General features: G+C 42.7%; 40 protein-coding genes. 20 read left to right on the forward strand and 20 right to left on the reverse strand.

The genetic code is table 11. From position 1 onward, the window contains the following. Positions 1-293: 293 nt before the first annotated feature. Positions 294-2,162: a tetratricopeptide repeat protein gene (locus ACRHOZ_RS20120; protein ID WP_431129808.1), complete on the reverse strand. Its 1,869-nt coding sequence runs from the start codon at positions 2,160-2,162 to the stop codon at positions 294-296. A gap of 306 nt (positions 2,163-2,468) precedes the next feature. Between ACRHOZ_RS20120 and ACRHOZ_RS20125 the strand changes: the two genes are divergently transcribed. Continuing rightward, positions 2,469-4,514, forward strand: a complete 2,046-nt coding sequence (locus ACRHOZ_RS20125) for a thiol-activated cytolysin family protein (protein WP_431129811.1) — start codon at positions 2,469-2,471, stop codon at positions 4,512-4,514. A 239-nt stretch (positions 4,515-4,753) separates the two neighbouring features. After that, on the forward strand, positions 4,754-6,295 hold the full coding sequence (locus tag ACRHOZ_RS20130; protein WP_431129814.1) for an IS1182 family transposase: 1,542 nt from the start codon (positions 4,754-4,756) through the stop codon (positions 6,293-6,295). Positions 6,296-6,534: 239 nt separating this feature from the next. Here ACRHOZ_RS20130 and ACRHOZ_RS20135 read toward each other — a convergent pair whose 3' ends face one another. The 12 genes from ACRHOZ_RS20135 to ACRHOZ_RS20190 form a co-directional block, all read right to left on the reverse strand. After that, complete coding sequence (locus ACRHOZ_RS20135) at positions 6,535-6,972, reverse strand: hypothetical protein (protein WP_431129817.1); 438 nt, start codon at positions 6,970-6,972, stop codon at positions 6,535-6,537. Between the two features lie 46 nt (positions 6,973-7,018). After that, on the reverse strand, positions 7,019-8,365 hold the full coding sequence (locus ACRHOZ_RS20140; RefSeq protein WP_431129820.1) for a DUF6624 domain-containing protein: 1,347 nt from the start codon (positions 8,363-8,365) through the stop codon (positions 7,019-7,021). A gap of 16 nt (positions 8,366-8,381) precedes the next feature. Next, positions 8,382-9,938 (reverse strand): serine hydrolase, encoded by a 1,557-nt coding sequence (locus tag ACRHOZ_RS20145; RefSeq protein WP_431129823.1) that lies wholly within the window; start codon positions 9,936-9,938, stop codon positions 8,382-8,384. Then, on the reverse strand, positions 9,910-10,962 hold the full coding sequence (locus tag ACRHOZ_RS20150) for a serine hydrolase domain-containing protein (protein WP_431129901.1): 1,053 nt from the start codon (positions 10,960-10,962) through the stop codon (positions 9,910-9,912). Before ACRHOZ_RS20150 ends, ACRHOZ_RS20145 begins: the two co-directional genes overlap by 29 nt. Beyond that, complete coding sequence (locus ACRHOZ_RS20155) at positions 10,963-11,196, reverse strand: hypothetical protein (RefSeq protein WP_431129826.1); 234 nt, start codon at positions 11,194-11,196, stop codon at positions 10,963-10,965. Positions 11,197-11,274: 78 nt separating this feature from the next. Continuing rightward, positions 11,275-12,093, reverse strand: a complete 819-nt coding sequence (locus ACRHOZ_RS20160) for a helix-turn-helix domain-containing protein (RefSeq protein WP_431129829.1) — start codon at positions 12,091-12,093, stop codon at positions 11,275-11,277. Between the two features lie 492 nt (positions 12,094-12,585). Continuing rightward, positions 12,586-12,789 carry a hypothetical protein gene (locus ACRHOZ_RS20165; RefSeq protein WP_431129832.1) on the reverse strand — a complete coding sequence of 68 codons (204 nt, stop codon included), beginning with the start codon at positions 12,787-12,789 and terminating at the stop codon, positions 12,586-12,588. Positions 12,790-12,801: 12 nt separating this feature from the next. Continuing rightward, positions 12,802-13,845 carry a relaxase/mobilization nuclease domain-containing protein gene (locus tag ACRHOZ_RS20170; protein WP_431129835.1) on the reverse strand — a complete coding sequence of 348 codons (1,044 nt, stop codon included), beginning with the start codon at positions 13,843-13,845 and terminating at the stop codon, positions 12,802-12,804. Further along, positions 13,826-14,182: a plasmid mobilization relaxosome protein MobC gene (gene mobC / locus ACRHOZ_RS20175; protein ID WP_431129838.1), complete on the reverse strand. Its 357-nt coding sequence runs from the start codon at positions 14,180-14,182 to the stop codon at positions 13,826-13,828. Before mobC ends, ACRHOZ_RS20170 begins: the two co-directional genes overlap by 20 nt. Before the next feature lie 171 nt (positions 14,183-14,353). Next, positions 14,354-14,839, reverse strand: a complete 486-nt coding sequence (locus ACRHOZ_RS20180) for a hypothetical protein (protein WP_431129841.1) — start codon at positions 14,837-14,839, stop codon at positions 14,354-14,356. Further along, positions 14,836-15,624, reverse strand: a complete 789-nt coding sequence (locus tag ACRHOZ_RS20185; RefSeq protein ID WP_431129844.1) for a hypothetical protein — start codon at positions 15,622-15,624, stop codon at positions 14,836-14,838. Before ACRHOZ_RS20185 ends, ACRHOZ_RS20180 begins: the two co-directional genes overlap by 4 nt. 111 nt (positions 15,625-15,735) lie before the next feature. Then, on the reverse strand, positions 15,736-16,020 hold the full coding sequence (locus tag ACRHOZ_RS20190; RefSeq protein ID WP_431129846.1) for a hypothetical protein: 285 nt from the start codon (positions 16,018-16,020) through the stop codon (positions 15,736-15,738). Positions 16,021-16,146: 126 nt separating this feature from the next. Here ACRHOZ_RS20190 and ACRHOZ_RS20195 point away from each other — a divergent pair, with 126 nt between their 5' ends. Next, a complete protein-coding gene (locus ACRHOZ_RS20195; RefSeq protein WP_431129849.1) occupies positions 16,147-16,377 on the forward strand; it encodes a helix-turn-helix domain-containing protein in 231 nt (76 codons plus the stop codon). 285 nt (positions 16,378-16,662) lie between these two features. On the opposite strand, the gene ACRHOZ_RS20200 is transcribed toward ACRHOZ_RS20195, so the two are convergent. From ACRHOZ_RS20200 to ACRHOZ_RS20210, 3 genes are all read right to left on the reverse strand, one after another. Continuing rightward, positions 16,663-17,109, reverse strand: a complete 447-nt coding sequence (locus tag ACRHOZ_RS20200) for a JAB domain-containing protein (protein WP_431129852.1) — start codon at positions 17,107-17,109, stop codon at positions 16,663-16,665. 246 nt (positions 17,110-17,355) lie between these two features. Then, entirely contained in the window at positions 17,356-17,595 is a 240-nt protein-coding gene (locus ACRHOZ_RS20205; protein WP_431129855.1) for a hypothetical protein, read from the reverse strand. Between the two features lie 401 nt (positions 17,596-17,996). Continuing rightward, positions 17,997-18,806, reverse strand: coding sequence for a M23 family metallopeptidase (locus ACRHOZ_RS20210; RefSeq protein WP_431129858.1), 810 nt, complete (start codon positions 18,804-18,806; stop codon positions 17,997-17,999). 104 nt (positions 18,807-18,910) lie between these two features. Here ACRHOZ_RS20210 and ACRHOZ_RS20215 point away from each other — a divergent pair, with 104 nt between their 5' ends. The 17 genes from ACRHOZ_RS20215 to ACRHOZ_RS20295 all read left to right on the forward strand — a co-directional run bounded on the left by ACRHOZ_RS20215 (position 18,911) and on the right by ACRHOZ_RS20295 (position 38,138). Next, positions 18,911-20,122, forward strand: coding sequence for a hypothetical protein (locus tag ACRHOZ_RS20215; protein ID WP_431129861.1), 1,212 nt, complete (start codon positions 18,911-18,913; stop codon positions 20,120-20,122). A 112-nt stretch (positions 20,123-20,234) separates the two neighbouring features. Next, entirely contained in the window at positions 20,235-21,050 is an 816-nt protein-coding gene (locus ACRHOZ_RS20220) for a hypothetical protein (protein WP_431129864.1), read from the forward strand. Positions 21,051-21,116: 66 nt separating this feature from the next. Beyond that, positions 21,117-22,451, forward strand: a complete 1,335-nt coding sequence (locus ACRHOZ_RS20225; protein ID WP_431129866.1) for a hypothetical protein — start codon at positions 21,117-21,119, stop codon at positions 22,449-22,451. Positions 22,452-22,460: 9 nt separating this feature from the next. Then, a complete protein-coding gene (locus tag ACRHOZ_RS20230) occupies positions 22,461-24,926 on the forward strand; it encodes a type IV secretory system conjugative DNA transfer family protein (RefSeq protein WP_431129869.1) in 2,466 nt (821 codons plus the stop codon). After that, positions 24,926-25,324, forward strand: coding sequence for a helix-turn-helix domain-containing protein (locus ACRHOZ_RS20235; protein WP_106143239.1), 399 nt, complete (start codon positions 24,926-24,928; stop codon positions 25,322-25,324). The genes ACRHOZ_RS20230 and ACRHOZ_RS20235 overlap by 1 nt, the downstream gene beginning before the upstream one ends. A 360-nt stretch (positions 25,325-25,684) precedes the next feature. After that, on the forward strand, positions 25,685-26,368 hold the full coding sequence (locus tag ACRHOZ_RS20240) for a ParA family protein (RefSeq protein WP_431129873.1): 684 nt from the start codon (positions 25,685-25,687) through the stop codon (positions 26,366-26,368). Positions 26,369-26,371: 3 nt separating this feature from the next. Then, on the forward strand, positions 26,372-26,842 hold the full coding sequence (locus tag ACRHOZ_RS20245) for a hypothetical protein (protein WP_106143241.1): 471 nt from the start codon (positions 26,372-26,374) through the stop codon (positions 26,840-26,842). Positions 26,843-27,015: 173 nt separating this feature from the next. After that, positions 27,016-27,195: a hypothetical protein gene (locus ACRHOZ_RS20250; protein ID WP_146129801.1), complete on the forward strand. Its 180-nt coding sequence runs from the start codon at positions 27,016-27,018 to the stop codon at positions 27,193-27,195. A 303-nt stretch (positions 27,196-27,498) separates the two neighbouring features. Next, entirely contained in the window at positions 27,499-27,810 is a 312-nt protein-coding gene (locus ACRHOZ_RS20255; RefSeq protein WP_158259053.1) for a DUF4133 domain-containing protein, read from the forward strand. Beyond that, entirely contained in the window at positions 27,795-30,353 is a 2,559-nt protein-coding gene (locus tag ACRHOZ_RS20260; RefSeq protein WP_106143245.1) for a TraG family conjugative transposon ATPase, read from the forward strand. The genes ACRHOZ_RS20255 and ACRHOZ_RS20260 overlap by 16 nt, the downstream gene beginning before the upstream one ends. Next, entirely contained in the window at positions 30,340-30,957 is a 618-nt protein-coding gene (locus ACRHOZ_RS20265) for a hypothetical protein (RefSeq protein ID WP_106143246.1), read from the forward strand. Before ACRHOZ_RS20260 ends, ACRHOZ_RS20265 begins: the two co-directional genes overlap by 14 nt. Continuing rightward, positions 30,958-31,872, forward strand: a complete 915-nt coding sequence (locus ACRHOZ_RS20270; RefSeq protein WP_431129880.1) for a type IV secretion system protein — start codon at positions 30,958-30,960, stop codon at positions 31,870-31,872. Between the two features lie 4 nt (positions 31,873-31,876). Next, on the forward strand, positions 31,877-32,503 hold the full coding sequence (locus ACRHOZ_RS20275; RefSeq protein WP_106143248.1) for a hypothetical protein: 627 nt from the start codon (positions 31,877-31,879) through the stop codon (positions 32,501-32,503). Continuing rightward, on the forward strand, positions 32,500-33,534 hold the full coding sequence (gene traM, locus ACRHOZ_RS20280; protein ID WP_431129884.1) for a conjugative transposon protein TraM: 1,035 nt from the start codon (positions 32,500-32,502) through the stop codon (positions 33,532-33,534). The genes ACRHOZ_RS20275 and traM overlap by 4 nt, the downstream gene beginning before the upstream one ends. Beyond that, positions 33,531-34,526: a DUF4138 domain-containing protein gene (locus ACRHOZ_RS20285; protein WP_431129887.1), complete on the forward strand. Its 996-nt coding sequence runs from the start codon at positions 33,531-33,533 to the stop codon at positions 34,524-34,526. Before traM ends, ACRHOZ_RS20285 begins: the two co-directional genes overlap by 4 nt. A gap of 3 nt (positions 34,527-34,529) precedes the next feature. Then, positions 34,530-35,078, forward strand: coding sequence for a conjugal transfer protein TraO (locus tag ACRHOZ_RS20290; protein WP_106143251.1), 549 nt, complete (start codon positions 34,530-34,532; stop codon positions 35,076-35,078). An 18-nt stretch (positions 35,079-35,096) separates the two neighbouring features. Beyond that, positions 35,097-38,138, forward strand: a complete 3,042-nt coding sequence (locus ACRHOZ_RS20295) for a TraQ conjugal transfer family protein (protein ID WP_106143252.1) — start codon at positions 35,097-35,099, stop codon at positions 38,136-38,138. Positions 38,139-38,172: 34 nt separating this feature from the next. Here the strand turns inward: ACRHOZ_RS20295 and ACRHOZ_RS20300 are convergent, their stop codons facing one another. The 4 genes from ACRHOZ_RS20300 to ACRHOZ_RS20315 all read right to left on the reverse strand — a co-directional run bounded on the left by ACRHOZ_RS20300 (position 38,173) and on the right by ACRHOZ_RS20315 (position 42,862). After that, positions 38,173-38,661, reverse strand: a complete 489-nt coding sequence (locus ACRHOZ_RS20300) for a hypothetical protein (RefSeq protein ID WP_106143253.1) — start codon at positions 38,659-38,661, stop codon at positions 38,173-38,175. Positions 38,662-39,036: 375 nt separating this feature from the next. Further along, entirely contained in the window at positions 39,037-39,468 is a 432-nt protein-coding gene (locus tag ACRHOZ_RS20305; RefSeq protein WP_431129892.1) for a DUF6998 domain-containing protein, read from the reverse strand. A gap of 57 nt (positions 39,469-39,525) precedes the next feature. Continuing rightward, complete coding sequence (locus ACRHOZ_RS20310; RefSeq protein ID WP_431129895.1) at positions 39,526-40,461, reverse strand: RNA-binding domain-containing protein; 936 nt, start codon at positions 40,459-40,461, stop codon at positions 39,526-39,528. Next, positions 40,454-42,862 carry an N-6 DNA methylase gene (locus ACRHOZ_RS20315; RefSeq protein WP_431129898.1) on the reverse strand — a complete coding sequence of 803 codons (2,409 nt, stop codon included), beginning with the start codon at positions 42,860-42,862 and terminating at the stop codon, positions 40,454-40,456. Before ACRHOZ_RS20315 ends, ACRHOZ_RS20310 begins: the two co-directional genes overlap by 8 nt. Positions 42,863-43,102 lie beyond the last annotated feature (240 nt).

A 43,102-nucleotide genomic window follows, 5' to 3' on the forward strand; every position in this document is an offset into this window, starting at 1 on the left:
CCGTCAAAAAACAGTGATATCTTTCTAATTATCAATAATTTCAAAGAACATTTTAAAATTTATAGTAGACACTAGTGATTTACCATAATAACCAACATGAAGTGGTTTCTGGCAGATACTAGGTGTCCTGTAAAACCGTGAGTTTAAGGGACTAATTGGGCAGTCGGGCTAAATTCCAAAAATGTGTTCTTATAATAGGACAGAAGACGGAGGACATAATTATTTATTTCAGAATTAAAATTATATTAATTTAATTGTTGTCTTTGTTTCTACACCATTATTGCTACGAACTTTTATAGACTTTTAATAAAGCCATCAAAGTCAAGGTCTTTATCAATGTTCAACTTTTGCTTTAGTCGGTATTTGGACGTATGAATGCTAGTGGGTAGCACATTTAATATGTTGGCGATTTCATTATTATTCAAGCCCATCTTGACATAAGAGGCTAAGCGCAGTTCCTTGTCCGTAACTTTATTGGATAAGGTTTTCAATTGCGTCTCAAAATCCTGATGAACCTCAGAGAAATAAGATTTAAAAACTTCCCAATCTTTGTCGGCCGTACTTTGTTTTTTAAGTAGCATGACAATACGCTTAAACTCAAGTTTAAATTTTTCAGGTGAGTTTTTCAAGCTCTCCAAATTTTCTTTGAGTTCGGCGAGAAATTGACTTTTTTGTACTAGGTGCAAGGTTTGGCTGGTCAATTCCTTTTGTTTATGTTCCAATTCCTTGGTGATTTTCTCTTTTTCGATTCGGTTCTTTTTAATGCGTTGTCGAAATCCAAAAACCAAAACTCCCGAAAGGGCAAGGGCAGACGCCATACCGCCTGCATAAATCCCTTTGGTTAATTTATCAACCTTAGCTTTTTCATTTAAGGTCTTTATTTCTTCTTGTTGTAGAGCGATTTCAGCTTCTTTTTGTTCGGTTTCGAAGATTGCCCGTAGTTCCTCTATTTTTTTGATTTTTTCTGAATCAATTAAAGAGTCATTAATCCTTTTGAATTGCTTGTGCTGAGAAAGGGCCAAAGTGGTTTTGCCAAGAGCTTCGTTGGACCTGCTGCTAAGTTCAAGTGTTTTTTTTAAAATGGATTGATTTTCAGTTTTTACTGCATAGGTCCTCACCCCGTCAAGGATTTTGCTGGATGCGGCTGGTTTATCCAGCAAGAGATAGGCCTCTGCAAGCTTGTTCTTTGCAATCGCGGCCTTTCTTAAACTATTGATGCTCTCTGCTTTTTCGATAGCTTCATTTAGGAACTGAACCGCCAACAAAGGTTTTTCTAGTTTAATATGCGTTGAGCCAATGTTTGTTAAGGCTGTGACCTCCAGTGCTTCTACTTTCGCCTCTTTTGACTTTTGGATACTCCTTTCAAAAAATCCCAACGCCGTATTTTGTTCACCAAGTAAATGGTGCATTAAGCCTATATCATTTAGGGCCTGCGCTTGGTAATAAAGGTCTTCGTAATCTTCATAAATTACTAAAGCTCTTTTGTTATATTCTAAAGCTTTATCAAAGTTTCTTAGGTTATATTCGAGTATAGCCAGATGATTAAAACAATCGGCTATGCGTATTGAATCTCCTATTTTTTCGAAAAGATCAAGACTCTTTAGGGCATATTTTAATCCAATTTCGTAGAAACCCTTGTTTTGATTTATATTTCCTTTGAAGCCATAAGACAATGCAATTCCAGTACTGTCCTTAAGTTTGATGACATGTTCAAGATCCATATTGTTGATGCTATCCGCGGTTTTCAAATTACCTTGAGTGAACTCCAAAATGCCCAAACCACGATATGCTTGAGATATGTATAGACCATTGTTTATCTCTTTTGCTAATTGAAGACTGGTTTTATAGTAGTGTCGAGCCGAATCAATGTTGTCAAGGTTGTAGTAGATTATTCCTAGATGGTAGTTTGCGAGGGAAATTCCTGAATCGTAGTCCAGCCTTTTTGAAAACTTCAACTCTTTAATTGCAAATTCTTTCGCCTGCTCCGGTTCTCGATACATATAATGATTGACGATGTTCTTGATTGTTTGGATTTTTAGGGTATCCAACGGTTGATTCTTGAATTGAAGTATTAGGCTATCAATATCCATTTTGTTTTGTGCCGTTAGGTTAAAACTGCACATTAAAACAAAAAGTGTTAGAGCATTTTTTACTGTTTTCATCATTTAGGTAATTGTTTTGGCAAGATACTCATTATGTGAAGCTATGAAACATGTTGTTTGTTGTTTCAAAAGATTCTGTCAATATAATGTCTAGATATAAAATACATCTAAGTGTTGATAAAATAATTGTAAAACATTGATTTTATTTGTTTTATAAATTTTCCATTTACTTGTGATATTATACCTGTCTAGGTCAAGATTAGCTTTAATATATGCTATACGTCTAGGATTTGTCTAGCTCTGTTTTTAGGTTAGACATCTACGCTCTTCTAGTTTTGAAGTGTTGAATCTAAAAACCAAGAAGTTATGAAAACAAAGCAGTCACTTTTAAAAGTCTTGACACCAGTACCCATAGTGCTCATTTTTCTTTTGCATGCCTGTAGTAAAGATGAATCGCCTACCGAGGACCCTACTAATCCGAATGTCCCGGGTGGTTCAGGTACAGAATTAACAATTACCGAGGTTTTGGCGCGGGGAGTTGTTGAAGATTATCCAGTGGAACGGGTTGCAGACACCCTTGAAGTTTCTGAACCCTATTATGAAGAGTACCTCGAAAGTACTGCCGATGGTGATGTGACCAATACCTATTTCTGTACCACTAAAAAAGTAAGTGTCTTGGATGGTAATGGTCAGTTCCCACTTTTTAACCCTAATGCCGAGATGATATGGCCTGGCAATCTTTTACAGGGTAAGACCCTTAGTGCCAATTCTCCCTCTAGTATTAATGTCGATAGAGCTGGTGGTACGGTATCCATCAATTTGCTTAATGGTAATAGTGCATCTGCCATAACTGTTGATAAAGTGACAAAGGGTAATATGCAAATTGCAATGAATGAGATTATTGCCAATGACCCCAACATTGTTCCGGCCAACTTTCAATTAGAGGTGGAAGAAGTCTATAGTCAAGAACAAATGGCATTGGAATTGGGCGTAAGTTATGAGTCATATAACATCAATGCATCCGCCAATCTTTCTTTTTCGAATGAGAAAGAATATAATAGGGTGCTTGTGAAATTGACACAACAGTACTATACGATGTCTATGGATCAAATCAATGGTCTGGATGATATTTTCGCACCTGAAGTAACAGGTGAGGACCTATCGCCTTTTGTTCAAGCAGACAACCCGGCAACATTTATATCCTCTGTAACTTACGGCCGTATTTTTTATATGTTAGTGGAGTCCACCAGTTCTGTTAATGAACTTCGGGCTAGAGTTGAGGGTACGTATCAGGGTTTACGGTCTAAGATTGAAGGCGAAATAGAGTATGACCAATACAATGCTTTAAAAGAGGTGAAAACCAAGATTATTGCTTATGGCGGCAGTGCCCAAAGTGCCTTCTCGCTTACCGGAGAGCTTGATATTAATACGATAGGTGAAAAACTAGCGGAAAGCACTAATATTACTGAAGCCCTGCCCTTATCTTATGTAGTTAAAAGTGTGCTTGAACCTAGTAAAACAGTGGGTACAAAATTGGCTACCGAATATGATGCCGTAATCTGTTCCTTAAGGGGAGCAAGACCTCCACAAGGTTATAGCAATTTGGTTGGATTGTTTGAAGATGGTGTCGGTGCAGCCACTGCTGTGGCTGGCTCAAACGCCATTTTATTTAATGGAGCTGGAACTGAGTATGTTTGGTTTAATGGAAATACAGGCAATATTTCACCTAAATATTCAATTAATGATGGTAGTGCTCCACTCGGCATAATCCCTTTTGACGCCTTAGATTCTGCAACACTCGCACGGCCTGGAAATATCTTTGTCTATGACAAAAATAGTAATGAAATCTTACAACTTGTTTTTGACCAAAACCCCTATTCAGGAAACAGTAGTACTATTCCAAATAGCAAAATAATTTCTGAAATTAAGGGACCTGTTCAAATAGAAGTATGGCATAATTCAAGTTTACTTGATGGCGAAACCTTTCCATTATCTGGTACTGGTTTTGATGCCGTAGTTTATTTAGGTCAAGAATATGAATTTTACACCTCCAATACACCTTTCACAATAACAGGACATAACGAATACACCTATGATCACGGCTATTTTCAAAAGGGCAATAATAATTCAAGTGCAACGGAGTCTTATATTCGAGATATTTACGAAACCAGAAACATTATTACCAATAATGTAACAGATTCTGGCATCAATACTTCTCGTAAATGGAGTGATAAAGAGGATGTTTCAAATGATGAAGATTTTCTATTTTCAGATATCGGAGCTGCTTGTAGTTTCACCCAGGGGAATACAGAATCCGGATTCAAGCTCCTATATTTTAGTTCAGATGGCAAGTCATTTTTTATTAGAAATGGGGTTAACGGAGATTCTGATGGCCCATATGTAATTGATTAATTTACATTCATGCAGTCGGCACCTTAAGTTGCGATTCAACAACTTGGTGTCGGCTGTTTCAAATGTTTTATTTTTAATGGTGAAACACTCATTTGATGATTGTACTGATTTAAGTTTATTAATAAGGCGAGTATTTGTTAGGAGAGGTAGATTCCCATAAATTGTTCGTGGCTGTTGCACAACTCTGATATTCATCGATTCTTGCTTTCATAAGCGTTGGGAAATAGGTAACTTATGGTATGCAAGGCAGAAAGAACTACACCGAAAAACTGTTCCTCAGTTTCAGGCTGTCGGACCGTGTTCCCAAGGACAACCTTTACAGAAGGCTCCGCGAAACGCTCGACCTGAGTTTTCTTTACCGCGACACAGAGGAACTTTATGGCTGTACGGGCAATCCATCAATCGACCCAGTGGTCTTCTTCAAACTGTTGATTACGGGATACCTAGAGAACATCACCTCAGACCGAAAACTGGTGGAACACTGTAGCATGCGGATGGACGTGCTCTACTTCCTGGGCTATGACCTTGACGAGGAACTGCCATGGCACTCGACGATCAGCAGGACAAGGCAGCTTTACCCGGAATCCCTTTTTGAGAAACTGTTCAACAAGGTATTTGCCCTTTGCGTAGACAGCGGGATGGTTTCCGGCCACACCCAAGCAGTGGACTCGGCCCCTATAAAGGCGAACGCGTCCATGGAAAGCGTGGTGCCGAAAATGCCTGCGGACTCCATAGGCAACCACTTGAAGAAAGTGTCTGAAGAAAACGGGGCAACCGGGCAAAGCCAATCAAAGACCGTTTCCCCTGCACATATCACCGCTCCCGAACACGAGCTGAAGCGAGTGGAAAAGCACCATCGAAATCTTCGGGAGGGTCCGGTACAACTGGTCGGCGGATCCCACAAAAAGGCACGCCTGCTGAGCAACAAGACACACTACAACCCCCATGACCCGGATGCCCGTATATCGGTAAAGCCGGGCAAGGCCAGAAAGCTCAACTACCGCTGCAGCATGGCGGTCGATACGGCGGAAGGGGTCATCTCGCATATCCAGGCGGACTTTGCCGACGGCAGGGACAGCCAATACCTGAAGGATATCGGCCTTCGGGTTCAGGACCGTTTAGGGCGGAACGAACTCGTAATGACGGACCTCTTGGCGGACACAGGGTACTCCAACGGCTCCAACTACGATTTTCTCGAGCAAAGGAAGGTCACCGGATGGATACCCGTCTTCGGGAAATACAAACCTGAGATAGAAGGTTTCCCATACAATAGGGAAAGGGACGAGTACCGTTGCCCGATGGACAGACCGCTGCCCTTCAAGGGGTTCAGTACCAACAAGTACGGCACCGTGCTGAAAAACTACTGGGCGGCACCGAGGGACTGCAAGGCCTGCCCCATGAAACCCCAATGTGCGCCAAAAAAGAAATGCAAAAGTATCACCAGAACGATATACGACGAACCGTACCTGAGGGCCTACGCCCGACAGCACAGCGAAAGGGGCGGACAAATGAAAAGACTTAGACAAAGTATGGTGGAACCCGTGTTCGGAAGCCTGACCCAGTTCTACGGCCTGAGAAAGATAGGCGTATTGGGCAAGGCCGGTGCCCACAAGGTCATGCTCATGGCTGCAATCGCCTTCAACTTGAAAAAGTATCTAAAGAAAGGGGGAGGGAAACCCTCAATAGGCATTTTAAGGGCCATTATGGACGTACTTCAAAGCTACCTGACCGCTTTTTACCGGCAAATCCAACCAAGACCGGTCCTCCCGAAGACTCTGTAAAAACTGCGTATTCGAATCAATATCCTGAACACAGATGACTTATGCAACAGCCACGTTCGTTTGTTGAGAATCAACCAAGACCTTCCAATATTTTACAGATAATGATATTGAAGATTTGAACTGCTTATCCATTTGAACTGCGTTTTTTGGAAAAGGTTGTTCCAAGAAACCAGGTGAGTAGATTGTTCTTTAAAAATTCTTTTCTGAAAATAATTTCCCGAGTTGCTTTAGTAAGACTTTTACTCTTTCCGCTCGTAAAACAATCCTGGGCCGTCGCATGGAGCAGAGCCTCCTATTAGAGCTGTCACCGAAGGCATGAAAAAGGTTTCAGTTTGGTTTTCATTCCCGCAGCTCTCTATCAAGTCTGTTCCAGTATCATAATTTAAAATAAGATACATCTCATTATTAATTTCACTGAAATCGAAAATACCTTTTCCTTCACTTTCTTCATTATCTAATAACCTCGTTTTAAAAAATCGAGAATCTTTTTCAAGAACTATGGTTTCAGTCCATGGTAAATCGTCGCCTTCTAAAAGACCTCCAGATAGACCTGTTGACATTCCGGTCAATTCCCAACGTTGTGGAAAAATATTGCTGTCAAAAATAAGGTCATCTCTGGCTGAATTTGAACAGGAGAAGAGAAAAAAAAACAAAATATAAACATTATGCCTTAGCATAAAAATTTTTTAATAAGATGGAAAGTAACTGGATTGGTTGCCTCCGTTATACTATTTTAACCTTGCTTTGTTCAAGCAATTTTATGATGGTATTCCAATCGTCTTCATCAATTTCTGTGAAATTACTTTTCTGGATATAATCAAATCTTTCTTCCCACTTTCGCCAAATAAGTACTTTCAATATTCTCAGGCTAAGGTTTTTGGCGCGTTCTTCTGATTGAGCGGAAAGTGTCAAGGCAGCTTTATAAAGTTGCTCATTGTTTAAATCACCATAATGTTTTATGCTCTTTTTTAATGCGAAAAGTGCAGAATCGATTTCTTTGGCTTTTATGAATTTCCCAAACTTGGCGTAATTCGATTGAGCCTCTTCAAAATTTGTTTTTGCCTCAAGCTTAGCCTCTTCCTCAAAAGGTGCCACATAAGTTATGCCGTGGTAATACGCATAGACCTCAACTGGTTCGAGAAGTCCCAGTTCAAACCGCCTTTGATTGACTTCTGATGGATTAGCTATCGGATAAGGTGCGTTCTGACCCATACTGGCCCCATAGGTTTGTTTCTGCCATGTTTCTCTTGCGATTCTATCGTTCAACTCTGCATAATGGTTGGGATCCATGTCTCCTTTTTCGACTGCTTCTTTTATCTTGGACAAACATTTTTGTTTAAAAAAAACGTTGGGATGATGCTGGGGTATTCCCCAACTTATTTTGGCACCATCTTCGCCCACCAATCGATTTCCAGGCCAGCCGTAAATTTGAATTATACTATCCAGTTTAATTTTATTGATATCCCATCTCTTCTCTATCGGCTCGAATAGTCGGTCATAGTCCTCATCGGTGACCGTACTGTCCAATAAGGCAATTTGTTCATTATATTGGGTAAGTACCCGCTGGTCTTCTGCCCACAGATTCTCAAGTAATTCCAATACTTCAGGGCTCTCAATTTTTCGTAAATATTCACCTCGTTTATTCTCTGTTTTTTCAATTACGGTCTTCCATCTCGGATTATCATACAGATTAGACAATTCCGGTATCGAATTGAGTAGTTGAGAATCCCTAAGACCTGATTCGATAGCTTTGTCCAAAGCATCAAATGCTTTGTCTGTTTCACCATTTGGAGCATAGATAGTGGCACAGACAAAATAATTCTCCCAGTTTTTATTGGGCATATTTTCTGTGGCTTCCAATAGTAAATCCGCAGAAGCGGTATTCCTATCCTCATCCAAAGCCCTATATGCATTTATGAGACCATTGGACCATACATGATTTTCCTTTTCAGACTTGGGGGCTGTTCGTTTTGCTTCGGAGCAACTGGAAAAGTGCAAAACAATGATGACTAGCGCCAAAATCACTTTGGAATGGTAAGCTGATTGATTTTTGATTGATGATTCCTTCATTTTTAAAGGGTTTAAATTATAATTTTTTGAATGTAATCGGTTGTTGTAATGATTCCTCTAAACGTATTTTAAGCGATAAGACTTGTTTTTTTCTTTCCGATTTGTGTTGAAAGTGGAACACGGGCAGACCTGAATCTTCCAGTTTTAACCCTGCTAGTTCAAAAGGGGTGAAAACCGCAGTGTCAGATTGTTTTAGATAATATTTCTTGAGTTTGAACTGTGCAAATAGCGAATCCTTTTCCTCAAAAATTTTGAACGTACCATATCCTTTATTTTGATAGCTTCCAGTATAAGAAATTGGCTTATTTGAGTGCTCGAAATTATCTTTTTTGTTTACTGTAGCTATTTCTTTGATCTTATTTCTTTCTTTTTCGTTCTTCTCTTTTTCTAACAAAAAATCTTGTACCCAATCCGTTGGTTCGATTTTTAACATTCGATCGGCTATGCTGTTCCTTACCATTGAAGTAACAGAAGAAGCCCCTTGGTTAGTCAACACCACGATGCCAAGGCTGTCACTGGGAAAAAAAGAAACATTTGCAGAAAACCCATCAATATTGCCTTCGTGCTGTACCCGATAATGCCCACGATACGACGAAATGAACCAACCGTACCCGTAATTGGATAAATGCATATCAGGCGATTCTTTCTCTGGCAAAGAAGCACTTGTCACGACCTGAGAACTCATAGCCTCTATCACATAAGATTCTGATAGGATTTGTTTGCCTTGATATACTCCCTTATTCAACCAAACTTTTAGCCAGTTGGCCATTTCTTTTGCTGAACTATTGATACTTCCTGCCGGTCCGATTCCAGCTAGGTCAAAATAGTCTACTTTCTGAATCAAGGTGTCATGCTGCAACTCATAACCGATCGCTCTGTTGGTGCTATTTTTCAGCTCTGAAATAGAAGTATTGGAACGTTTCATATCCAGTGGCTTCAAAAAATAGTTGTTGATATTCGCCTCCCAACTGCTGCCTGTTATACGTTCCGAAATAACGCCTTGAAGCATTAACATGAAATTATTGTAATGGAACTCTTGACGAAGTCCGGTATACGGTTCTTGATATTGTACTCTTTGTACCAAACTATCTTTGTCGTGACTGGGAAACAGATACCATGATTCGTCATGCCTTGGGATGCCTGTTTGGTGGGTCATCAAATCTTTGATAGTAATGTTTGTATTCAATTCATGCCTATAGAACCTCAATTGGGAAATATGTTTTATCGGGCTATCAGTAAATGCCAACTTTCCCTCATCTCTTAATCGTCCTAACAAAGCACAAGTAAATGCCTTGGTAGTTGAGCCTACGGGCATAACTGTATTGGCGTTCATGGGAAATTTGTTGTCATAATCGCGATAACCGAATCCTTTGGCATATATTATTTTATCCCCTTCCACGATTGCCACCGCTAAACCTGGGGCTTTTGAAATCGATAAAATCTTATTCAATTCAGCGTCTATTCCCTGGAGTCTCGGTTCAATTTGACCATAACCTAAGACAGCTTCAAAGAATACAATTAGAGAAGAAAGAATTGAGACAGACTTACTTATCATATGTTCCAGTGGATGCACTATTCAATCTTAACTCATATTCACCTAAGGTATCCCAAATGGCATAAAACTGCTCAGCACCTGTTGCATCTAAGTCCGTGTTGACAAAGAGGAGCTTCCCAATTTTTGTTTTGGGATTAAAGAACATAAAGGTCGAAACCCCTGGGTCTCCGCCCATATGTCCTAAATAGCCAATGGGGGTATGCCCAATAAACAGTCCAGAATTGTATTCATCATCAAAAGGGCGGTCGGTATCTTGTTCTTCTTCAAAATTCTCTTCGGAGAGAAACTCTGAAAAGAACTGCTCATAGCTTTCTTTTGAGAGCAGTTCACCCTTTCCATGATATCCTCGTATCAATTCGGATAGATACTTTGCCTTGTCATCAATAGAGGTAATCAATCCACCATCGGGATAGGTAATCAGTCTATAATCAGGAATTCTCTTCCGATCGATAGTAAATAAATGTGTGCGTTTTGATTGGTCTACATTCGAAGTTTTCCAACCTGATGAGGACATTCCCAAGGGTTTTAAAATATGTTGTGTTGTGAATTGCGCGTAGCTCTGGTTGGTGGAACGTTCAATAATATATGCGGCAAGCGTCGCGCCGACATTGGTATACTCGTAAAGTTCGCTAGGTCTGCTTTCCAAATAGTTGGCCTTATCGAACCAAGCCCCTTCTTCGGCAAGAAAATTTTTGAGGAATACGCCCATTTCGATTTCGTCCTCAGGTAAGTTGAATTCCTCGGAACTGGGCAACGATTTGGCCAATGTTGCGTCATTGGCATTTTCCATGATATACGACTTCGCCCCATATAAATCACCATCCTGTATGCTCGAGGTATGTGTTGCTAAATGTCTTATGGTAATGGTTGCCTCAGGATGGTATGGATTGAAAACCTTAAAGGGCAAGTAGTCATTAATAGGATCGTCTAAATTTAATTCGCCCATTTCCTGGGTTTTGAGCAAGGCTAATCCAATCATCGTTTTTGAAACCGAAGCAATGTTTTGTAATGTGTTTTTGGTGTAAGGGACTTTTCCTTTTATTCAGGAAAGCCCAAAACCTTGGGCATATAAAGTGGTATCGTCATTTACGATTGCCACCCCAAATCCATTAATATATCCTTGCTTTAGAAGATTGTTGACTTCCATTGTCAGGGAATCCCGCAATACCATGATGTTCGAATCTTTTGAACTGCTTGCTTTTTGATTGCAGGAGACAAGGATAAGACCAATGAACCATACTATTACGATTCTTTTAAAATAATTTTGAATTTTCATATTTATTGACCCTTTATATTGTGCAAGCAAAGAAAGACCGTGACCTTTCTTTAAAATAGAATGAAATTGGCCTTTTGCTTAAAGTTTAATGTAATCCTTGGGTAGATAACCGGTCATAGACTTAAAAGTTCTTGTAAAATGGCTTTGATCTGAAAACCCACATATATAGGATATTTCGGTAAGTGAGCAGTTGGAAGAATGTAGAATGTCAATTGAGCGAGTAACCTTTAGTTTTCTAGTATATTCTCCCAGGGTAGATTGAAAATATCTTTTAAAATGTTTTGAAATTGTTGTAGGGTGAATATTTACATTCTCCGCTAGTTCTTTAAGAGAGAGATTCTCATTCCATCGGTCATTTAAAATATCCCTAACTGATTTCATCCAGGAGGGAATTTGTGTGTCATTATTTGAACTAAGGCTATTTCCCATGAACGAAAGGAATAGCATTTCCGCAGTACTTTTGGATTGAGCATCGTTTACATGTGCTTCCTTCATTAGTTTAATGAATGTAAAAATAGCATCATAACTCTTTTTAACAGCTAACTCGACTTGTTCTTCGGTATATTCATATTTCTTCAAAAAATCGTATTCGAATTCTATGCTCACATGCCTTGCAGGAAACCGGTTGTAAATATTTCTATGCTGTTCATGAGCGCTATAGTAGTTTGTGCAGCCGGTTGTTCTTTCAATCATTTTTCCTCTGCGAACCTCAGTATTGTTACCGTGAAGTACAAAGCTTATCATGGGTTTTTCATGCGAATGCAAATTCCCGGTTTCTACAGGAGTTTCATATTTAGTGATACCAATCAAAAAATCACCAAAATTTGATGTAGAAAAGCATGGTGCCAGATAATGGCCTTTTTTTAAAAAAATAGTATCGGTATTTGTCTGATCCAAAATTTTTGAACTATTAATACTCGTTTGTACAAGATTAAGTTGTTTAAATACACAATATAGAAAAGATAAAACAAAAGAAAAATCGCTTATTGATTCCCAGTATTGGTGGAAGTATTATGATATTCAAAAAGAACTAAAGACCAATAGAATCCAGTAAAATATTGAAAGTCTATTTTATGAATGTAGAAAAGAATTAATGTGAACATTGATACTGATAAACTAGACCTATTCCATCATAGATTTGCGGATTGCATATTAAGTTTGTTTTAGTTTTTCCATAGAATTGTCAGTTGTTTAAACCTTACACAGAAAACATCGGAGTTCTTTAAACTGGTCTTTTCATGAGACAAATTCGCCTGACTTTTACTTTTTAAACTATCAAGTTCAATTCTTGGTCTTTTTATGTTGTATCACAAATTGACCTTTTATGGAACACATCAAAAGCTGTGGATGAATATATAATTCGGGTTCTTGGCAGTATACTATCAATACTTATTGCGGGTAAATTATACCCATGGAAACCATCACTTTTATCCAATGTGTTTTTTGCTGTTCCCTTTCTGACATAGGTTTGGGTTGTGGTACACCACCCATTCCGTCCCTTTCCCTTTTCTTTCGGACAAGGATGGCTTCCAACTCCTCTATAGAGAGGGTTTCTACCACGGCATCGAGTATTTTGTTGTTCGCCAAATCCACACCTACAGATTCTTAAATCCTTCTCCTCCTTCGTTTTCTTTTTCGCTTGTACCTATCCTGTTCTTGAAGTTCCAGCCTGAAAGCATTCCAAGGATTGTCATCGACCAATGGCTTTACCCATCCCATTGTTTTATTCTTTCCCACATGGTACTCTGATTTCTCATGAGCATTTTCAGGCCGCTGAGCATTTCCCTTTGGAGTTCCAACAGTTCTTTTCGGTCCAGGTCCGATTTCTCCAAAAGTTCCCGCATTTCGTTGACTTGGTCGGCTATTTTCGAGAATAATTGAACGGTCTCTATCTTGTTCATAATCCAGATGTTTGATGATATTGTTCCATGAATACTGTCTGCCCAGGGTGCTACCTTTATAAACCACTCCTTCGTGGTCAAAAGATATCCCTGTGACCTTTCCTGTGGTCAAGCTCGCATTGAACATGGGATACACTTTCTTTTTCTTGAGCTCCTCTATAAACCCAACAACGTTGTTCGATCGGAGCAGTGCGCCGTCTATCCGTTGTTGCAGTACCAGTTTTATGGGTGCTTGTCCCGTGCGAATCGCCTTTTCGATTTCGTTTTGGGTGATGCCCGCTTTCTTTTTCAGTTCGGACCTTTCCAACGTGGAAAGTCCATATTTGGTCTCCAGCTTTCGCACCAGTTTTTCGCTTCGCTGATAGTCTCTGCTGTCGGAGACCACCTTGCCCGAATACTTTACCCTATTGGCAATGATGTGGATATGCTCATGCTGGGTGTCCGTATGGCGGTACACGATGTACTGATTGTTGTCAAAGCCCATTCCTTTGAGGTAATCAAAGGCCAGTGCCGTGAATTCCCTATCGCCCAGATTATCCCCTATCGGAAGGCTGAGCGATACGTGATAGACCGCTTTTCCAAGGCGAGGGCGTAGCTGTCGCACTATATTGAACTCCCTGGTCATATTGACCACGGTATCATGGGTAATATTGGTGTCCAGCATGCATCCTTGGTCATTTTCCACCTTCTTTTCGTTGTAGGCCAAAAGCCCATAGAAATCCTTTCCCTTAATCTGCTTTGCTATCATCGTTCAGGATTTTTGATTTTAGATCCTCCAATAGGCGTTTGAGTTCCTCCAATTGCCTGTCCAGGTGTACCAGATTCCGCATGCCTAGATGGGCCTGTTTGGTAAGTTGGTTGATGTTGTTCCCGATACGGGAGAGCTCCACGAAAACCTTTCGGTCGATGGGCGAATACCGCATCCTTGTGAGCACTGAACCGGATATCTTTTTTCGGATAAATTGGGGAATGGTGATGCCCAATGCCTCGGCATTGCTGGCCAGTTCAAGGTAACCGTCCACATTGAGCCTAAAACTTACGATTATAGCCTTTAACGATTTTACATCCTTTTTGGGTCGTGCCATTTTTAGGGGTTTGGGGAGGATCCCCGACAAGCCTTGCGAACAGGGTGAGCAGTTTTTGTTTACAAAAACATGGCTTGCTTCGTGACCTCCGATTTCTTATGGCAAACCTAGGGCAGTGTCGGATTTATTATGGGCAGTAGCGTACACGGGTTGCTGTACGCTACCCAGGGATCAGCATTGCAGAACATCCCTGTAGGTTACTTCCAACGATAGTGCCGCTTCTTTAATTTCAAAATACAATTGGGAATAGGTGACCAGGTGGGCGAGCGTTTGCCTGTATTTTGCCTTTCTGAGACCATCGTTCTCATAATGGCGGCAAGGGTCTTTTGGATGGACCTCGTTTGGCGTGGTAAAGGAATTCATGGCACGATGGGAAAACTCAAATCGTTGGGAAGCTTTTCTATGGATGCTCTCAAGGGTAAGACTTTTTGGATATTCCTTGACATCATAATAGCCTTCTTCAAGAATTACGATAAAGGCCCGTCTTCTGGATAATTTCGGTTTTTTTCGGGAGTGGTCCAATTCCTTTTGGGCATCCACCAAGAGTTGCTGCGCCAATTTTATCTGCTCGGAGGTATAGGTATTTCCTTGTATGAGGGTCTCCCCTCCCATATCCCTTTTTTTAAGGTAGCGCAACAAGGCCCCGACCTCGCTCATGGTTTTGGCCCTTTCTTATCCCTTCCCTTTGAAAGACCATTTTCGATGGTTTTCTTTAAAACCGTCGCCAATTGCTCCTTCCGAAGATGAAGCCCGACCAAATTGGATTGCACGATATCCCCGGCAAGCATGTAATCCATTAAGGTGGAATCCTGTTCCAATACGTTGGTCTTGCAAAGCAATATTAGAAAGCCTTTTTCATGGTTGTCCAATCCCGCGCCAAAGGTCGTTAGCCCTTTTTCTACATTAACCAAATAATCATCCATTGGGATATTGTACCAAGCTATTCGGCTCCGCTCAGCCTCCCAATCCAAGTCAATTAACAACTCCTTAGCCATATGGTCCAGCGCATAGCGGCCATATTCCCATTTTCGGTAAGAGACCGAGGGGTCGATAAGTTGCATTTCCACAAAGTCCATGAGCTGTTCATTGGACAGAAGGTCCCGGAGATCATGTTCCATCTCAAGAAATTTCTGAAATTGTGATTTTGCCCCCTTGTGCAGATTGTTCAATAAATGTCCACAGAAAGATTGGGGAATATCGAACATACCATTGGTGTTGTACTTTATGGATTCCATAAAAGTTGGCCTTTTTTCCCCACGTACCTCATCATAATGGAGGCCATAGGTAAACAACACTTTTATAAGTGCAATGAGCTGCGCTTCCGACAGTCTTACTGGGACGTTGTCAGGGGAAGAACCGCCCTTTTCCCAAAATACCTCCCTAAAGGACAGTTTATCCACAGGTTCCGATAAATCCAAAACGGTATGGATGGTTTGTGACATAGCGTAAATTTAGGCAAAAGAAGGGTTTCTTACCGATTTTCGGGATTTACTTGGTCCATTCGGCGGCATAGTTTTCGGGTATCCCACTATCCTAAATAAAGGCATACGCCTTCAGTCATTAGAAGTTTTTGGAGCGGATTTCCTCGAAAAGTTCCTTTTGACCTTTTGGCACAAGTTCAGGTGCAGCAAAAGATGCGTATTCTCATCGATACGTATAGGCCCTATCCAATCTTCCAAATGTTCCTTTTCCAATTTTTCGACATTGGTTCCATCCAAAACCCGATATACCATGAAGTCATCACAGTCGGCCTCCATAAGTCGTTCCCGGGACATTTTGAGTAGTGCAGTAGCCTCCTCACCCCCATAAAACAGATGGGTATGTTTTTTCTTGTTCATATTTTAGGTCAGCACACGATGGTAGGAAAATTCGTAACAATTCAATGAATTAAAGGTAGTCAATAGTTTGGAATTCACGCCCTGTAGAGCGTTATTTTTTAAAGGTGATTTTTTGATATTGGCCCTATGGGGAAACAGGACGACCAAGACAGATATAAGGCCATCGGAAAAAGAATCAAGGAATTACGGCTGAAAGCGGGTTATTCCAGTTTGGAAACCTTTGCCAATGAGCATGACCTGAGCAGGCGAAATTACTGGCGTCTTGAGAGTGGGGGCAATTTCAAGATGTCAACTCTCTTTCGTATTCTGGAAATCCACAAAATCCCACTAGAAGCCTTCTTCAAGGGCCTCATGTAATTCTGCCTAGTGTCCGATACCCATCAGTTCACATGGTATGGACCACCTCCCCGGTGAAATTTTCAAACCCCCAGAAATTGGCCATTGCTATTTAATACTGTCCAGCAGCCTATTTGGCGACAGAAGAGGGAGCAATGAGCAAAAGGTCTGTGGTATAATTTGGTATCATGAATCCGGGTACAGGGAATTTACATAACGGTTCTTTTTTGATTTTGCCGCTCATTTGGTTTCTCGCCCTGTGCGCCCCCTATTTAAGAATACATTGACTGGACCAATGGGGTAGCATTAAATCACTCCATCATCTGCAAAGCTATAGTAGGAACCATCAGGGCCCAGTATGATATGATCCAGCACCTGAATATCAAAAAGTTTGGAGGCGTTCTGTATCTTTTTGGTGATGCTCTTGTCGTTGGCACTTGGCTTTAGGGTGCCACTGGGATGATTATGGCAAAGTAGGATTCCCACGGTAAGGCTCTTGAGGATAACCGCAAAAAGGATGCGCAAATCGACCATAGTTCCCGTTATCCCCCCTTTGGAAATCTCATACATGCCCTTGACCCTGTTGCCATTGTTGAGCAGTACCACCTTAAAGGATTCCTGCAGTCCTATCGTGCCCTTGTCCCAATGCTCGTACAGGACCTCAGCCGCATCGGCTGATGAGCCTATTTTTTTCCAGAGGGACGCTGGAATCTCGTGCCGATAACTCACCTCTATTTCATTGATGGTCCCCATAGTGCAAAATACAATTTATTTGTCTGTTTTTCAATTACTTAACTTACCTCAAGATACGATCACACCTCTTTAAAAACCAGTAAAATCCCCGCTATTCCCACCTTCCACTTCTTTCTCCCCCATCCACAAAAAGGCACCCTTCAGGGTGCAACTCAAGGCATGGGTAAAACCAATGTGATAGGGCGGTTTCACGCCCTATCGCATTACCAAGGAACACGGACAGGGATTTCCGCACCTCCAAAGGTCTCAGGCAATCGGCCATGGCCATTTGCTCGCCAGATAATAGCCCCAAATGGACAGTTCCATGGCAGCGAACAGCCATAGCAGATCCTTGATAAAGGGAACGGCCAATAGCAGGAACAGGATGAGCAATAGGGGAAGCCGTAAAAAGCGTTTCAGTCGGAATACGCCTTTTACGGTCAACAAGACAAAGAAAGCAAAGGCCAAAAAGGGCAATTTTTCATAAAGGGTCTCTAGAGGTAACATCGATTTTTGTTTTAGGGTTTGTCCTTTTAATTGTTTTGTTGATCAGTTGGGCACAGCACGGGAAAATGGTGAACTTTTGGACGCCCTTCACACGCGGGCACTTAATACAAGTTTTTATGGATTTTCTGTTTTCGGTTATACCTTCAATTTACCCTAAAGCATAGATAAAACACAGTTTTTCAATAGTTTACATCACCTCTTGCTTCATTTACCCCTATCCAAAAATATGCGCCCCTATGGGGCGCTGCGTTACCGATTGCAGCGATAGCTCTTCACGGTGCCCTCCTGGGGGTCACCGTGGGGACTTTAAGCGGAAAGCGGGCCCGAACGCCCAAAATATACAATGAAAGTACTTTTGATATTGAATGGAACTGTCAGATAAGGATAGTATGACGACCCCTTCAGTTCGATTGGCTCAAACGCCTGTAGACATCATATTTGATGTTAAAGGAAGGTGCTGGATCCAATCGATTACCGTCCTTGATGGTCTCATAGTGCAGGTGTGGTCCGGTCGAAAGGCCGGAGTTTCCGACCGTTCCGATATATTCATGAGGGGGAACTTTTTCCCCTATGGTGACGGCCACTTGGTCCATATGGCCGTATAGTGTCACAAACCCATGGCCATGTGTAACCATAACATGAAGCCCATGCCCATTTGGGTCGTTTCCGATATGGGTGACGGTCCCTGCCGCTGTACAATAAATTGGGGTTCCCTTGGTTGCGGCGAAATCCACTCCAAAATGGTGTTTCGTAATTTGATGAATGGGGTGGAACCGTTGCCCGTAAGGACTTGATACTACAAAGCTTTCCTTGTACAGGGGAACACAGGAAGGCACACTGTCCAAAATGAACGGTCGCATGGCAAAAAAACGCAGTAACTTCTCCATTTGGCCGAAGTCCGTAATCTCCGATAGCTTTAGGGCCATTCCCTTAAAGAGCACATCACCGGTGAGCGTTTGCCTATTTTCCATGGAAAGGGTCGATGGCCTTTCCATGGTTCCTTGCGGGGGAAAGGAATCGTCCGTCCAAAAGAAACGCAGCCCCCAGCACAGGAAAAAAAGTGCAATAAAGGCCCAATAGTATCCATTATTTGGGGTAAAGTGGGATGTATCCTTGGAGTCTATCTGTTGCTGCACTCTGTCAAATCCATAGTTGACCCTCCAATTTTTGGAGAGGAATCTAAACTTCGATTTGAGGTTTCGGCGCCACATGGTCAGAAGAATTCTTGCTTTGGGTTTGTCATTTCCAAAATTTAATTATATTTGTAGTGTTATTTGCAAATATAATCAATTTTTACACATATAAAAATATATTCATGAACAACAAATGGCGAAAATGGGACGACCTTCTGGACCTGAACGCCCTTTTTAAGTATTCCGGTTTTGAGCCATCTCGCAAGGAAAGCGAGTTCCATAGCTACAAGATGGGAAAGGACCATGCCATGGTCATCCAAACTGAGGAGGGGCAACGCTATTATAAGGCCAGCAGACCTGAGCACAAACTGGCAGCGTTTGACCTTGTGCTGGAACAGCTCTCCAAAACGGAGGGCTCCACAAAACTGGGGCTCTGGTCAAAAATCGATGCTTTTTATACAAAGCTGGAGGAAAAGGGCCTATTTCTTTTGGAACAGGAAAAAAGCGACGTCCTAGAAACTAAGAAGAAAACGTATAACCATTTTGAGGGGATGACAGCGACCCATTCCCTACTCCCCTATGAAGTAGTCAATGATGACGAAGGCCAGTTCGCGGGAAAAGTGTTCGCCGATACCAAGGGGAGGCTGGTTTTTCCGTTCTACAATCTTGCCAATACCCTGACCGGTTATGTCGTCGCGGATGGAAATGGACATTCCCTATTGGGGGAAAGTGATATATCGGCCTCGGTCTGGTTCAGTAACGTCCCGAAGTCGATAGAACATTTGGTGGTGCTTAGAAGTCCCATGGAAGCCCTGGCCTTCCATGGCCGTTTCCAGTTGCGCAATGCGGTCTACCTTGCTTTTTTGGACATCAACTACGATACCGCAAAGATTTTGGTACGCATCCACAAGACCACCAAATTGAGCAAGATGGCCCTCAGTCTTACGGGAAGGTCCAAAATTGAGGGCTATATCCATGATCTTATGCTGATGTCCTTTCTGAACGATTCCAAATTTTTGGTGCGGGTGGGCAAGGATCATTTGGGCATCCGTTTCGCCCCGGAAACCGATAAGGCCCTCACCAATCTGTTCAAAGAGATAAAGAAATTCAACAATTCACTGGCCCAAGAATATCTGGGCTTCAATAAGATGCCGGACCAATCCCTATTGAACCAGCACAGCATCGTACTCACACGGGAAAAGGACATGATTTTATGCCGTCTGCCCTTTGATGTAAACGCGCTCCGCTATTTTTTGTGGAGCTATTACAGAAACTATATGGGCAAAACCATAGAAATCATTAAACCCGTGGATGTAAACTGGGCCAAGGAGTTGGAACGGAGCGGTATATACAGTGGAGAAAGGGCAATGGAGGCCTTTCGTATGGCCGTATAAAAAAAGGGGCGCTCCCGCCCCTTTTATCCTTAATTCCGGATATGAAAATGGAAAGACATATCCAGATGGTAAAGTTAAACAAATTCGTATTAATCCTTAATTCAATTATAAAATGGAAAGACAGATCGCAGAAAAGGTTTTCGTCAAAGTGAACCAAAAGTGGCAAAAGGGAACGGTCATCTCCGAAAAGGACAGTACCGTTTCCATCAAGACCAACGAGGGACAGGTTTTTGACCTTCCCCGCAACAGTAGATGGTTGGAAACCCTGAAATCACCGGCACAACGGTATGCATATGGTGATGTCAAGGAGCAATTGGAGGGACAGTACATCAGTTTTGAAAAACTGCCCGAAAACATCCAGGACAACCTTGTGCAAGGCAGGGAGTACATGCACGAATCCACCTACATTTCCGAAGGGCAGTTAAAGGACAGTTCGAAAATGATCCAAATGGTGTATGACCGCGACCAAGGCTCCCGTCTTGATGTGCAGTACAAAAGGAACGAGCCGGTGACCTTGGAAAAGGCCGTTGCCTATAACCATACCTTCACTGCCAAGGAATTTGAGCGAATGGTCGAGAAAAAAGAATTCATTGTGTTCCAGGGCAGTACCAACGATGGGGAAATCTTTCAGAAATTGGCCTATTATGAACCAAGACTCCAGGATATACGGACCAAACCTGCCCTCACATCCAACACGTATATCTATGGGGAAAAATTGACCTTGGAACAGGCCAATGCCCTGAATAGTGGAAAGGAAGTGGAAATCGAGATAAAGAGCAAGGCCAACGGCAAAAAGCCCTATCTGGTCAGCTGGTCGCCCAGAAAGGAGACCTTTATCACCAAGAACATCGATATGGCCAAGGCCATGAAAATGGAAGTGGTCACCGATGAAAAAAAAAAGACACCCAGTAGAGGGGTAAAACTTTGAACGGGGAACTACCCATAAGGGCCGTCCGCACCGGACGGCCTTTTTTATCAACAGAATCGTATTTCAATGAAAAGTTATTCGGAAGATCCGGGCCATTACAAGGCCCTGATATCCAAGATCAACACGGAAATCGATTTTCCAGGGTATTTGGGGGCCGTGGGATATCGCTTGATAAAACGCAGCGCTGGTTCTTCGGAGTTTGAAAAGGACGGGGATCGCATTGTGCTGCAGACCAAACGAATCCCGGTCACCTATTTCAATCGCTCGGATTCGTTGGACAAGGGCCGATTCTTCACCTTTCTCAAGCGGAGATCGGACAATTTCTATGAGGCGGTACGGCAGGGATTGGATAGTATAGAGAGGTCCTATGAAATCGTAGGACCTACGGCCGTAAAAAAAAGGCCTGCCCCAACACAATCCCTTGAGGAAAAGTACCATATCGGTCCCTTGAGCCGATGGGATTATCTGATAAAGGAACGAAGCCTTGACCAGGCGACCTTTCAATCCGAAGCCTTTAAGGGACGTATTTTCAATGCCTTCCATGTCAATGACAACAAGGGGCGTATTGCCAATATTGCCGTACCGAAATACGGTGTTGATGGAATTGTCAAGAACTATACGCTGTACAACCGGCCCTATACGGACAGGCGGGACGGTAAGACCAAAAAATTCCGACTGTTCCTCAACGAACGCTACCAATATCTTTTTGTCAGCAATCCGGATATCAAGGCCCAGAAAATTGTGTGCTTTGAAAGTGCCTTTGACGCCTTGGCCTACCACGAGCTGCACAAGAGGCCCAACTGCTTTTACATCTCGCTCTCAGGACATATCGATGACCGAAAGTTGGACCAACTCTTTCAATGGAAAGCATTGGTCGACCCCCATGACAATCTGCCCCTCCACCTGGGGTTTGATTCTGATATGGAGGGCATGCGATATGATTTGAGGCTTTTGTCCGCTTGGATGAACCGGAAATCCAAGGATGTTTTCATGGAGGTGGTCTGGAAACGCCCCGTCGCGGAAATCCGGCTGAACTACCGCTCAGGGCAACACGGGCAGATGGAAAGGGACAGTGAACGGCTCAATGCCCGGATAGCCGAGAGGTTCCAGGGTCATCCGCAGGGTATGAAAAAGGCCCTTTGCTTTAAGGACAAGGTGATTTGGGAAATGGACCTACAGAGGATTTTGGATATGGGCGACAACACCTTGATATCCCGTGCCTATTGGAAAACGGCGGTGCATGCCTTAAGCGGGCTTTGCACGGGCAACAAAATCCATATGGCAAAACCAAAGATGGGAAAGGATTGGAACGATGAGCTGATCCTGGTAAAAAAAAAGTGCGTTCGTTGGCCCAGGGAAAAATCAAAAAGGTGGAGCAAGGTATTGCAAGAGAACAAATAACACGAAAAAATGCAAGATAGAAACCGAGGCTATGTGGGGATGTACCTCTCGGCCTTTTATTTTACCCTGGTACTTTTTATGGAGTTTTATGCCCTGTACGTGTACTATTTCGGCAATCAATGGCTGGCTGATCGTGCCTACGCCCTAGTGCACCGCAGCGGATTGCCGACAACGGGAATGGAATCTCGGTGGATCCTTTGTGGGCTGCTCTTTGGAGGTATCATGATGTACCGGCCGAAAAAGAAAAAAGGACTGCACAAAAGAAGGATTGTTATGGGCCTGATGCTAAGCGCGGTATTCTTGCTCTTACCCATCTGGTTCTCTGCCCGGAGTCCGGGCTGGATGTTGTTGTCGATGGCCGGTTACGGGCTGTCCTATTTTGGGCTGATGACCTATGGGATGCAACTTTTTGCACTTTTCAACTTTAGCAACCTGGCCGAGGAAGACCCCTTCAACGATAGCAATGAGACGTTTTTACAAATGGAGGAACTCCTGGATACCGAGTATTCGGCCAACATTCCCTATACCTATGTCCACAAGGGCAAAAAGCGAAAGGGGTGGCTCAATTTTGTGAACCTCTTCCGGGCCCTTTTGGTCATCGGCACCCCTGGTAGTGGAAAGTCGTTTTCGGTCATCGAGGAGATCATGGGGCAGTTCATTTTCAAAAAATATGCCATGGTCATCTATGATTTCAAGTTCAATGCCTTGACCAAAAAAGCATATGGATACCTCCAGGAGGCAAGGGCAAAATTGGGAAAGCAGGAAGGACGGGAATTGCCAAAAATGTACTTCATCTGTTTTGACGATATCCGAAGGACACACCGCAACAATCCCATTGACCCCTATGGCCTGATCAACCAGTCGGATGCCATAGATACGGCATCTACCCTGATGAAGAACCTGAATCCGGAATGGATCAAGAAACAGGACTATTTTTCACGCAGTGCCATCAGTTTTACCAGCGGTTGCATATGGTACTTGAAAAAAAAAGCGGAAGAAACCGGACTGTATATCTGTACTCCGGGGCATTTGGCCCTATTGACCACCGTAAAGATCGATGTGCTGATGGAAATTATGATGCAGGATGTGGAGGTACGCCAGATATTGGTACCCTTTAGGGACGCCCTTGAAAAAAAGGCCATGGACCAATTGGCGGGGCAGACCAGTACAGTACAGATAAGCTTGTCAAGTATTGCCACCAAGGAAATCTTCTATGTGATGTCGGGCAACGATTTCAATTTGGAGGTCAACGACCCCCAACATCCCAAAATCATCTCGTTGCAGAACAATCCGGGCCGCAAGGAGGTATATTCCGCCCCTTTGAGCCTTTACATGAACACCATTCTCAAACGGATAAACCGTCCAGGGAGAAGGCATATGGCGCTCATTATCGATGAGCTCCCAACCATTTTTATCATGTTGCTTCGTACGATCATCGACACGGGAAGGGAAAACAAGATTGCCACGGTGCTCGGAATACAGAGCGTGGGGCAGCTCATTTTGGATTATGGCAGGGAATTGGCCGATGTCATCTACGACAATTGTGCGAACATCATTTGCGGGGCAGCCAAAGGGGAGACCGCCAAACGGCTGAGCGAACTTTTCGGGAAGATCCACCAAGAGAAGGTATCCACCAATACCAGTAGTAGCGATACCAGCACGAATCTCAGCACCCAGATGATGGAACTGCTCCCAAAAAGCAAGATTGCGGCCATGTCCACAGGATATTTTGCAGGCTTAACGGCGGATACCTTCGAGAACCAGATCACCCAGAAAAAGTGCTATGGGCTGTTACGTCCCGATATTTCTGCCAAGCAACGCGCCATGGCCCACGAACTTCCCATAGTGAAGGACTTTAGGCCCAAAGATTTCAAAGACCAACAGGAAGAGTATATGCGGTTGGTCGATGAACTTGATCTTCTGGAAGGCGTCATACCGCTTTTCCAAAAGGAAGTGGGGTATCTGGAGTTTTACGGGACGGTATTGGACAAGGTGGCCAAAACGCGGTTTCAAAATGGAACCCAACGTAAGTTGTTCAAGGACCTGGTGAAGCGCTTAAAGCTCTTTGATTACAGACAAGGGTTTGGGAAGGCAATGGAAAGGGAAAACAAAAAAGGGGCTTTGCGGAGGCTCTATGTCGAAATCATAGATGAGTTTTTGGTCCACTGTGAAATGGACCGCATAGCGCAGGAAGTCTTTGATCAAATCGTCGACGAGGTAGATGCGCTGGTAAAAATGGAATACAGGGCCATAACGGGCAACGAACTTGAGACGGCCATATTTGATGAAAAGAAAATAAATGGTGAAATTGCAAAATCAATGAATCGGTCAAAGACCGAGGTTAGCGCTTTTTACGATCATTGGGGAAAGGGACTCGATAATGAGACCGCTGCAATGATTGATGGATTAAAGGATGAATTTGAGAACGAAAACAGGGAAGGGTATTGTAGCTTTCCTGTAGAAAACATGGATTAATGGACATTGAATCGATTATCAATTTGGATTCCAATGATTTGGGATATATCGGCGAACGCCTTAAAGAGATCCGCAAGGAACTCGTGGACATGGATGATATCCAGGACAAGCGGTTCAGCGAGTTTTCCCTGACCAAATTGAGCGAGCGTCTGAACATGGCGCGTTCCACGTTGGCCAATGTGGAGCGGGGTTCCTCCATGGTCAATTCCATTAAGATCATTCTTTACTTCTATAGCCTTGGGTACAACCCTATTTGGATACTCTTGCCTGACAACGAGTTCGTCACCAAGCGAAACCTTGGGGAGAACATGGTATACAAGGAGGACATCCAGGAAAAGTACCGCGACCTCGAAAAAAAGGTGACCGATGCCCTTGGGGAATTCAAGAAATCCCTTTGAGCACTTCTTTCCGTTTTTGCATTTTCGCACATACTTGAACTCTTTAGGGCACCATAGGTCCCTAAGGCACTGCGGGCTTGGAGGCCCTGTAGGGCAATCCGGGGAAATCGATGAATAGTGGGCATGTGATCCTACTTTTTTAGAGGCTACCGGGTCATATATAGCCATATAGATAGTACTGAATATTGCGATAATCATTGCTGTCAATACATATAGCTATACTCATATATAGCAATAATCAATTCATCATTTGACCATAGCATGATCGTATTACATGACCATAGGGTCATTCATTCAAATGGTAGAATGCCCATAGCATCATATGGTCATATGCTACCCTGGTCAATTAATTTTATTTTTATGGACACAAAAATTATTTCTTGTGCCGGTGAAAAAGGCGGTTGTGGAAAGACCACAATGAACATTATCCTGGCGACCAACCTCTCTAAATCCTACGGGAAAAAAGTGGTTCTTATCGATATGGACGACCCACAGTATTCCGTGTTCAAAAAAAGGGAACGTGACCTACAAAGGGTTTCCCTAGGGAAAAGGGATGATTTGGAGTTGTATCCCGTGGTGCGTTCCAATGTGGGAACTTTGGACCAATGGATACGAAAGTATTACGGAATAGTGGACTATATCATCATCGACTTTCCCGGAAACCTCAACGAGGAAATGGTACAGGGGCTGCTGTACATCGAGCACTTGTTCATCCCGTTTTTCCTCGATGAACTGGAAATAGACAGTACGGCGATGTTCTACAAGACCTTGGAGGCGAATTTCCTCAATAACGAAGATCGCGTCTTACGGTCGCTCAATCTATTTTTCAACCGATATGAACTGGTGAAGGCCAACAAGTTCAAAGCCGTTCGGAATACCTTTGAACGGGCCGGAATGCCCATCATGGAGGAGGTGGTCATGGACCGTACCGTGTATCGGGAACGTTACAGAAACACCCTTTACCCCATACCGGAGGGAAAGGAGAACAGCGAAATGGGAATCAAAAAATTTATAGAACGGGTACTAAAAATTTCAAAAGGATAAAAAATGGGAAAGAAAATAAACGTCCAGGAACTACTGGATTCCGCAGTACTGGACAATGTGGATACTGGTGAGGAAACCAGGGAATTGAAAGCGCAACGCAATACGGAGCTGTCTGCCAGCGTTGAGAATGATGGTAAGAAAGAGAGCGCAGCCCTGAAAAAAGGAAAGGAGGGGACGGGTAATAGGTTCAGTGGAATAACAAACGCTACCGGTCTATCGAAACCAAACACTGGAGAACGGAAAAAAATAGAAGCATTTATGGCCCTAATGGAAAGCGATAACTATCCGGACAGGAAAGAGCAATTTATCTTTAGGCTCAGTAAGGCCTGTTTTTCAGATTATGAAAAACTGACCAGTGCCTATAATTACAAAATGGGAGAAAAGGCATCCAGGAACGATATCATGCGGAAGGTGCTCGAACACTTCCATAGCCAGTATATTCCACAACTGTTAAAAACCTTGGAGCGGATTTGAACCTGGACTGGGACCATATCGTATATATCATCATCGGGACGTTGTGCCTGATATGGTATGTGGTGGTTTTTCGAATACTTCGAACGGACCGCAAAAAAAACCTTTCAGAAAATAAGTCATTCGTGCAAAAAATAAATATATTTGCTAAAAATGAATCGTATCAAAACGTAGACATGGACCAATTACTCAACCAAGTCAATGAAAATGAAACCAGCTCTGAGCTGTTGGATATTTTCAGTGCGTCCGATACCGATGAACACAAACAATCCTTAATTCCGAAAGAAAATGAAAAACTCAAGGTCATCAAAAACACCGATGATCCCCCGGAAGGGGATCCCAAGGACACGGGCTAAATATCTTCTAGTCCTCACTCTCCTGTTATTTTGCCACACACCCGGTCTGGCCCAGATAGAGGAACTTGTCAACCAGGTCGATGCCGCCGAGCAAGGGGCAGAGCGCATCAGCGACAGCATTTTCAACATTGTTCATTTTTGTGCCGGGACGTTGACCATTATCTCGGGGCTCGCTTTTTTGATCATCCGTGAACAGAACCAGGATATGGCCAGGAAAGTGGGCAATCTGGTCATTGGCCTATTGATATTTTGGGCGCTTGCAGCCATGGCGGATACTTTAGCCCAATGACCATGGAAAACCGTATGGTCAAAATACCAAAAGCCCTACAGAAGGATGTCTTCTTTTTCGGGCTAAGGGCCAAATATGTGGATCAGGCTTTCAAGGGCACTTTCATTTCATTGGCCATGGGCCTGGTAATCAGCAGTATCCTTCCTACCCTTTTGAGCATGCTCCTGTCATTTGCCCTGGCCATACTCTACACGGGCCTAATGTTGTACTACTCCAAAGCTTATGGGAGCAATGGCTTTATAAAATCCCAAGCGGACCGAAAGCGGCCGAATAGCATCAAGGGTCACGTTAACAAAAAAAAGCTGTTGGTATGGCGAAGAAAATGACCCTCATGGACGCATTTCCCATTTATGGCTATGAGTACCCCATACTGGTCTCAAAGGAGCGTGGTTGTTTGGGGATACCCTTACGATTGGAGCTACCCGAAGTGTATACCCTTGATGAAGGGGACTATCTGACATTGAACCGTTTGGTATCGGGCATCATCGAAATCATGGGGGAAAATTGCCTACTCCACAAACAGGATATGTTCTTCGGTGAAAAATACACCATGGACCGGGAACGTTTGGAACGGGATTTCTTTGAGGCCGAGGACGAATGGTATTTTCAGGACAGGCCCTATTTGGAACACCATTGTTTTTTGACCCTTCATAAGGTACCAAAAAACTACATCGATAGGACCCCACAGGGCGCCAATCAGTATTTGCGAAAGGACAGAAAGTACTTTTTCAATAACCATGTGCCCAGCGAATATCTGAATGCTGATGTCGCGTCCGACTTCGAGTCCAGGGTTCGTGCGGTGAACGACCTGATCAACGAATCGGAGCTGATGCAATCCCGAATATTGGATTATGAGTCTCTCTTCGGCGAAGGCGGGTATTATGACACGTATTTGGAGGCTGGTTTTGGTCAGGGAACGGGAAGGGACCTCGACTTTAGTGACCATAAGATATATATCGGAAACAAACGCGCCCAGTTTTTCACTTTGGAAAATTTGGACCAGTTCTTTAAGGAGGACATGGCCCAGCATGAATATTTTGGAAAGTATTGTATCGGGGAGAACCTATTTCCCATAGGCAACCTGTTCTCCCTGGGGTTCAAGATTCCACAGGAGCATATCATCAACCAGTACATCTACATCCCTGAAAAAGAGAAGGCCATGTCTCGGTTACGGGCCAAGGCAAGACGCTTGGACAAATATGCCCGCAATACCAAGGGCGATAAAAACAGTGCATACAGGGACCAGATATATGAGTTCCAGCACCAAATATTGAACGACCACAAAGAACTGGTCTACTACCATTTGAACGTAATGGGCCTATCGGCCTCTGAAAAGGGTTTTGGGGCCATGTGCAATACTATCCGGTCCCGTTTCAAAAAACTGGGCATCAACGTGAAGGAAAATACAGTAGACCGGAAAAACCTGTTCCTGGGGGGTATCATGGGCAATGGTATAGGGACCAGTATGGAAATGTTCAGTCCCTTATCTTCTGAAATGACGGCCAGTCTCTGGTATTTTGAGGGTGGCTACAGAAATCCATTGCATGGCACACACGGTCTTCGTATGGTGGACAGGACTTCGGGAAAACCCTTGTTGGTAAGCATTTATAAGGAACCCGAACGCATGGACTGGATATTCAATCGGGGGATGTTGGTCGCCTCCGGTTCTGGAGGGGGAAAGACCTTTTTTGCGAACAGCTATCTGTTTTCAGAATACCGGGAAGGTGCCGATATCGTGATCTTGGAAAATGGCAATTCCTATGACAAGCTATTGGCGGTTCTTGACGGGGTGGTTGTGGAAAATGACGACGAGCACCCATTTACCTTCAATCCCTTTGCCTTGGATCGATACGATACGGTGGTCAAAAATGGGAAAAGGACCCTTTCGGAGCATAAGCTGACCCAGTTGGTCGCCTTGGTACACCTTTTGACCACCCATCATGGGGAAGGAACGGAAAATACAATTAATGCAAGCGTTTCCCAGACACTCATAGAATTGATGGTCCAAGGCTATTATGGCAATAATTTGGGCCAGGAAAACGCAAAATTCTCCTTTAACGGCTTTTACGACCAGGTAAGGGAACACTTGCCCAAAATCGTAAAAGAAAAGGGCATACGAAGTAAGGTGTTTGACCTCAATGTGTTTTTGTTGCTTTTGGGGAAATACGCTCATGACGGACCCCGCGCTTATCTCTTGAACAGTGATGACGATAGGATTGCGCGCCTCAGCCAAGAGCGGCTCATCTATCTCAAATTGAGCAATTTGATAGACAACGAACAATTGTTCCCCATCATCGCTTTTTTGATGATCGATGTCTTCAACAAAAAATTGAAGGACCCGCGAAAATTGGCAGTGAACAAGATACTGAACGTGGACGAGGCATGGAACCTCTTCGACAACCCTATAATGGCCAATTATCTGGATGCCCAATCCAGAATGGCGAGGAAGTTCGGCGGACAGCCCATCTTTATTTCGCAAAAGGTGGACGATTTTGTGAAATCCAAATACATCGGGAACACCATTGTGGTAAACAGCCATATCAAGGTTCTTTTGGATCTGAGCGAGTTCAGCAATTCCTTTGAAAGTATTCGTGGCATGCTGGGCCTTAACAAAAAACAACAGCAAGCCGTCTTGTCCCTGAACCGTGATCTGCCAAAGGGAAGAAAGTTGCGGGAGATGGCCATTTGTTGGAAGGACCGGGTCAAGGTCTTTGGACTGGAGACCTCGCTGCCCACCAAATGCATTTTTGAGACCAATCCCTATGAAAAGGCCAGCATAGCTGAACTGCATGAACAGCAGGGAAAGGATTGGCAGCGGACCGCAAAGGCCTATGAACGTATAAACACCCATGCCCATGGAAAAATATAAAATACTATTCTACTGCACCTGTATTGTTCCGGTCCTGGCATTCGGTCAGATACCGGTGACGGATGCCGCTGCAAATTCCCAATTGGCCATTCTGAACAAGAACATTTTGGCCATGAACTCACAGCTATCGACCTTGAATTCCAACATGGCCACCTTGCTCAAGCTCATGGAACGCAATACCGTGGCCAACAGCAATTCCTCGCAATTCCTCTCCCAAGAGGTCACCGCGAAAAGGACGCCGGCCAGTTACGTATTGGACTCCCCTGAGATTTCTGAACTGTCAGCCCTTAAGGACAAGGTGTTGGAGGCCTACAAGGGCACACGAAAAAGTTTGGACACCTTTACCTATTTGCAGGCAACGGAAAAAAAGGAAGCGATGGACTTTTTGGTCACGGTCGTGTCCCAAGTATCCACTTTGACGGCCCAAGGAGCAAAGGTATCCTCTACCCCTGAGCTTATTGATTCTGCAAACCGTTTGTCCGCCCTGTCCACCATTAATGAAAAGATATCCAAAGTATTGGAGGAGGTCATTTCGTTGAACAATGCACTTATCCAGAAAAATGAGCACCGCAAGGCGATGTATTCCATGATAAAAATTAATTGAATGTACTTGGTAAGAACGGAAACAGGATTTAGGGGCGTGGTCAACAACATTTTCGACCAATATGTGGATGATGCCTTCAATTCCCTTGGCCCCACTTTGGGCATTGGTTTCCAGGTGGCCAAGATCGGTCTGATCATTTTTGCATTGACTCATTATACATCAGATGACAGGGCCGATGTGCTCAAGGCCCTAAAATGGTTTCCGCTGATGTTCATTCTTTGGAACTACCGTGAGTTTGCCTATGCCATATTCGAGTTTTATGACAATTTGGGAAAGGCCTTTATAGGGACCCAACACAATTGGGATTCCATTGGTGAGCGGGTGGCTCTGGCACAAATTGATGTGGCCGCACAGAACGGTCTCAGTTGGAACCTATTGGACATGGACATCGACGCGCTACAGTCCATAATGCTGGTCGGAATGGCCAGTTCGGTAACGAACTTTGCCCACATCATCTCGACCTTGATATTCGTCGGCATAAAGGCCCTTTCCATTATTTACCTGTTCATCATCATCATTTTCGGCCCAATCAATATCGGCCTTTCTTTTGTACCGGCCTTTTCCAATATGTGGAGGGCATGGTTGCAAAAGTTTATGAGTGTATGTCTTTGGATTCCCATGCTCTATGTAGTGGACCTCTTTATGGTGAATCTGGTGGATAAGCTGGTGGAGCATTTGATCACTACGGCAGCCAAGGATATCGCATTGATCATGACCTCATCGCTCCTCATCCTGATGACCTCGTTTTTTTACATCAAGGCCCCTACCCTGGCCAATTTCGTGGTACAGGGCATGAACATATCGGGTTCGGGCATCGTTTCCAAACCGAAACATTATGGAAAAAAGGCAGTCCAAACGGCCATGGATATCAAGACCGGTGGGGCGAGCAAGGGGGTGCGCACTTTAATACAATGACGTTATGAAAGGAAAGTATGTCATTTTCAACGATATAGAAAGAAGCAGGAAGCATCAGCGCAATGTCGTATATCTATGCCTTCTTTTGGTGGTCTTGACCTTCGGTACCTCCCTGCACTTCATTGGAAAGGCCAACGAGCGGGCCAGAAACAATGCCTATATGCTACATGGGGGGCAACGGTTGTCTCTAGACCCATTGCGCGACAAGCAACAAAATCTCGAGATTTTATGCGAGGGGCACATCCGCAATTTCCACGAACTGTTCTTTTCCCTGGAGCCTGACTTACAAATGATAAAACGAAACATTGAGGAAAAAGCACTTTTTATGACAGATAATTCTGGTAAACGACTATACGGTCGTTTGGTCGAAAAAAGATATTTCCACGATGTGGTAATGCGTGATTATCGCTACATTGTTGAGCTCGACTCCATTGATTTGGACTATGCGAGCTACCCCTTTTATTTTACCTACTATGGTAAACAGGCCATTGAAAAGGGCAGGTTTACCACCTACAGAAATCTAATGACAAGTGGCTACCTGAAAGAGGTAGGCACGACCCCCAATAATTTGAACGGTATCAAGATTTTGGATTTTAAGGTACTGGACAATTCAGATATACGGGACCAATGAAAATACGGAACACAAATAGCATACAGGCATTCAAAAGATGGGTGGTACGGTATCGGAATTTTGCCATTGCCTTGCCCATAGCGTTGATCCTTACCAGTTTCTTTATAGTTGAGAACGTGAAAAAGTTCAATGGCCCCAATGACCGGGAACAGATACAGGAAAATGGGCTGAACCTTGAGCTTCCCGGAGAACAACCTGATTTGGATGTCAAGGAGAATACCCGGCTACGTGCCAACGGACAAGATGGCCAAGCCACAGGGAATACCTTACCTCCAGGTCAATCAATAGCGGGTGAAAAAAAATCCGAAAAGGACTCGCTTCAGGAAATTGTAAAGCAATTGGAGGCACTTTCTTTGGATACCCCAAAGAAAATGGATGCCAATCCAAATTCCTCGTCCCTGTACCAAACGAAAACGAAGGCAAAAGTAAACGAGACCCTTAGCGATGAGGAACAAAAACAACGACTTGTGGAGCAGCGTTTGGCCTATCGGGAAATGCTGCAGGAAGGTAAGGAAAAGATTGTGGGGAATACGGGGAATGTCCCCCCAAGAAATGCCCATATGACCGATGGAGCCAATACATCCAGTGTTTTTAGAGCGGCCGTGTATCGTGACCAGTTCATCCTGCCTGGTGACAATGTGGAGCTCATCCTATTGGAGGACATGGTGTTCGGGGGAAAGTTCTTCAAGAAAAACACATTTATATATGCACTGGCCTCGATACAAGGAAACCGTGTGCTTTTGGACATCGATAATATCAACCATGTCCCAGTCCAGGTAACTGTCAAGGATTACCGTGACGGACGGGCAGGGATTTACAATAAAAGGGCGGGCGAACTTTGGCGTGAGTTCAGTGCTGAAGTAGGCAACGATGCCCTCGGAAGTGCGTCAAATTCAGTAGTCAATGAAACAGGGGGACTTGCCAGTGATATGGTCCGTGAGGTCGGGGCCTTCTTAAGGAACAAAAGGCTCAAACAACGGGACCGGATATTGTTGGTCAACGACCATGAGGTATTGCTTTTAATGGAATGAAACGATTTTGTATACATACTACGTTATTTTTTGGTGCGGCCCTCTTCGCATACGGACAGGTGGATACCATCCAGGTCGCAAGGGACTACAAGACCATGTTGGTTTTTCCAAGCCCCTATGATTTTGCGGTGAATGGTAAGGAACTCAATTTTCTGGAGTCCTTTCCACAGGGAAGTAATTCTCCAACGGCACAAAACATGGTTATGTTGATATACAATGATGTGGCCCCGGACAAGAGGGACTACACGAATTATACCGTGTACACCAAGGACGGGCTTGCCTATGATTTTATCTTGGAACTGGTGGACATCCCAAAGAAAAAAAGATGGTCCATAACCATTCCCATGGCCGATAACAAGAACCAGATGGTTCGTAGCGCAATGCTGAGGCAATCCCAAAACGATGTCCTGAATGACCCAATGCGACTACCGGAGAGCGTGGAAGCTCCCAGACATAACTTCAGTACCGACAGCGAGATAGGGAACTTTGGAAATACAGTGGAAAGAAAGGAAATGGAGGTTTCACAGCCCATTACCCTGGAACTTTACAAAAAGGATAAAATAGAGTACATCCGTAGGCGCTGCCTCTACAACCAGTTCAATAAGCCGAAGGTTGCAAGGTTGTTTGATAGGTCGGGAAGGGTGTTTCTCTGGCTGAACGGGGTTTACTATGACAACAATGAAATCTATTTGCAGTTCCGTATCGAGAACAAAGAGCCCATTGATTACGATCTCAACTTTTTAAAGTTCAGTATTGCCACCAACTACCGCAACAGTTCAAGCAACCAAAAACTGGACCATCGACCCATGTTTCAATATAAGGTCCCAAAGCGGATAAAGGGTAATTCCGAAAACCACTTTATCGTCGTATTTGAAAAATTTACACTGGACCGCAAGAAGGTATTGGTGGTCGATATGGACGAGGACAAGGGGAACCGGAACCTTTCTCTGCCCATTGACCACTACTTGATCAATAAACCCCTAAGCTTTTAGCCTATGACAAAACGATTACGCTACCTTGTTTTTTTGATTTTGATGTTGTCCAGTGTGTCACTAATGGCCCAAATGCGTGGAAACCTGGCGTCTTCGGTCGGGGTCAGTGGAGGTTACGTGGAGGACGGCTTTGGAGTGATGGGAACCTTTAACTTCCATCCCAATCGGTTCAAATATTTTCAGATAAGCGTTCTGGCGGCTTTTGCTGAGGATGGCCCTACGGACATCCCCTATAACATATTTACCATACAGCCCGGGCTCTACTACAGGGTCTATATATCACCCCGTAGAGGTTTCAGCCTTTTTGTGGGCGGGGGAGGCCTGTTCGGTTATGAGGTGATCAATAATGGAAGCAACGAGCTTCCCAATGGAGCATTGATTGATGCCGAGAGCCAGTTTATTTATGGCGGCTATCTGGGTGCAGAGGCTGAGTTTGCATTGAGCAATGATTTTTCGCTTTTGATCAAGGCCAACGAATATTATCATATCAATTCCGATGTAGGAAACTTTTATCCCTATGCGGGATTGGGATTGCGCTATTTTTTGTTTTGAGAATTTATATGGAACACTATGAGAACACACACCCCACGCTATATAGTATCCGCTACAGTACTGTGTCTAATTCTATTTTTCGCATGTAGCAAGGATTTTGAAAATATCATCGAGGACTCCTTCGATTTTTCCTTTTCGGGAACCAACGAAGAGGACATCTTCATTTTTGAGGCTTCCAAGACCGACTTTTCCCTTGAACCTGAGCGCACGGTCTCCGATGTGACATATTACATGCGTTATACCATGATAGATGGAAAGGGCTATTATTTGGGAAGCGAAAACGATACGATACGGGAAAACGACACGATTCCCCTAACTGATTTTGATATAAGCCTAAACTATATGGCCGTTGATACTGGTGCCCATAAGGTTAAGTTATATGCTTGGGATTCCAATCAACTGACCAAGGAACTGGACCTTGTCTACAATACCAGCTTTGCCAGTTTTGGCTTTGTATTGACCAAAGGTTCTGAGGCCCTTATCATCAATAGTAAAAATCCAATCAATGCCACGCTGATACGGGACAAGGAGACGGTCGGACCACAGAGCGACGGTACTGGGGATTTCAAAATCACCTATCAGTTGGAAAACGGCACAGGGCTTTTATATGTTGGGGATACCGCCCATGAGCCGGGCAAGGAGTTCCGTTTGCCGAAAGGGGTGACCGAGTTTGGCTATCAGCCCGAGACCTTGGGGGAGCATCGTCTGACCATGACGGCGGTAGCCCCCGATGGGGCCACGATAACCCGGGAACTGTTGTTACAGGTCGGCAATCTGAACTTTAGTTTTCGGGCAACTGCAGGCTCTTCCCAAGTGGAATTGAACACCAACCTGGCGGTGAACATCGACTTGCAGACACAGGATGAGGAAAGCGATGTCACCTATGAAATAAGCCATGCCTTTTCCCCAGAGAGCGAGGGAGGAGGAACTGTCAGGGATCAGAACGGTGGGGTCATGGACCCTGGAACCAACAGACCAATATTGCCCGGCAACTATAACTATACCTTCCAAAGTGTGGAGCTTGGCCAGCGTAAAATCTATTTTGATGTTAGGGACAGTAACGGTCAGACCAAAAGGGACAGCGTCGAGATAGCCGTGGCCAACATTCCATTTACCTTTTCGGGAAGTTCGGAGAGCAACTCCGTCTTTATAGGGGAGCGGACTCAATTCAACTTCAACATCAAGTCCAATGGGAATACCAATAATATCCAGTACAGTGTATCCTATGAGATCTTGGATGGAAACGGTACGCTCAGAAATGAAAGTGGTACGGAGCTCAGGAATTCCACGGATTATCCCGTGAACTTCGGCAATTTCTCATTGTTCTACATTCCGGAAACCACGGACACGCACAGGATTTCCTTTGTTGTCACGGACAATTTTGGACAGTCTTCCGAACCTGTCATCATTGATCTCGAGATCAAGCAGAACGAATTTGAAGTGACCTTCACGCCATCCAAGACCTCGGAATTCAGCAATATCCCAGTTTCGGGCATTATCAATATCGATGAGGAACCCGAGGGCACCAATGACACTTATGAGGCATTTTTCACTTCCGGTAAGAGCGGGCAGGTGAGCATTGGCGGAAACACCTATGGACCAGGCGAAAAGTTTAATCTGGGTGCGGATGCCAATAACATCTTTTATACGGGCTTTGAGCCCGGGGAGCACAATCTGGTCTTCAGCGTGGAATCCGGCTCAGGGGTGACCCACGCCACGAATCCCATTGCCATCACCTACCAACAGGTCGATTTTTCATTTACGGGAGGTATCCAAAAATCGGATATTTCCATTGGGGAGGTCACCTCGGTCAATTTCAACATTTCGGAGACGGTGGGATCTTCCGACTATACCATGCGGTTTACAATGACCGGGAACGCACTGATAAAGGATACGAATGGGAATACCGTAAGCCCTGGCAACAGTTATGACATTCCCAAGGGGAATTTCAACTGGAGCCTGGAGGGGGTGAGCGAGGGAACGGTATTGATAACCTTCTTCGCCCAAAACGAAACGGGATTGGAGAAACCTGTTGAAATTACGGTCAATGTCAGTCCCAAGGATTACAATTTCACGGCCAATGCAACGGGGCCCGGTGGTTTCATTGGGGAATCCACCACAATTAATTTCAACATCACCGAGTTGGGACTAGGGGGCGACACGTATACCCTGTACTATTCCACGGGCAATGCCAATAGCAGTTTTGAATTTGATGGAAGCGTTTATGGTCCAGGTGAAACGTTCACTGTCCCGGTAGGATCGTTTACAGGGAACTATACAGGCCTCTCTGAGGGCGACCATGATATTGTATTCAATGTCAGATCTTCATCCAATGTACCAAAGATGGCCAATGTGAGCCTATCCTATGAACGATATGTGGAACAATTTGATCTTACCATAAGCCAGGCACCTGGAGACCGCCTGGAGGGAGATGCGTTCAACATTACGGTGATCACCAATGCCGAGGGGACGCATGACCCAACGGTGACCTATGAGATGGTCTTCTCATTTCGTGGGAATCGAGCAGGATACATCATTTATTCGGGAACTCGATATGATGAAGGGGAAACCGTTCCCTTAAATTATGGAAGTACCAACATGACCTTTTATCCAGATACCCCGGACAAGTTTTCCATCGATTTTGCAGTGGACAATTCAACAGGCGAGACCCGAAACGGAAGTACTTTTGTGGATACCCTACGAAGGCCAGTCGCACTTGTTAAAGGCGAAAAGCACAATGTGAGCTGTGGTGGATTGAACGGCTGTGATTATCAGGTACGGATATATACCTGCTTTGACATCGGGTGTTCCGAAGCGTATGGTGGAGCCACATTGGACCAAGTGGAAATCAGGATTTACAATAGAAGGGACAACCGCTGGGATACACGGGTCTTCAACTACAATGAAGCCATCGGCAATGGGGTTGACCGATACTTTTTGTTAGAAGAAGAAGCTCGGGAAAGCCGCTTGAGATACCTTGATCAAGATTTTGAGGTCCGGGTCAGGGATACCAATAATCAATGGAGCGAAAGGGTTACTGGAAGAGTAGTCAGAGTTTAAAAAGAGGGGGCGCCCCAGGTTAACCTAACTTAAACTAACTTCTTTTAAGGGTGTAAGTGATGACGACTGCCTGTTCATCCAAAAAATCCTCCTCTTCAACTACCAATCGATTTTGGGTAAATTTAATGATGAGCCAATCGTTACGATTATCAAAGCGTATGAGTTCATTATTGATGAGTTCATAAGTATCATCTTCCACATTCTGGAAAGCTGGTACTTCTCCACAGGACAGGCCATTTTCGTTTATTGAAAATGCACTTTTTTCACCTGACCCTCGAGAACTAAAAAATGTCAAATTATCTTTTATACATTGACGGATTTCATTGGTATTGAACAAATCCACATTTACGGTTCCATCTCCATTGATATCCACAGCGGTATCAGAATCGATGGCTTCATATTCCCATTGTCCGAACAGGGTCTCTGCCCTATTATCCATGGCAACGGTGCCATCGTCATCACTACAGGATAAAAGGAGCGTCACAACGAGCAAAGGTAACAGCAAATTTTTTGAAGTTTTCATTACAGTAGATTTGTGGGGTTTATGGTAAAGATAGCGATATCGAGGAATTGTAATCAAGGAAGCCCCCTAAGATTCAAAATTTCGGTAATCGAGTTGGCCAATGGTTAAGGCCTAATGATCACTGATTTACCAAATTATTTTCAAAGGACCCTTTATTTGAACTTTTAGACGGTTAATAAAAATGGCTTTATAGTAGATTTAAACTCTTTACAAAAAGCGGATTTTGTAAAGAATTCTACTTTTTTGGAGTATAGTTTTCGGAGTTTAGCTGCTATCCTGGTAATGCGGCCAAAGGGCATAATGTAAAAAGTTCCAAAAAAGAAGCTAACCATATATGTTAGAATTCTTTTTCTTATCCACTAATACCGGTAGTTGCTAATGGTCTATTAGCTTACTATTTAGTTCTCTCAAATGACTGGCAGCTATAGTAGTCCAAATTCTACGGTATGATTTTCGTTTGTTGTTTTTTAAAAACTGATTGATGTATTTACCTGGGCCGTTGTACAAAACCTCTAGTTCCCCATTCGGTTTAATGTGCACTGCTAAGAAATGCTCCAAGTCAATATTGTACGGATAGCTAAAGTTGTAGGCCATACTGGACTTTATTTGAACTTTCTTACCTGTAAGTCTATGGTACCCATCATAAGTTTGTTCATTCTTACCATACAACTCTATATCAAAATGTTTGGTTACTAACGCTTCTCCAATATCCCCTACCAATCTGCCATCTAGAGAAAAATCAAGTTTTCCTTGATATTGTTCTTTTAATGAACTTGTGATGTCTAAGAGTTGTTGGATTTCTTTCATTTCCACTATTACAAAAGTGTTTGAATTTTGGTCCTTGCTATTTGACTTATTCAAAAATCACGACCAATGCCCGTTAATATACTCGTCAAGTTCTTTGCCCTTTAACTCCTTGGCGCTTGCTTGTCTACGTATGTAAAAGGCGTCATATGCCTTTTGGTTGGGAGTTTTTTTCTTTATAAAAATTGGAGATTGATATTTCTGATGAACGCTTAATTTGCAAATAGTTTTGCCTTCAAAACTTATTAGTGAGACGTCAATAACTCGTTGTACAGCATTTCCAAAATAGTTTTCAGTTAGATTATCAAAATGCAGTTTAAATTCGTCAATTTTATTTTCTTTTTTAAATGTTGTAAAATCTGAATTATCTAAGCCAATAACATTTCTTTCATCATCAATACCTATTAATAATGTACCACCTTCGCCATTTAGGAATGCAGCAATATTCTTGAAGCATGAGAATTCTAATTCTTTTTTTACAATTTTTTCCTTTAAACAGTACCTTAGTGAGGATTTGAATTCAAGTTTTTTGTCTTCTGTGCTATTTAATAACTCACCAATGATTTTCTCTTCTGTTTTAAGAAATCTAGTCTCGAAACTCTCATGATGCTCGTTGACTTTTTCGAAAAGCTTCTCAATTTCTCCGGGAGATTTTGTAAAAATATCTTCTGTCTCAGGATTGAACAGAATTTTGAACGCATCAAGAGCCTTTTCATCTCCAGTCAAAATAATTCTTGGGAGTTCCGAATAGTACTTATTTAAATGATTAATTGCTACTCCTAAAAAATCTGGTTTTTCAATCTCTTGGTTGTTTTTAATTAAACACTTAACATCTAAAACAACTGCTGTTATTTTCGAAACTAACCGGGGCAGTAAGTCTTCCAAGTCCTCAAAACTTCTTCCCCAAGCTAACCTGTAGCCATTTTTCTGTGATATGATTTTGAAAGCCTCTTTAAAACTTTCTTCATCATCAATTAACAAAATGCTTTTACTCATAATTGTTTTGACTCATTGGTAGTTCAATGTTTATTCTAACCCCCGTTTTTAGATTTTCTTGGACTTCTAATGAACCATTGTGTGCTTCAATTATCTTGTTTATGTAGTATCCGCCAATTCCTGAGCCAGAACTAGATTTTGACCTCGTTAAAATTGACACGTATTCTTTCTGAGAAATACTTATCGGTTGGCCATTATTGGAATATTCAATTAGAATTAAACCTCGATTAAAATCGGGTTTAACTTTGAAACCTATCCTCTTTACCTTTCTTTGTTCTTTGAAACTATGCTGTTGAGCATTCTCTATTAGGGTTTGAATTAAATCCACAAAATGTGTTTTGGAAACTTCAACAGTTACTTTGTCTCCAGACACATCAAAAAAGTATCCATCAGATTCAAATTCTGAACATATATTTTTAAGAAAAGCCACGAGTTCTACTTGCTCAAAAGTTAAATCCAGTGTAATTGCTTTTTCTACATCAATTAGAATTTTTGAGAGAAAAAGGGATTTCTCCTTTGATTTATGAAGTGTAGAGGATAGAGTTTCATTTTCTGGTTCTTCGAAACCTGGTTCCGGTATAAGTATTTCATCATCCTCATCATACTGTTTATATCCCCCAAGGCCTCTTTTTTTGGAAATTGAAATAGCTTTTTCAACTAATGAGTGTAGATTGGTTAGTTTATGTCTTAATTGATGTGTTATTGTTCTTACAACGTCCAATTCCCTTTCTTCGGCCTGTTCCTTATAGCCTAGCTTTTTAATTCTCTCATCAATCCTTGACCTTTCTGCTGCGATTATCGTGGCTTTTTCAACTTCAATGAATTTCTGTTGAGATTCAAAATCTGGAAATAAGATTATAAGTTCTTTTAAAGAACTGAGTGTTAGGAAAGGTACAATTGATTTAGGTTGGTATTTTTCTAATTGATTTTTTACCACGTTGCTATACAATTGATAATACAAATATTCCAATGATATCTCAAGGTTTGTCTTTGGGAAAATGGCAACTACATTTGGATGAATAATTATTTTTTCAAGTTCCAAAGTTGGTTTAAAATAGGTTGGCTTTAGATTATCACCAATTTTGCCAATTAGAATACATTCCTTATCAATTATTGAAGAATCGTACTCGTGTAAATTGGTGGAAATATAATCCTTGACCGATTCTTTTGATAAATACATGTCAAGAACATCTCGCTCTAAATTCTCTATTCTGATGTATGGAGTTCCATATTCTTGGCTAACATCTTCATTATTAAGAAGCCTTTTACCACCTTGTAAACGTGCAAGCTCGTTCAGTAACTTTGCGCTTCCAGAAACAAGTAACTCCCTTAAGTTAGATGATTCTTTAGTATAATATTTGGGATTTAAGGTATTAAATTGAAGTATTTCGACTTTGCTAACAACTTGACTGAACTCATTTTCATTAACATCGTTATAGATTCTTGAGATTTCATTGGTTCCCAATTCCAAATACTCATTTTGATTTGATAAATCAATGAATTTTATTTTATCCAATAAGTAGTCAGGTTTATTATTGTTAAGGACAATAATAGAAGCCTTTCCTTTTGTATAAGGCTTTAAAATACCAGTGGGAAGACTTATGATAGTTTCAATTTGATCCCTTTCAAGCAAAGTGTTTTTGATTACCTGATCAACTCCTTTTCTGAAAAGAAAGCTTTCGGATACGGTAAAGATTGCTTTTCCAGAATATTTTAGTTTTGCAATACTGAGTAGGAGGAAAACTCCAAAACCTTTATTCTTTTTGGTCAGGTTTATATTCCAAATTCTGATAAGTTCCTCAATCTGATTACCCGCAACACCTCCTGTAATTGGCAAATCACCAATTATATAATCATATAAAGTGTCATTTGATAATTGATTGAAACAACTTTCGGCCTGAATACGGGCCGTTTCAACCCCATTCATAATTAGATTCATGGCCGCAATTCGAGCAATTCTATAATTTATTTCGGAGCCAAATAAATTTAAATTATTGGAAATTCTTTTGGCTTGTGTTAAGAATCCACCAGTTCCACACACTGGGTCATATAAGTCTCCAACTGTTGGATTGAGAATACTAACCATGAGATCTATAATGTCTCTTGGAGTTCGAATTAAACCACTCTTCGAGGATTCAATTCCATTCAACTCTATTATGTATTCAAAAGCCTTTCCAAATTCTTCATTTGAAAAAGCGGAAGTATCAAATTCTTTTAGGGATTCTAGAAGTCGGAAAATTATCTTTTTTTCAAGCCTTTTTGCTAAATCAATGAAATCTTGAAAAATACTAAAGTTAGTTTGAAGTGTTGGGTCTAAATGGGATAACTCATTAAACCAATCATTTATAAAGTTATCTTGAAAATCATTGAAGTCTTGGTTAAGATACTTAGGATTAGTCACATTAAAAAAGACCTTTGATAGAACTTTTTCTGTATCATAAAGTCGCTTGTAGAAAAACAGTGTGGTAACTATAAACTCAATGTCAGAAGAATTGCCAAAACCCCTTAAATTACTATTTAATAGCCAATAGATTGATAGTAAATTTTGCCACTTTTGTTCTTTAGTGCAAAAAACGGGCATAGTATACCACCTTCGGCGGGTCAAAGTGAGCCACCCGCGGCGGACCAAAGTGAGCATAGT

It is taken from the genome of Flagellimonas flava, assembly GCF_050617915.1.
Classification (GTDB): domain Bacteria; phylum Bacteroidota; class Bacteroidia; order Flavobacteriales; family Flavobacteriaceae; genus Flagellimonas; species Flagellimonas flava_A.

Coding starts and splice junctions, on each gene's coding strand:
- ACRHOZ_RS20120 (WP_431129808.1), bottom strand. CDS start 2,162: ATGAAAACAGTAAAAAATGCTCTAACACTTTTTGTTTTAATGTGCAGT.
- ACRHOZ_RS20125 (WP_431129811.1), top strand. CDS start 2,469: ATGAAAACAAAGCAGTCACTTTTAAAAGTCTTGACACCAGTACCCATA.
- ACRHOZ_RS20130 (WP_431129814.1), top strand. CDS start 4,754: ATGCAAGGCAGAAAGAACTACACCGAAAAACTGTTCCTCAGTTTCAGG.
- ACRHOZ_RS20135 (WP_431129817.1), bottom strand. CDS start 6,972: ATGCTAAGGCATAATGTTTATATTTTGTTTTTTTTTCTCTTCTCCTGT.
- ACRHOZ_RS20140 (WP_431129820.1), bottom strand. CDS start 8,365: ATGAAGGAATCATCAATCAAAAATCAATCAGCTTACCATTCCAAAGTG.
- ACRHOZ_RS20155 (WP_431129826.1), bottom strand. CDS start 11,196: ATGAAAATTCAAAATTATTTTAAAAGAATCGTAATAGTATGGTTCATT.
- ACRHOZ_RS20170 (WP_431129835.1), bottom strand. CDS start 13,845: ATGATAGCAAAGCAGATTAAGGGAAAGGATTTCTATGGGCTTTTGGCC.
- mobC (WP_431129838.1), bottom strand. CDS start 14,182: ATGGCACGACCCAAAAAGGATGTAAAATCGTTAAAGGCTATAATCGTA.
- ACRHOZ_RS20180 (WP_431129841.1), bottom strand. CDS start 14,839: ATGAGCGAGGTCGGGGCCTTGTTGCGCTACCTTAAAAAAAGGGATATG.
- ACRHOZ_RS20185 (WP_431129844.1), bottom strand. CDS start 15,624: ATGTCACAAACCATCCATACCGTTTTGGATTTATCGGAACCTGTGGAT.
- ACRHOZ_RS20190 (WP_431129846.1), bottom strand. CDS start 16,020: ATGAACAAGAAAAAACATACCCATCTGTTTTATGGGGGTGAGGAGGCT.
- ACRHOZ_RS20195 (WP_431129849.1), top strand. CDS start 16,147: ATGGGGAAACAGGACGACCAAGACAGATATAAGGCCATCGGAAAAAGA.
- ACRHOZ_RS20200 (WP_431129852.1), bottom strand. CDS start 17,109: ATGGGGACCATCAATGAAATAGAGGTGAGTTATCGGCACGAGATTCCA.
- ACRHOZ_RS20205 (WP_431129855.1), bottom strand. CDS start 17,595: ATGTTACCTCTAGAGACCCTTTATGAAAAATTGCCCTTTTTGGCCTTT.
- ACRHOZ_RS20210 (WP_431129858.1), bottom strand. CDS start 18,806: ATGTGGCGCCGAAACCTCAAATCGAAGTTTAGATTCCTCTCCAAAAAT.
- ACRHOZ_RS20215 (WP_431129861.1), top strand. CDS start 18,911: ATGAACAACAAATGGCGAAAATGGGACGACCTTCTGGACCTGAACGCC.
- ACRHOZ_RS20220 (WP_431129864.1), top strand. CDS start 20,235: ATGGAAAGACAGATCGCAGAAAAGGTTTTCGTCAAAGTGAACCAAAAG.
- ACRHOZ_RS20225 (WP_431129866.1), top strand. CDS start 21,117: ATGAAAAGTTATTCGGAAGATCCGGGCCATTACAAGGCCCTGATATCC.
- ACRHOZ_RS20230 (WP_431129869.1), top strand. CDS start 22,461: ATGCAAGATAGAAACCGAGGCTATGTGGGGATGTACCTCTCGGCCTTT.
- ACRHOZ_RS20235 (WP_106143239.1), top strand. CDS start 24,926: ATGGACATTGAATCGATTATCAATTTGGATTCCAATGATTTGGGATAT.
- ACRHOZ_RS20240 (WP_431129873.1), top strand. CDS start 25,685: ATGGACACAAAAATTATTTCTTGTGCCGGTGAAAAAGGCGGTTGTGGA.
- ACRHOZ_RS20245 (WP_106143241.1), top strand. CDS start 26,372: ATGGGAAAGAAAATAAACGTCCAGGAACTACTGGATTCCGCAGTACTG.
- ACRHOZ_RS20250 (WP_146129801.1), top strand. CDS start 27,016: ATGGACCAATTACTCAACCAAGTCAATGAAAATGAAACCAGCTCTGAG.
- ACRHOZ_RS20255 (WP_158259053.1), top strand. CDS start 27,499: ATGGTCAAAATACCAAAAGCCCTACAGAAGGATGTCTTCTTTTTCGGG.
- ACRHOZ_RS20260 (WP_106143245.1), top strand. CDS start 27,795: ATGGCGAAGAAAATGACCCTCATGGACGCATTTCCCATTTATGGCTAT.
- ACRHOZ_RS20265 (WP_106143246.1), top strand. CDS start 30,340: ATGGAAAAATATAAAATACTATTCTACTGCACCTGTATTGTTCCGGTC.
- ACRHOZ_RS20270 (WP_431129880.1), top strand. CDS start 30,958: ATGTACTTGGTAAGAACGGAAACAGGATTTAGGGGCGTGGTCAACAAC.
- ACRHOZ_RS20275 (WP_106143248.1), top strand. CDS start 31,877: ATGAAAGGAAAGTATGTCATTTTCAACGATATAGAAAGAAGCAGGAAG.
- traM (WP_431129884.1), top strand. CDS start 32,500: ATGAAAATACGGAACACAAATAGCATACAGGCATTCAAAAGATGGGTG.
- ACRHOZ_RS20285 (WP_431129887.1), top strand. CDS start 33,531: ATGAAACGATTTTGTATACATACTACGTTATTTTTTGGTGCGGCCCTC.
- ACRHOZ_RS20290 (WP_106143251.1), top strand. CDS start 34,530: ATGACAAAACGATTACGCTACCTTGTTTTTTTGATTTTGATGTTGTCC.
- ACRHOZ_RS20295 (WP_106143252.1), top strand. CDS start 35,097: ATGAGAACACACACCCCACGCTATATAGTATCCGCTACAGTACTGTGT.
- ACRHOZ_RS20300 (WP_106143253.1), bottom strand. CDS start 38,661: ATGAAAACTTCAAAAAATTTGCTGTTACCTTTGCTCGTTGTGACGCTC.
- ACRHOZ_RS20305 (WP_431129892.1), bottom strand. CDS start 39,468: ATGAAAGAAATCCAACAACTCTTAGACATCACAAGTTCATTAAAAGAA.
- ACRHOZ_RS20310 (WP_431129895.1), bottom strand. CDS start 40,461: ATGAGTAAAAGCATTTTGTTAATTGATGATGAAGAAAGTTTTAAAGAG.